This window comes from Candidatus Krumholzibacteriota bacterium (genome assembly GCA_016931295.1).
In the GTDB taxonomy this organism is placed as follows: domain Bacteria; phylum Krumholzibacteriota; class Krumholzibacteriia; order Krumholzibacteriales; family Krumholzibacteriaceae; genus JAFGEZ01.
This window is the reverse complement of record JAFGEZ010000051.1, coordinates 1-46,499: the sequence shown is the minus strand read 5'-3', so window position 1 is coordinate 46,499 and position 46,499 is coordinate 1. Positions and strand designations below refer to the sequence as shown.

Annotated in this window: 37 protein-coding genes and 1 other RNA gene; 12 read left to right on the top strand and 26 right to left on the bottom strand. The window is 68.5% G+C overall.

The genetic code is table 11. The features are described 5' to 3' along the window. Nucleotides 1-226 (bottom strand): hypothetical protein (locus JW876_12505; protein ID MBN1886329.1); only part of this gene is annotated, 226 nt, incomplete at its 3' end. 115 nt (nt 227-341) lie between these two features. Beyond that, nucleotides 342-1,526 carry a M24 family metallopeptidase gene (locus JW876_12500; GenBank protein MBN1886328.1) on the bottom strand — a complete coding sequence of 395 codons (1,185 nt, stop codon included), beginning with the start codon at nt 1,524-1,526 and terminating at the stop codon, nt 342-344. A 272-nt stretch (nt 1,527-1,798) separates the two neighbouring features. Here JW876_12500 and JW876_12495 point away from each other — a divergent pair, with 272 nt between their 5' ends. Then, nucleotides 1,799-3,619 carry a hypothetical protein gene (locus JW876_12495; protein MBN1886327.1) on the top strand — a complete coding sequence of 607 codons (1,821 nt, stop codon included), beginning with the start codon at nt 1,799-1,801 and terminating at the stop codon, nt 3,617-3,619. Between the two features lie 4 nt (nt 3,620-3,623). Here JW876_12495 and JW876_12490 read toward each other — a convergent pair whose 3' ends face one another. The 6 genes from JW876_12490 to JW876_12465 all read right to left on the bottom strand — a co-directional run bounded on the left by JW876_12490 (nt 3,624) and on the right by JW876_12465 (nt 12,860). After that, the gene (locus JW876_12490) at nt 3,624-4,328 is read right to left on the bottom strand and encodes a zf-HC2 domain-containing protein (GenBank protein MBN1886326.1); all 705 of its coding nucleotides are present in this window, start codon (nt 4,326-4,328) and stop codon (nt 3,624-3,626) included. Further along, nucleotides 4,315-4,908 (bottom strand): RNA polymerase sigma factor, encoded by a 594-nt coding sequence (locus JW876_12485; protein ID MBN1886325.1) that lies wholly within the window; start codon nt 4,906-4,908, stop codon nt 4,315-4,317. Before JW876_12485 ends, JW876_12490 begins: the two co-directional genes overlap by 14 nt. A gap of 83 nt (nt 4,909-4,991) precedes the next feature. After that, the gene (locus JW876_12480) at nt 4,992-8,567 is read right to left on the bottom strand and encodes a CHAT domain-containing protein (GenBank protein ID MBN1886324.1); all 3,576 of its coding nucleotides are present in this window, start codon (nt 8,565-8,567) and stop codon (nt 4,992-4,994) included. Then, nucleotides 8,564-9,562: a hypothetical protein gene (locus JW876_12475; protein ID MBN1886323.1), complete on the bottom strand. Its 999-nt coding sequence runs from the start codon at nt 9,560-9,562 to the stop codon at nt 8,564-8,566. Before JW876_12475 ends, JW876_12480 begins: the two co-directional genes overlap by 4 nt. An 88-nt stretch (nt 9,563-9,650) precedes the next feature. Continuing rightward, the gene (locus JW876_12470; protein ID MBN1886322.1) at nt 9,651-10,346 is read right to left on the bottom strand and encodes a hypothetical protein; all 696 of its coding nucleotides are present in this window, start codon (nt 10,344-10,346) and stop codon (nt 9,651-9,653) included. Nucleotides 10,347-10,547: 201 nt separating this feature from the next. Further along, nucleotides 10,548-12,860 carry a S8 family serine peptidase gene (locus tag JW876_12465; GenBank protein ID MBN1886321.1) on the bottom strand — a complete coding sequence of 771 codons (2,313 nt, stop codon included), beginning with the start codon at nt 12,858-12,860 and terminating at the stop codon, nt 10,548-10,550. Between the two features lie 249 nt (nt 12,861-13,109). On the opposite strand from JW876_12465, the gene JW876_12460 reads away from it, so the two are divergent. Then, nucleotides 13,110-13,643: a DUF4136 domain-containing protein gene (locus JW876_12460; GenBank protein ID MBN1886320.1), complete on the top strand. Its 534-nt coding sequence runs from the start codon at nt 13,110-13,112 to the stop codon at nt 13,641-13,643. Between the two features lie 84 nt (nt 13,644-13,727). Here JW876_12460 and JW876_12455 read toward each other — a convergent pair whose 3' ends face one another. The 7 genes from JW876_12455 to JW876_12425 form a co-directional block, all read right to left on the bottom strand. Then, nucleotides 13,728-15,668 (bottom strand): T9SS type A sorting domain-containing protein, encoded by a 1,941-nt coding sequence (locus tag JW876_12455; protein MBN1886319.1) that lies wholly within the window; start codon nt 15,666-15,668, stop codon nt 13,728-13,730. Nucleotides 15,669-15,766: 98 nt separating this feature from the next. Further along, the gene (locus JW876_12450) at nt 15,767-16,975 is read right to left on the bottom strand and encodes a DNA polymerase IV (GenBank protein MBN1886318.1); all 1,209 of its coding nucleotides are present in this window, start codon (nt 16,973-16,975) and stop codon (nt 15,767-15,769) included. A 57-nt stretch (nt 16,976-17,032) separates the two neighbouring features. Continuing rightward, nucleotides 17,033-17,722 carry a sulfite exporter TauE/SafE family protein gene (locus JW876_12445; GenBank protein ID MBN1886317.1) on the bottom strand — a complete coding sequence of 230 codons (690 nt, stop codon included), beginning with the start codon at nt 17,720-17,722 and terminating at the stop codon, nt 17,033-17,035. Continuing rightward, nucleotides 17,715-18,212 carry a hypothetical protein gene (locus JW876_12440; GenBank protein MBN1886316.1) on the bottom strand — a complete coding sequence of 166 codons (498 nt, stop codon included), beginning with the start codon at nt 18,210-18,212 and terminating at the stop codon, nt 17,715-17,717. Before JW876_12440 ends, JW876_12445 begins: the two co-directional genes overlap by 8 nt. 94 nt (nt 18,213-18,306) lie before the next feature. Then, nucleotides 18,307-18,540 carry a thioredoxin family protein gene (locus tag JW876_12435; protein MBN1886315.1) on the bottom strand — a complete coding sequence of 78 codons (234 nt, stop codon included), beginning with the start codon at nt 18,538-18,540 and terminating at the stop codon, nt 18,307-18,309. A gap of 14 nt (nt 18,541-18,554) precedes the next feature. Then, nucleotides 18,555-19,868 (bottom strand): permease, encoded by a 1,314-nt coding sequence (locus JW876_12430; protein ID MBN1886314.1) that lies wholly within the window; start codon nt 19,866-19,868, stop codon nt 18,555-18,557. A 7-nt stretch (nt 19,869-19,875) separates the two neighbouring features. Then, a complete protein-coding gene (locus tag JW876_12425) occupies nt 19,876-20,196 on the bottom strand; it encodes a winged helix-turn-helix transcriptional regulator (protein ID MBN1886313.1) in 321 nt (106 codons plus the stop codon). Nucleotides 20,197-20,376: 180 nt separating this feature from the next. Here JW876_12425 and JW876_12420 point away from each other — a divergent pair, with 180 nt between their 5' ends. Together JW876_12420 and JW876_12415 are read left to right on the top strand one after the other, a co-directional pair. Beyond that, nucleotides 20,377-22,356 (top strand): PAS domain S-box protein, encoded by a 1,980-nt coding sequence (locus JW876_12420; protein ID MBN1886312.1) that lies wholly within the window; start codon nt 20,377-20,379, stop codon nt 22,354-22,356. An 11-nt stretch (nt 22,357-22,367) separates the two neighbouring features. Further along, nucleotides 22,368-23,888, top strand: a complete 1,521-nt coding sequence (locus JW876_12415) for a glycosyltransferase family 39 protein (GenBank protein ID MBN1886311.1) — start codon at nt 22,368-22,370, stop codon at nt 23,886-23,888. 106 nt (nt 23,889-23,994) lie between these two features. Here JW876_12415 and ssrA read toward each other — a convergent pair. After that, nucleotides 23,995-24,352: a transfer-messenger RNA gene (ssrA, locus tag JW876_12410) on the bottom strand. A 156-nt stretch (nt 24,353-24,508) separates the two neighbouring features. Here ssrA and JW876_12405 point away from each other — a divergent pair. After that, nucleotides 24,509-25,639: a hypothetical protein gene (locus tag JW876_12405; GenBank protein ID MBN1886310.1), complete on the top strand. Its 1,131-nt coding sequence runs from the start codon at nt 24,509-24,511 to the stop codon at nt 25,637-25,639. A gap of 203 nt (nt 25,640-25,842) precedes the next feature. Next, a complete protein-coding gene (locus JW876_12400) occupies nt 25,843-28,575 on the top strand; it encodes a S9 family peptidase (GenBank protein ID MBN1886309.1) in 2,733 nt (910 codons plus the stop codon). 70 nt (nt 28,576-28,645) lie between these two features. Here the strand turns inward: JW876_12400 and JW876_12395 are convergent, their stop codons facing one another. From JW876_12395 to JW876_12380, 4 genes are read right to left on the bottom strand one after another with little or no spacing between them, the layout of a single operon-like run. Then, nucleotides 28,646-31,723, bottom strand: coding sequence for an efflux RND transporter permease subunit (locus JW876_12395; protein ID MBN1886308.1), 3,078 nt, complete (start codon nt 31,721-31,723; stop codon nt 28,646-28,648). Nucleotide 31,724: 1 nt separating this feature from the next. Beyond that, the gene (locus JW876_12390; protein MBN1886307.1) at nt 31,725-32,837 is read right to left on the bottom strand and encodes an efflux RND transporter periplasmic adaptor subunit; all 1,113 of its coding nucleotides are present in this window, start codon (nt 32,835-32,837) and stop codon (nt 31,725-31,727) included. Between the two features lie 36 nt (nt 32,838-32,873). Continuing rightward, nucleotides 32,874-34,268 carry a TolC family protein gene (locus JW876_12385; protein ID MBN1886306.1) on the bottom strand — a complete coding sequence of 465 codons (1,395 nt, stop codon included), beginning with the start codon at nt 34,266-34,268 and terminating at the stop codon, nt 32,874-32,876. Further along, the gene (locus tag JW876_12380) at nt 34,265-34,918 is read right to left on the bottom strand and encodes a TetR/AcrR family transcriptional regulator (protein MBN1886305.1); all 654 of its coding nucleotides are present in this window, start codon (nt 34,916-34,918) and stop codon (nt 34,265-34,267) included. The genes JW876_12385 and JW876_12380 overlap by 4 nt, the downstream gene beginning before the upstream one ends. 303 nt (nt 34,919-35,221) lie before the next feature. Here JW876_12380 and JW876_12375 point away from each other — a divergent pair, with 303 nt between their 5' ends. Further along, nucleotides 35,222-35,584 (top strand): PadR family transcriptional regulator, encoded by a 363-nt coding sequence (locus JW876_12375; protein ID MBN1886304.1) that lies wholly within the window; start codon nt 35,222-35,224, stop codon nt 35,582-35,584. After that, the gene (locus JW876_12370; GenBank protein ID MBN1886303.1) at nt 35,565-36,452 is read left to right on the top strand and encodes a sensor domain-containing protein; all 888 of its coding nucleotides are present in this window, start codon (nt 35,565-35,567) and stop codon (nt 36,450-36,452) included. The genes JW876_12375 and JW876_12370 overlap by 20 nt, the downstream gene beginning before the upstream one ends. An 86-nt stretch (nt 36,453-36,538) precedes the next feature. On the opposite strand, the gene JW876_12365 is transcribed toward JW876_12370, so the two are convergent. Next, a complete protein-coding gene (locus tag JW876_12365) occupies nt 36,539-37,099 on the bottom strand; it encodes a methyltransferase domain-containing protein (protein MBN1886302.1) in 561 nt (186 codons plus the stop codon). Nucleotides 37,100-37,303: 204 nt separating this feature from the next. Here JW876_12365 and JW876_12360 point away from each other — a divergent pair, with 204 nt between their 5' ends. From JW876_12360 to arfB, 3 genes are all read left to right on the top strand, one after another. Further along, complete coding sequence (locus tag JW876_12360; protein ID MBN1886301.1) at nt 37,304-38,344, top strand: BamA/TamA family outer membrane protein; 1,041 nt, start codon at nt 37,304-37,306, stop codon at nt 38,342-38,344. 111 nt (nt 38,345-38,455) lie between these two features. Beyond that, nucleotides 38,456-38,602 carry a hypothetical protein gene (locus tag JW876_12355; protein MBN1886300.1) on the top strand — a complete coding sequence of 49 codons (147 nt, stop codon included), beginning with the start codon at nt 38,456-38,458 and terminating at the stop codon, nt 38,600-38,602. Nucleotides 38,603-38,697: 95 nt separating this feature from the next. Then, nucleotides 38,698-39,108, top strand: a complete 411-nt coding sequence (arfB, locus tag JW876_12350; protein MBN1886299.1) for an aminoacyl-tRNA hydrolase — start codon at nt 38,698-38,700, stop codon at nt 39,106-39,108. Between the two features lie 49 nt (nt 39,109-39,157). On the opposite strand, the gene JW876_12345 is transcribed toward arfB, so the two are convergent. From JW876_12345 to JW876_12325, 5 genes are all read right to left on the bottom strand, one after another. After that, nucleotides 39,158-40,111, bottom strand: coding sequence for a DUF4340 domain-containing protein (locus JW876_12345; protein ID MBN1886298.1), 954 nt, complete (start codon nt 40,109-40,111; stop codon nt 39,158-39,160). Between the two features lie 13 nt (nt 40,112-40,124). Further along, entirely contained in the window at nt 40,125-42,317 is a 2,193-nt protein-coding gene (locus JW876_12340; protein MBN1886297.1) for a Gldg family protein, read from the bottom strand. Between the two features lies 1 nt (nt 42,318). After that, nucleotides 42,319-43,032, bottom strand: coding sequence for an ABC transporter permease subunit (locus JW876_12335; GenBank protein ID MBN1886296.1), 714 nt, complete (start codon nt 43,030-43,032; stop codon nt 42,319-42,321). Nucleotide 43,033: 1 nt separating this feature from the next. Then, a complete protein-coding gene (locus JW876_12330) occupies nt 43,034-43,969 on the bottom strand; it encodes an ATP-binding cassette domain-containing protein (protein MBN1886295.1) in 936 nt (311 codons plus the stop codon). 199 nt (nt 43,970-44,168) lie between these two features. Then, nucleotides 44,169-45,590 (bottom strand): aminotransferase class V-fold PLP-dependent enzyme, encoded by a 1,422-nt coding sequence (locus JW876_12325; GenBank protein MBN1886294.1) that lies wholly within the window; start codon nt 45,588-45,590, stop codon nt 44,169-44,171. Between the two features lie 257 nt (nt 45,591-45,847). Here JW876_12325 and JW876_12320 point away from each other — a divergent pair. Beyond that, nucleotides 45,848-46,499, top strand: a 652-nt coding sequence (locus JW876_12320; protein MBN1886293.1) for a glycosyltransferase, incomplete at its 3' end; no start/stop codon positions are given.

The window sequence follows — 46,499 nt, the reverse complement described above, 5'->3', positions numbered from 1 at the left end:
GGTAGGTGCTCTTCGGCAGGGAGCCGAAAAAACCCCAGTTGGTCACGTTCATCTGGAGTTCGCCGATGTTGTGGATAAACTCGCCGCCGAGGGTGATCGCGCGGTCGGGGAGAACGGATTTCCCGTCGAAGGGGGAGGCGCGCCGATCGTCCGCACCCGCATGCGCCCCGACGAACGCAAGGATCGCCGCGGCCAGGACGGACGACCGCAAGACTCGGGATCGCATCGCGACCTCCCGATCGATCGTGTCGGCAGAGGCGTGGGGCCTGGGAACTGAGCAGCCAAATCGTACAACGATCCGGCATCGCTGTCAACGGCTTCCTTCGCCGCGAAACGTGTCGTCAGACGTGGATGCGGATCAGTTCCATCTGTTCCTCGCCGTGGACGACGACCGAGCCGTCGAGCCTGATGAAGAGATCGATCTCCGAACGCGCCGCCATCTCGCCTTCGAGATAGATGCCCGGCTCGATGGAGAAGCAGATGCCCGGAACGAGCTGCCGTTCGTCCTTCGTCTCGAGATTGTCGATGTGCACGCCGTTGCCGTGCACTTCCTCGCCGATCGAATGCCCCGTCCGGTGGATGAAGAAATCCCCGTACCCCGCCTCCTTCACGACGTTGCGGCAGGCGTCGTCGACCTCCCAGCCGAACACCGGCTTTCCCGCCGCGAACCGGTTCCGGACGAAGTTCACCGCCGCGATCCGCGCGTCGCGCACGACGTGGAATATCTCGCGGTATTTCTCGGGCGGCTCGTCGCCGACGAACCCGCACCAGGTGATGTCGTAGTAGATCGATCCCGGCTCCTTGAACTTGCCCCAGAGATCGATGAGAACCGTGTCGCCCTTCTTGAACTCGTACGAATCCTCCGGCGTGGGCTCGAAATGGGGATTCGCCGGATGGTCGTTGATGCCGACGATCGGGATGTCGTGGCCCGGCGTGATGTTCTCCTCCTCGAAGCGGTCGAGAATGAACCTCGCCACATCGTACTCGGTGAGTTTGACACCGTCGCGGACGCGCTTCCCGATGAGGGCGAAGGCCTCGTTCTTGATCTTCTGGATGATGTCGCCGGCTTGCACGTGGCTCTCGTATCCTGCCTCGTCGATGATCGCCTCGAAGAGCTGCACGAGATCAGCCGACGAGACGACCTCGTGGCCGAAGGAGCGGATCAGTTCGATCGTCCCGCCGTCCACGATCGACGTGTAGGGGATGTTGTTGAGCGGCGAGTACTGCATCGCGATCGACTTCGGCCCGCCGAGGATCTCCCTGAGCGATGCGTGCAACTCGGCCCATGGGTGGTAATGCACCGTGCGTCCGGGCAAGGGATCGAGCTTGGTTGCCTCGACCCGGTGCGCCAGTTTGACGGGCTCGCCGTCGGCGGGAATGAAGTAGAACCAACGGCGCGAGGTCATCTTCTCGAAATCGAGCCCGAGGATCCGGTAGGCGAGATGGTCCCGGTTGTGAAAATCGCAGAACAGCCACCCGTCGATCCCCTTCTGCCTGAGCGCCTCCTGGATCGCGGAAAGTTCCATGTCCCGTCCTCCCCTGCAAAGAGCCGATTTGTCGTTTCGATCGATCGCGCGCACCGGGCGTTGCCGGGCGCGGCGCGTCGCGCATCGCGGCGCAACCGGAAAAGACGAACGCTAGCACGCTCCTTTCGCGCTGTCAAGGAAGGCCCTCCACGGGGGAAATCCGCCGCGAGGCGCCGTCGCGCGGTTGACATGTGAAACTTTCTTTTTATCTTTCGCGTAAGCAATAGCCGTCGAGAGACGCATCCGGGCCGCCGCACCAGAACGGACACGACATGCTCCGCACCGTCATTCTCGCGACCTCCGCCGCCGTCGCCATGTTATGCCTGCTGGCGGGGTGCCACGCACCGCTCGCCCCCGCGGAAGAGGAAGACGCCGCGCCGTCGGTCGTCATCGAACGTCCGGCCGCCATCACCGGGGACACGCCCCTGCCCGGCCCGATCGAGATCTCCTGGCGCCGCGGCGCCGGGGCGCCGGTCGCGGTCCGCTGGCTCTACATGGAAACATCGGAGATGGCGGGAAGCGGCCTTCCCGGATTCGATCCCGTCGCCGAGCTCGCCGCGCACCCGGGACGGTACGAGGATGCATGGTCGCGGTGGACCTTCTTCGCGCCGCTCGCCGGCGGCGGCGACGGAGTCGCCATCGACCGTTCGCTGTCTTCCGCCGCGCGTCTCCTCTTCGCCGTCCAGGCGCGCGACGCGCTCGGCCGGGTCACGGAGGATTTCGATCAGACGACGAACGCGCGGATCTTCCGCGAAGCCGGGGAGGTCGCGCCTCTCGTCACCGTGCGCGACGACCGGCTCGGCATCCTCCTCTTCTCGGGCGACGCCCCGGTCGCGCGACGCGCCCTCTTCGAGGGAGCCGTCGTCCGGTTCACCGTCGAGGCGGACGCGTCGACCTACTCCTCGTCGATCGCCTCGTGGCGATGGGGATGGGACGTCGCCTCGCCCGGCCTCCTCCCCGTCTCGAGGGAAACGCGAAACGGCACCATCGACATTCCGCCGCGGACGCTCGACGCCGGCATGCACACGCTCGTCGTCGAAGCCACCGACATCCACGGGAACGCGACGACGGCCCGGGTCGCCGTCGAGGTCGTTCCCCTCGCCATGGAACGCCCGCTTCTCTGGATCGACGATTTCGCCTCCGACAACGAACCGAAGCCGCTCGGCGAGATGCCGACCGAGAGCGAGCACGACGCATTCTGGACGGCCCTCTGCGGCCGCGCGACGGGATTCGACCCGTCGACTGACGTGTGGGACGTCCTGAACGACCACGCCGGACTCGCCCCCGGCGCCGCGGTTTTCGCCCGGTATCGCAGCGTCGTCTGGACGTTTTCCTCCGCCTCGGACGCCTGGGGAGAGATCGTCCGGTTCGTTCCCGAATCGGCGATCGACGCGAACGATCCGCCGGCGGCCAACCTGCTCCCCCTGTTCCTCGAGGCGGGAGGGCACATATGGACGCTCGGGCGTTCCGAACGCCGCGCCGGGCTCGCCGAGGTCTTCCCCGGGAACGACGTCGCCTTTCCCGCCTCCCTGTCGCGAGATCTCGCCGGCGGAGGCTGCGCCGGCCGCTGCATGGCCTTGCGCGACTACTGCGTGAGCGTCATCGACAAGGTCTGGGGACCGATCCGCCGCGAGCCGGCGCTGCCGCCGGATTTCACGCGCTCGCTCGCCGCCGACGCACTCTCCTCGGCGCGCCTCGACACCGACGACCCGCTGACCGCCGCCGTGCCCGGACTGCCGCGCCGTCTCGACCTGGCGGACGCGGTCACCGCCCCCGGCATGTTCTTCGATCCCGCCGAACGCGGGTTCCTCTACGTCGAACTGTACGACCCCGCCTACTGGATGGACTGGCTCTTCCTCTCCTCCCGCTCCTGTTTCCATCCCCTCTACCGGATGCGCTCGCGGAACGCGACGTCCGTCGTCAACGGCGGCACGATCGCATTCTGGATCACGTCGCACGCCGATGTCGTCCCGCCCGTCGCCGGCGGCGTGGCCGCGCCGAGCATCCATTGCGGATTTCCCCTGTGGTTCTTCGATCACGCGCAGGCCGACTCTCTCGTCGACGCCGTCTTCGGTGAGTGGGGGATTCGCTGAGCGTCTACCGCGCGCGCACGCGGAACCAGCCGTTCGGCGATGCCGCCGAGCGCTCGAGTCCCGTGTACGCCTTGACGCTCCAGAGGTAGATCTCGCCCGGGGCGAACAGGGCGGCGACCGAGTCGGGGAGGGCGAAGGCCGGGCCGGCGAGGTCGCCCGCGTGGAATACGAGGCGGAGATCGGTGCCGAAGATGTCGAGCTCGTACCGGTCGGCGCCCGTGGATGGCGCCCACGAGAAGCTGTCCGGCGGGGCGCCGACGTCTCCCGACGGGGCGAGGAGCGCGATCGATCTCGATCCGGCCGTGCCCCTCATCGGACCGCGCGACGGGCCTTCGAAAACGGCGATGCGCGTCGTCTCGATCCCGGCGAAGACCAGGAGGATCGCCGCGGCCGCGGCGAGCGGGGCGAGCAGTCGCGTGAAACGCAGAATGCGCGGTTCGCGGGCGCGGCCGGGGACCGCGGGGAAAATCCGCTCCCGGAAGGCGTCCGCCAGCGCCCGTTCGGCCGCCGGCCAGTTCGCCTCCTCCAGCAGTTCGCCGTCGCCGTCGATCGACCGGAACCGCCTGAGCCCGGCGAGTTCGAGCCTGCAGATCGCGCACGATTCGACGTGGGTTTCGACGCTCGCGCGCTCCTCCGCGCCGAGACCCCCGTCGAGAAGATCGGCGAGCGCATCGAGGCCGGGGTGTCCGCGATCGTCACGAACGTTCATTGCCGGATTCCCCTTCCCGTATCATTCTCCGGAACTTCCGGCGCGCGTTCTGTATCAGCGTCCGCGCCCCGGTGACGTTCCCGCATCCGAGGATCCTCGTCACTTCCCTGACGGACAGCCCGTCCCGGTAGTGGAGCACGAACGCGTCGAGTTCCTCCGGTCTCATCACGCGCCGTGCAACCCCGACGAGGCGATCGAGGTCTCCGCCGAGTTCCATCGACCGCGCCGATTCGCCGTCCGCGCAATCGAGCGTCTCGCGGTCGTCAACCGGAACCGTCCGCGTCCGGAAGCGGTGCCGCGTCTTCGCGAGCTCTCCCAGGCAATGGTTGCGTGCGATGCGGTAGACCCAGGTGGAGAAGGCCGAACGTCCGGCGAATCCCCCTATTCCGCGGAAGATCCTGATGAAGATCTCCTGGGTCGCGTCGATCGCCTCCTCGGTGTCGTGCATGTAGTTGTAGCACCAGAGGAAGATCTTCCGCTCGTAGCGCGCGAACAGTTCCGAGCAGACCGCTTCGGTCGCCCGCCCGGCGACCATCGCGGCGAGCTCCTCGTCCGTCTTCTTCTTCAATTCCCCGTTCACCCGTTAGACTCCCCGCGGCGCGGCGATGACACACGCGCGATGCGACACTGCTCCAAGAGCGGAAAATCGGTTGGAGGAGTATATCAGACGGATCGGCGGCGGGCGACGAGAAAGAGGGCACCGGCGGCGACGAGCGCGGCGACGACGATGAAGGACGCGCCGATCCCGCGGCGTGCGACCGGAGCGACCGCGCCGTCGCCGACGAGAACGAATCCGGACCAGAGCGCCGGATCGACCGCCGCGCCGGCCATCTCGCGTTGCGCGGCGCCGAGCGCGCCGGCCGCGTCGCCGCCTTCGCCGAGTTTGCGGTAGAACGCCGTCATGAAGCGGTTGGCGAAACGATCGGGGATATCGACCCGGGAGGCGAGGACACAGGCGGCCCCCGCGTGGAGGAAGGCCTGGGTGAGTCCCATGACGCCCTCCCCGGTGGCGATCACTCCCCCGGCCGACCGGCAGGCGGAGAGCACGACGAGTGCGGGGCCGGCCGAAAGCGAGGCGATCTCGTGCCACTGCAGGATGCCGTCTTCTCCGCCCTCGGTCGTCGAGTCGGCCCGCTCCGGAGCGAGAACGATGAATGACCGGCGCGGATCGATGTCGTCCACCGAGCTGTGCGAGGCGATATGGATCATCGCCGCATCGCGGCGGAAGGCATCCTTGAACCGTCCCTCCTCCGCGTCCCCGCCGACGAGAACGACGGAGCGGCCGAACATGGCGGCAACGGCCGATGCCTCCTCGCCGGCGTGCGGCAGGGGCTCGACGGAGACGTTGGTGAAGGGATAGACGCGACCGCTCGCCGATGCGCCTCCGCTGCCGACGGCGATCATGTCGAGCTGCCGGCGGCGAACTCCCGCGTCGCGGCGGCGGAGCATCCCGAGCACGCGCAAGGACGGCGTGAAGAAGATCTCGTGATCGTCGCAGAGACGCCGGTCGTGATTGCGCAACAGGGAGAAGGGCAGCCGGTGGAGCAGGCCGTCGGGCACGATCACGAGCCGTTCCCCCGGCGCCATTCCGTCGGCGACGGGACCGACCAGGAGATCGAAGATCTCCTTCTCCGCGGCGGTGACCACCTCGTCCGGCACGGGGGCGACGGTGGAATCCACCGCGTACAGGCCGAGAAAAACGCGCACGCGCTCCTCGATCTCCCGCCGCGGCGGCAGCATGCGAACGGCCACGGCACCGTCGGCGGCGGTAAAGAGCCAGGACTCGTCGTCGCCGAGCATGTACGAGAGCAACCGTTCCCCCGGGCGAAGGACCGCGAAAAGTTTGTTTAGGCCGACGCCGGCCGGATCGGCGGCGGCGAAGAGATCGTCGTCGGGCGCCCGGTCGAGTCGGACGCGTTCGAGGCGCAGTTCGAGCGAATCGATCTCCGCGAGGTACGCCCGCCGCTCCCCGTCGCCGAGCGCCGGCTCCTGCAGGCGGGCCTGGAGAAAGGCGAGCCGCGAACGGAAGGGCCGCTCCGCAGCCTCTTCCGCCGGAGCCTGGCCGGCCGCCGCGCGCGTGAACGCCCGGCGGAGCATCGCGAACAGCGCCTGCGCCCGCGAGCGCTCCGCGAGGACGAACGCGGCCGCCTCGTCCCCCCCCGCGAAGCGCAACGCGATCGCCCTCTCGTAGGGCAGGATCGCCTGGCTGAGCAGGTGGGTGCGGAGCTCCGCGGCCGTCACGCTGCGCCCGAGCGCCTCCACCGCCTCGACGGCCTCCTCCTGGCGGGCGAGGGCGCCCGCGCTGTCGCCGGCGGCGAGATACAGGTCGCCGATCGCGCTGAGCGTCTTCCACTCGAGATCGCGTATCCCCGCGGCCCGCGCGAGCGCGAGCGCCTCCGTTTTGCGTTGGATCCCATCGCGCGGATCGGCCTCGGTGTCGCCGATGAGGGCGAGGACGCGCGCGCGGATGTACGCCTGCCCCCGGTCGGGAAGGAGACGGAACGCCTCGTCGAGATAGCCGCGGGCAGCGGCCCGGTCCCCCGTCTCGACGAGATGCGAGGCGAGATTGACGAGCGCGTAGAGAAGGCGCGCGTGGTCCCCCGACCCGCGCGCCGCGTCGAGGAAGCGCCGGTACACCGGCCCGGCGAGGTCCGGCCGTTTCGCCGCCGTGTAGACCGACCCGATGCCGCTCATGACGAGCTGGAGCAGATCGTCGTCGCCCGTCTCGAGCGCGGCGGCGCGGGCCTCTTCGTACTGCGCGAGTGCCTCGTTGTAGTCGCCCAGGTAGAATCTCACCGATCCCATGCTGAAGCGGACGGCTCCCACGCCTGCCCGGTCGCCGAGTTCCCCGTACAGGCGCATCGCCTCGTGTTCGGCGGCAAGCGCCTCGGTGTACCGTCCCTGCAGGTCGAAGACCATCCCGATCGAGTTCAGCGCCCATGCGGCGCCCGCGCGGTCGCCGAGCCGGAGCTTCACGTCCAGCGCCTCGCGGTAGCGCCGTTCCGCGGCGACGAAATCCCCCAGGCGGTGATACGCCAGCGCGAGGCCGCCGACGGCCCAGCTCAGCCCGTAGAGGCTGTGGATCTCCTCGTAGTGCCCGACGCACGCCTCGTAGTGGACCACCGCCTCGCCGTATTCGCCTGCCATTGCGAGGTTGTAGCCGAGTCGCATGCGGGAACCGTACTCCCCCCACGTATTGCCGGCCTCGCGGTGGCTGTCGGTGGATCGCCTGAAGCGGTCGATCGCCGCCGCCCTGTCCCCCTCGGCCTCGGCGATGGCGCCGAGACCGTAGAAAACGTACCCGAGCATCCAGTCGAGCCCGCATTCCCGCGAGATGGCGAGGGCCTCCTCGAGGCGGGCGCGGCCCTCGGCCCGGTCGCCGAGACGGATCGCCGTCTGTCCGAGGTTGTTGAGAAGCGCCGCGACGAGGCGCCGATCGCCGAGACGTCGCTCGATCCGGAGAGCGCTCCGGTACAGCGAGGCGGCCTCAGTGGCGAGCTGCCGCTTCTCGCGGACGCGCGCTCGGCCGTTCAGCGCCGCGGCCCGCACGCGTTCGAGCCCCAGGTCTTCCGCCGTACCGAGCGCGAGGGCGTAGATGCTGTCCGCCTCGTCGAGGCGGTCGACGAGATCGTACGCCTCCCCCGCCGTCGTGAGAAGATCGGCCCCGAGAGCCGGCGCGATCCTCGCGAACTCCGGTTGACCGTTCGCGAGCGCGGCGAGCAGGGAATCGGCCCGCCCGAGCACCATCATCGCCCCGGCCGCGTCGCGCGCGCCGACGAGCGCCCGCGCCGCGGCCCGCCAGGCCGTGAACGCCGAGATGCCGTCATCCGCCCCGGCGGCGGCGATGGCGGCCCCGCGGAAGGCGAGGGCGGCCCGCTCGAAGGCCTGCTCGTGGCGGAGATCGCATCCCGAGAGGAAACGGTCGAGAACGTTCGCGCGGGAAGCCAGCTCGCGGAGGCGCTCCGCGGCGTCGTCGTACCTGCAGGCGCGGGACAGGGCCGAGACGAACCCGTCGGCCGACTCCAGACCGGTCGGCCGCCGGCGCGCCTCGCGCAGGAAGAGCGCCGCGGCCTCGTCGTTCCGCCCGGCGTCGAGGAGCGCGTATCCCGCCGCGAGGGTATCCACCCGCGCCCGGCCGGCATCGGCGGCCTGCGCGAAAACGGATGCGAACGCTCCCGCGACGACCGCGAGAACGGCGATCGCCGCGAAGGGCGCCCGGCGGCGCCCGGCGCGCCTCATGGCGCCTCTCCCGCAGACATCGCGCGCCACATCCGCCAGATGATTTCGAGCACGCGCCTCTTCTCGCGGAGCATCTCGTCTTTCGACCCGCACTCGACCGTGCCGGCCGCCGCGCCGGGATGCCCGTCGCCGATGTTCAGCGACCGGACGATCTCTCCGGCGTTCTTGCCGTGCACCCGGCCGGTGAGATTCATCGAGAGGGAGATCGAGACGGCGAAGCCGTTCGCCTTGCGCCCGCCGCGGAAGATCGGGTAGAGGCTCACCACGCCGAGGGCCTCGGGATGGATGAGATAGGCGAGGTTGCGCATGACCCGCGGCCGTCTCTTGTGGTGTGTGAGATCGAGGATGACGAGCTCGCGGGCCTCGTCCCCGTCGAGGAATGAGACCGATCCGCGGAGGAACTCGATCATTCGCGCCTCCTCCCCGCGGTATCGCTCGATCCTCGAGGCGATCCCGTCCATGGCGGGAAGCAGGTCGATCGGATTGTCGCGGAGGAGGAAGACGAGCGTTTCCAGGTACGCCGTCCGCTCGCGGACGTCGCCGACGTCGGCCTTGAGGCTCATGTCGACGAGGCGGCCGGGGGTCTCGCGCCGCCATTCCTCGACGCTGCGGTAATCGAAGGAATCGATCCGGTCGGCCTCGGCGACCGTCTCCCCGGCCCAGCCGGGCAGATCGATCCCCAGGTCGGCGAGGTGCTCGAAGACGACGCGCGCGCAGGAGGGTCGCTCGGCGAACCGGCCGGGCATCGACGCCGGATCGATCCCGCGAAGCCGCACGGCCTCGAGGTTGCCGCCATGGTGATCGAACCAGAGACCGCATTCGAGCGGATAGGGAAGGTCGCAGACGATGTCCGCCGCGGTGATGGGAATCGCCGCGCGCGCCACCGCGCCCGGTCCCGTGAAACGCACGCGATCGCACCCGTAGCCGCGGGAACAGAGCGCGGCCGATACGATCCCGTCGAAATCGTCGTGCGTGATGATGCGATCGTACGTCATCCGGCCGGTGTCCCGCGGAGCCGCGTCGAGCCGACGCCCCGCGATCCGTTCTCCCCGGGCGGGAGACCGGCCGACCGACGTCGTCCGTCTACTCGCCGCCCGCCTGTTTGATTTCGCTCCACGTGGCGTCCCTGGCGGGGACCACGAGGTCGTGCGAGAAGGCGGTGAAACATTCCCCGCCGTCGCGCACGCCGTTGCCGTTCTCGTCGGAGAAGGCCCAGACGTGGATACCATAGCAGCCGCGCCAGCTCACGTCGAGAACGAACGTGTCGGAGAAGTGTCCGCCCTCCGGCGTCGGCGTCGAGACGACGAGATCGCCCAGCGGATACACGTACGCCGCGATCGTCGCGCCGTCGACGAGGATCTGCGGCTCGCAGCCCGCCGGAACGACCTTGTCGAAGACGACCAGGACGTTCACGTAGGTGGTGGGCGCATTGGCGAACCCGTCCACGACGAGATCGAACTCGGTGCCGATGAACACGTACCCGTCGTTTCCGTCCGTCGAGGGCTCGAAGCCCGCGAGGCCGGGCGCCTGGTAGATGCTTCCGTCGATCTCGTTCGAGCCGGTCTCCAGCAACACGTCCCCGCCGCGGTCGTAGGCGGGGTCGTAGAGCGGGTGTCCCGGGCCGACGGTGTAGTACTCGTCCGTATCGTAATGGTAGATGCACGGCCCCGTCGGATAGACGACGAGGCACGGGTCGGCCCACGCGGTGCCGGCCGTGACGATCAGGACGAGGAGCGGGAGGATGGCGATGGGGGTACACCGCGACTTGTGCATGTGCATGTTCCCCTCCAGTCATTGACTGCACACGTGAGTCGCCGCTTGTTCGAGATGCAGCTTCGACAAGAGCGATTCCCCTATGAATCACCGCCAGTATACACCGAATCGGAATATTTCGCAATGACTATGCCGGCATTCCGGTACGAAAAAGGGGAAGCGGCCCCTGGATTCCGCTTCCCCGTGCAACCGCTCCGTGAGAACTCGTCACCGGAGCAGCGTCATCTTTCTCGTCACCGCTTCTCCCGGTACGGCGAGCCGGTAGAAATAGATTCCCGAGGCGACGGCGCGGCCGTGACGGTCGCGGCCGTCCCAGCGGACCTCGTGCGGGCCCGCGGAAAGCGTGCCGTCGACGAGCAGGCCGACGAGACGCCCGCCGACGTCGTAGACGGCGAGGCGGACAGGCGACCGCTCGCGCAAACTGAAGCGAATCGCCGTCGACGGATTGAAGGGATTGGGAACGTTCTGCGAGAGGACGAACGGGGCGGCAGGCGGCGCATCCCCCGCACCGGTCAGGAGGTCGGCCACGGAATAGCCGCTGTCGGGCGGCGATTCGAAGAAGATCCCGGGAACACCGGTGCGCGCCCTGATCCGCAGCACCGTCCAGACGATGCCGGCGGCGGAAGAATCGCCGCGCGTCTGCACGGCGGCCGCGTACCGCAGCGCGCCGGTGGCGGAGACCGTGGCGAGAGAATCCCAGCCTCCGCCCGCGCGCCGCAGGATGTCGTAGGCGGTGACGGGAACGGGGCTGCCGTCTCGATCGTAACCGCTCCTCTTCCACGCGATCTCGACAAGCAGCCCCTCGTCACCGGGCACATCCTCGATCGTCTCGACGGCCGGCAGGCCGTCGAACATGGAGGATACGAAGAGTCTTCCCGCGCCGTATCCGTCGTCGGGACCGGCCGTCCCCGCGTCGATCGCCCGCGCCCGCAGCGTGTCCGCCATCGCCGGAGGGGCGATCGACGGATAGAGCTGCTTCAGGAGGGCGGCGGCTCCCGCCGTCGTCGGAGAGCTGAAGGATGTCCCGAAGGAGCTTCCGTAGGTCACGCTCGTCGTCCCGTCGGGGGCGACGATGTCCGGTTTCAGCCGGCCGTCGTTCGTGGGCCCGCGGCTCGAATACGCCTCGAGCGGCGGATCGGGATCGTCATAGACGCCCCGGTAGATCGCCCCCACCGAGAAGGCCCCGTGGGCGTCGGCCGGCTCCATGAGGGAGGAGGAGGCGACGGCGTGCTCGAGGCGGTGGTTGAAGCTGAAGATCGTCATGTCCAGGTCCCCGGTCGGCCCGGCGTACCGGTGCACGCGAATCGAGTAGGGCGCTTCCGAGGAGACCCAGGTGAAGGCGACGGCCTCGGCGGGCGGCTGCGGGCCGGTCTGGGCGCTTCCGCCGGCGGCGACGACGCGTCCCGCGTTGTCCAGCACGTAGAGATCGAGGTCGGTCCGGGAATCGCCGTACTGGTTCCAGTTCAGGAAGAGCTGGATCGTGGGGGCCGTGCCGATGATCGCCAGGTCCTCGTCGCCGACGGCGAATTCGAGGGTGTCGTCCTCGTCCGCGTCGTACCAGTCGCCCCGCCAGTGGGTTTGCGCGTCGTTCCCGGCCGCGACGGCCCAGAAGATGCCGTCGACGTCGCGCGAGCGGTTGACGATCCCGGCGATCGGGCCCGTGTCGTCGTAGTAGCTCGCGAGCACCCAGCCGACCGAATGGTTCGCGACGTGGATCCCGTTTTCGCGGATGAAGTCGGCGGCGTTCTCGAGATCGACCTCGTCCTCGACGAGGATGCAGTAGAGCTCGGCGCCGGGAGCCATGTCCATCACGTGCTCGGCCACGCCCGTGCCGTGCACGGTGAAACCGCTGATGTCCACGCCCTCGACGTTCCCCTTCACGCGGTGGACCGTCGCCGGCAGCTCGCCGGCAACCTGCGCCGCGTCGAGGCCGATGAACCCGAGATCGACGACGGCGATCCTGACACCCGCGCCGTCGAATCCCGCCGCCTGGAGATCCCCGGCCCCGGTCAGGTCGACGCCCTCCGAGACCGTGCTCCCCAAACCGGCGGCGAGCGATCTCGCCGGTGTCGCGAGCCGGACCGCCGCGACGCCGGGCACCGAGGGCAACAGGCGGACAGCGCCGGGGGGAGAGAGTATGCGCACGTACGACCTGGACACGGCGTCGATCCGGGCCCCGAGACCGCGGATGGCGGCCAGATCGACGGCCGACGAAAATCGGCCGGCCGGCTCGATGACGACCGGGATCAGCGCCGCCGCCCCCTCCGTACGCAATCTGACATCCGCCGTCGCGGCGTCGGAGGCGACCCGGGCGAAACCGCCCCGCTCGTACGCGTCGACGAGGACGGCCAGCCGGTGGCCGATACCGGTCTCGCCCGGCTTCTCGCCCGCCGTGGAACGGGCGGCGGCCGCCAGCATCATCGCGGCGAGGCCGGCCGCCAGCCAGAGGACGGCGGCCGGACGCCGCGCCCGGAACGTGCCCGTCGCCGACTTCGCCCGTGTCCCGTATGAAACGTCCATGGCCTTCTCCGTACGATGAGGGCCGGTCCGTCTGTCGTCTGTTCGCGGTGAAGCATCTGTCCGCGGACCGGCCCGGCGTTCGTGCGTCCAGATCAAAATAATTCCGGATTGGAATGCAGGCAAGTATTAATTGACAATTCCAGTATACTATTCGGGTTGCGCGGCCGGGAAAATCGTCTGGCCTCGTCGCAGGCGGCGGGGTATGCTCTTCCCGGAAGGGAGAATCAGGAGAGACCGGGGAGGTCAAGGATGAAGAGGAGATACTGGATCGTCCTGCTCGGGGCGCTCGTTGCCGCGTCCTCCTGCTCGTCGATCTCGGTGAGCACCGATTTCGATCGCGACGCCGACTACGGGCTGTACCGCACCTTCTCCTTCGCGCCCCCGCGCGCGGAGCGCCGGGGAGACCGCCCCTACGAGGGTTCGCCCACGAGAACGCGGATCCTCGCGGCGATCGAGCGCGAGCTGACCGCGAAGGGCTACCGCAAGGCGATCGACGAGCGGGCCGATTTCCTCGTTGCGGTGCATATCGCCGCGAAGAACAGGGTCGACGTCGGCGTCTACGATTACCGCCTGGGCTGGCGCGGCCGCTGGCACGGGCGGGACGTGCGCGTCCACCGCTACAAGGAGGGAACGCTCGTCATCGACATCGTCGACGCGCGCCGGCGGGAGCTCGTCTGGCGCGGAACGGCCAAAGGGGCCATACACGGCCCCGACGAGGTCGAGGAGCACATCGCCGAATCGGTCCGCAGGACGATCGAGCGGTTCCCGCCGGAAATCGAATAGGCGGGCCGTCCGGCCGGCATCCCGCGACCCGGTTCTAGGACGCGGCGGGGCGGGAATGATATCCCGCCCCGCCGGTCGCGCCGTTCAGCGCACGAGGACCATCTTCCGCACGACGGTCTGTTTCCCCGCCGAGAGCCTGCAGAAATACGCGCCCGAGGCGACGGCGCGCCCGCCGTCGGTCGTTCCGTCCCACTCGATCGTGTGGATGCCGCCGTCGCGCACCTCGTCGACGAGCGTCGCCACGAGACGCCCGGCGACGTCGTGGACGGCGATGCGGACGCGCGTCCTCGCCGGGAGCTCGAAGCCGATCGTCGTCGACGGATTGAATGGATTGGGGCGGTTCGGCAGGAGCGCGACAACCGCCGGGGGCATCGTCACCGGCGCCGTCTCGAAGAGGATCGGGCCTCCGTCGATCGCCACGCGGTAGACATACGTCTCCCCGCGGCGAGCCGATGCGTCGAGGAGGGAGAAAAAGCACCCCTCGGCGACAACAAGCGCGGGATCGAGCTCGACGAAGCCGCCCGCAGGGTCGGGCGCGCGCAGCACCCTGAACCAAACGCCCCCGTCGAGCGACGAGAGCCGCCAGGCGAGCGAGACGCCCGCCGGGGACGCCGCAGCCTCGAAGGAGGCGAGGAGGGTCGCCACGAGTTCGCCCTCGTCGGTGATCCGCTGGGCGTAGATGTCGTAGTCGAGCATGCTCCGGCGATCCTCCCAGCAGACGATCGCGCCCCCCGCCCCGTCGGACGCGGCCTTCGGGTACCGCTGGGTGTCGGCGGCGCAGCAGAGGGAATCACCCCCGGGCGTCCAGGAGCAGACGCCGAGGGAATCGACGTGCTGCGCGTAGATGTCGTTCCACGTGGTCAGCTGGTGGCGGGCGTCCGTCCAGGCGACGATCGCCCCGGAGGCCCCGTCCGAAACGATGCATGGATCGATCGAGCCGCCCGTCAAAGTGCAGAGCGGAAGACCCGACGCCGCCCACTTCGGCGTTCCCGCCGCGTCGATCCGTTGCGCGTAGATGTCGGGGTCGTCTCCGCGCGTATCCTTCCACGCGACGATCGCTCCGCCCGCGTCGTCGGAAACCATCACGCAGTTTATCTGCTGCTCCGCCTCGCCGCAGACGAGCACGTCGGCGCTTCCCCAGCATTCGACGCCGAGGGTGTCGAGACGCTGCGCGTACAGGTCGTAGAAACTCCGGTTGTCGCACCAGAGGAGAATCGCCCCCCGGTCGCCGTCGGGAACGATGCAGAGGTCGTAGCGCATCCCCGCCTCGGCGCAGACCGGCATGCCGTCCGCCGTCCACCGCGGAACGCCGGCGCCGTCGAGTCGCTGGGCGTAGACGTGCCACCCCGCGCGTCCGTCGAACCAGGTCACGTAGGCACCGCCGCCCCCGTCCGTGGCGGCCACCGGGTAGTCCTGGTTGCCGGCGTACGCGCAGACGGCGACGCCGTCGGCCGCCCAGCGCACCAGGCCGTCGACGTCGATCCGCTGCGCGTAGATGTCGCAGTTCGACGAGCCGTTCCGGGCGTCCTTCCAGACGACGATGCAGCCGCCAGCGCCGTCCGGGCAGAGACGCGGCCCCGTCTGATCACCGGCCGCGGCCGTCGCCGCGACGCCGTCGGTTGTCCAGAGCATCGTCCCCGCGCCGTCGACGCGTTGCACGTAGACGTCGTAATGGCTGCCGCTCCGCCGGTCCTGCCAGGCGACGATCGCGCCCCCCGCGTTGTCCGGGAGGATCGCGGGGACGTACTGCGAGTTCGTCGCCCCGCAGACGGCGATGCCGTTCGCCGTCCAGTGCGCGCGGCCGTTCGCGTCGATCCGCTGCGCGTAGATGTCCGCATAGGGCCGTCGATCGACCCAGGCGACGAAGGCGCCCCCCGCCCCGTCGGCGCAGATCGCCTGGTCATCCTGTTCATTGGCGTAGACCGCGACGGGCGCGCCGTCGGTCGTGAAACCGGCCCGCAGCGCCGGCGCGGCCAGCAACGCGCACGCGAGCGCGACGGCGACGACGATCGCATTCCTGCTCATGGAATCCTCCCTGTCTGAATGAGTCCCCTCTGGGAGAAGCACAGTATAGCACGCGGCATCGCGCTGGTAAAGACGTTCGCGGCGCGGGAACGCCGGGATCAGGAGGGATCGTCTTCCCGGCGGCGGTCGCCGGCGAGGGTGCCCGGACCGACGGCGCCGTCGCCGAACCGCTCGACGATCTCGTCCATCGCCCGCTCGGCCCGCTCCCATCGCCCCTCGTCGCCGTCGCCGTCGCCGTCGAAGAAATCGAGCTGGCCGCCGCCCGCCCGCGCGAGATTGGTCACGCCGACGCCGACGAGGCGGATTGGCTCGCGGGAGTCGTACGCGTCGTGGAGCCGGATCGCCTCGCGGTAGATCGTCCGGGTGATCCGCGTCGGCCGGTCGAGCGTGACGCTGCGGGTGACGAGCCGGAAATCGGCGTGCCTGAGCTTGAGGACGACGGTGCGGCCGGCGAGGCCCTGCCGGCGGAGCCGCCGTCCCACCCGCTCGGCCTGCCGGAGGAGAAGTCGCCGGATCTCGGCCGTATCGGTCGTGTCCTCCTCGAGGGTGACCTCGCCGCTCACCGATTTCGGCGGCGTGACGGGCGTCACCGGCGAATCCTCCCCGCCGTCGGCGATCCGGGCGAGCCGCCGGCCCAGCGCGCCGAAGCGGGATTCGAGGGCGTCCCGCCCGAAGCGCCCGGCGTCGCCGAGCGTGCGGATACCGGCCGCGGCGAGTTGCGCGCCGCTCTTTTCGCCGATCCCCGGCACCTTCCCGATCGGCAAGGCGGCGAGAAAGGCCGCGACCTCTTCCGGCGCGACGATGGTGAGGCCGTCGGGCTTGTTTATGTCCGATGCGATCTTCGCGACGAGCTTGCAGGTCGACACCCCCACCGAGCAGGTCAGCCCCGTCTCGGCGCCGATCCGCCTCTTGACGAGGAGGGCCGTCGTTCGCGGGGGGCCGTGCAGCCGTTCCGTTCCGGTGAGATCCACGTAGGCCTCGTCGATCGAGACCTGCTCGACGAGAGGCGAGAAGTCGCACAAGATCCCCATGACGAGGCGGGAGATGTCGCGGTACCGCGACATGCGGCCGGGAAGGAAGACGCCGCCCGGGCAGCGGCGCCGCGCCTCGAAGACCGGCATCGCGGACCGGACGCCGAAGGCGCGCGCCTCGTAGCTCGCCGCAGAGACCACGCCGCGGCGCGACGCGCCGCCGACGATCACCGGCCGCCCGCGGAGGGAGGGATCGTCGAGGACCTCGACCGACGCGTAGAAGGCGTCCATGTCGATGTGGGCGATCACGCGAGCGGCTGCCGTGCGGTCCGTCATGCGCACAGTATAGCACGGACAGGCGGCGGTCGCCCGGCGGCCCCGGCCGGCGAGGGGCTAGAAGAGCCGGAAGGTGTAGCGCGCGATGAACCAGAGGCCGATGAGCACGAAGAGGATCCCCGTCCCGCTGCGCAGCCACCGCTCGACGGCCGTGACCGCATCGAACACGCTCCCGAGCGAGCGGGCACCGGTGGCGACGAGGAGGGCGAAGACGACGACGGGGAGCGCCGTCCCGACGCCGTAGAGAAGGGGCAGGAACACGGCCGAGCCGGCGGTCGTGGCCAGGGGCACGAGGCTGCCGAAGAAAAGGGCCGCCGAGACGGGGCAGAAGGAAAGGGCGAAGAGGATCCCGAGGAATCCCGCTCCCCACAGCCCCATGCGCTCCGCCCGCGCCCGGAGCCGTTCCCCGCCGATCGATCCGCTCGACGCCGGGCGAAAGAGGCCGAGAAGCATCGCGCCCGCGACCACGATGACGGGGCCGAGCACGCGGATCATGTTTTTCTGGAGCCAGTGGGAGACGACCGGCGCCGACACGAGGCTTTCGACGAGGATCGCCGCGACCGCCGCGTAGGCGATCGCCCTGCCGAGGGTGTAGAGCAGGCCCGTGAAAACCGCGCGTCGCGGGCTGTCGACGCGGCGCGCGATGAAGGACATCGCGGCGATGTTCGTCGCCAGCGGGCAGGGGCTGATCGAGGTGAGGATGCCGAGCCAGACAGCGGCCCAGGCGGCGCCGGCGATATCAGCCATCGTCGCCCCCGATGAATCGTTCCGTCTCCTCCGCGATGTACGCCTTGAAGACCGTCTCGTTTCCCACGAGGTCCCAGATCCGGTCGAGATTGCGCCAGCGCGCCTGCCGGCCCCCGGCCGTCTCGACCAGGATGACGGCCTTCGTCGTGAGTTCGTAGTCGGTCACGAACCGGTCGTTCCCCGGCTCGTCGACGTTGACGGACCGGAATTCCACCGTCTCCCCGGCGATCCCGTCCGCGAAACGTTCGGCCACCGATTCGCGCGTGTAGCGCTCGAGCTTCATGCAGGTCGGGCAGCGCTTGTCGCCGTGGAAGTAGAAGACGATGACGCGGTCCGGGCCGGCGAAGGGCCCCGCCGCCTGGTCCCCCGGTCCGGGCCCGCCGCCGGTGGCGACGATTCCGCCCGTTCCCCGCCGTTCGACGAGCAGGTAGACGCCGCTGGCCAGAACCAGCAGGACGAGCAGGATCCTGACGATGGTTCTCGTGTTCATCGAGGTGCACCTCCCGGTGTCAGTTGTCGCTTCACCTGTCCGTGTTGCGCGTCCGTGCGCGCGTCTCCCGCCGACGGCGCCGCCCGATCGAACCTCAGCCGAGCAGCGCGCGGAGCTCGTCCGGCGCCGGCACCTTCCCGACGACCTTGACCTCGCCGTCGACGACGAGGGCGGGGGTCATCATGACGCCGTAGCCGATGATCTCCTCGATCTTCGTGACCTTCTCGATCTCGTACGGCTCGCTTGTTCCGGCGAGGACCGCCGCGACCGCCTCGGCGAGCTTCTCGCATTTCGGGCAGCCGGTGCCGAGTATCTTCACCTGTTTCATCGCGCGTGCTCCTCTCAGAAGATCGCCCCGTAGACGATGCCCGCGACGGTCGCCATCACGACGACGAGTGCGACGAACGCGAGCGTTTTGCGCGTGCCGATGACGCTTCGGATGACGAGCATGTTCGGCAAACTGAGCGCCGGGCCGGCGAGGAGAAGCGCGAGCGCCGGCCCCTTGCCCATTCCCGCCCCGATCAGTCCCTGCAGTATCGGCACCTCGGTCAGCGTGGCGAAGTACATGAGCGCGCCCGCGACCGACGCGAAGAGATTCGCCCGCAGGGAGTTCCCGCCGACCGCCCGCTCGATCCACCCGGCCGGCACGAGCCCCTCGTGCCCCGGGCGCCCGAGGAGCAGCCCCGCGACGAGGACACCGCCGAGAAGGAGGGGCAGGATCTGCCGCGCGAATCCCCACGACGCGTCGAACCAGCCGGCCGTCTCCCCGCCCGAGCGGACGGCGACGACGGCGAGCCCGAGGGCGCCGGCAGAGAAGGCGAACGCGGGATCGTTCGGAAGGACGACGGCGAGTATCGCCGCCGGGGCCGCGGCGAACGCCATCCCGAGCGGCCGGACGCCGAACCATGCGACGAGTATCGCCGCGAGCCCCGCCGCCGCGAGGCCGGCGATCCACCACTTCGCCGCGTACACGGCGAGCCAGAGTCCCCCGGCGTCCGGTCCCGGCCTGCCCCAGTTGGCGAAGACGAGGACGGCCACCATCGCGGCGATGAAGAGGGCGGTCTGCCGGAGCGGCCGCGGCGCATCCGGGACGGGCATCGCGGCCTGCGCCGCCGCCTTCTCCCGCTCCTCGCGCCGGAAGAGCAGGTGCATGCCGAGCCCGACCACGACGCTGAAGAGGATCGCGCCCACGGCCCGGGCTATGCCCAGTTCGAGACCGAGCACGCGCGCGGTCAAGACGACGGCGAGAACGTTGATCGCCGGGCCGGCGTAGAGGAAGGCCGTCGCCGGGCCGAGCCCCGCCCCCATCCGGTAGATCCCGGCGAAGAGGGGGAGAACGGTGCAGGAACAGACGGCGAGGACCGTCCCCGAGACCGACGCGACGCCGTAGGCGATCGCCTTCGGCGCCCCGGCGCCGAGATACCGCATCACCGACGCCTGGCTCACGAAGACCGAGATCGCCCCGGCGATGAAGAAGGCCGGAACGAGGCAGAGCAGGACGTGTTCCCGGGCGTACCACCTGACGAGGTAAAGGGATTCCCAGACCGCGCCGGTGAACCGCGCCGAGTCGCGCAGGGCATCGACCGGCAGGTGATAGCTCAGAACGAACGCGGCGACGATCGCCGCGAGGGCCTTCCACTCCCGTCTCAAATCCACCGTTCGATCACCTCGTGAGGTCGCCCCGGTCGCGTCCCCGCCCGGCCATCACCGATTCGACGCACCCGAAGAAGTTCAGCACGCACGGGGTGGCGAGCCGGTAGAAGACCTTCGCCCCCCGTTTCTCGTCGTCGACGATCCCGCTCGCCCGGAGCACGGCGAGATGCTTGGAGACCGTCGAGACGTCGGCGCCGACCATGCCGGTCAGCTCGCAGACGCAGCGTTCCCCGCGGGAGAGCTCGTCGACGATGAAGAGACGGGTCGGATGGGCGAGGGCCTTGATGATGCGGGCCCGGACCTCGTATCTGCGTTTCGTGTCGGCATTCATGATGTTTGGCAATTTAGCCAAATAACCAACGCGACGCAAGGGGAATCCGGCCGGCGGAGCGCACCCGCCGCCCGGCGGGCTTCACTTTCCCGATTGGTCGTGCTACAGTGCAGGAAGCGGCTTGCCACGGCCGGACGGGCGCAGGCCCCTTCCCGGCCGCGGCCGAACGATCAGCGGAACATGAAACGGACATCCGGCAAGACAGACGGTGAAAGCGGGACGGAGGCGCAACGCGCAGATCAGGTCCGTGCCCGCGACGCGGCCCGCGCCGGCCATGACGCCGTTCGCGCCCTCCGCGCGAGCGAGGCGACGTTGCGCGGCGTGATGAACGCCGCGCCGATCGGCATCGGGCTCGTGACCGACCGCGTCATCGGGTGGACCAACCGGAAGATGTCCGGGATCCTCGGCTACGAGCACGGCGAGCTCGAGGGGATGAGCGCCCGCCGCCTCTACGAATCGGCCGAGGAATACGAGCGCGTCGGCCGCATCAAGCACGACGAGGTGCGCCGCACGGGCGCGGGAATGATACAGACGCGCATGGTCCGCAAGGACGGCATCGTCATCGACGTTCTCCTCAGCTCGGCGGCGATCGATCCCGCCGATTTCCACGCCGGACTCGTTTTCACCGTCATGGACATCACCGAGATGCGCCGCGGCGAGGAGACGAGGCGCCGTCTCGCCGCGGCGATCGAGCAGGCAGCGGAGGCGATCATCACCTTCGACCGCCGCGCCCGGGTCGAGTACGTCAACCCCGCTTTCGAGCGTATCACCGGCTTCGCCCGCGACGAGGTGGTCGGCGAACTTCCCACCTTCATGGAGAGCGGCGCGCACTCGCAGTCCTTCTACCAGCGGCTGTGGAACACCCTCCTCGGCGGCGATCCGTGGCACGGCCGCGTCGTCAACAGGCGGAAAGACGGCGAGCACGTCGAGGTGGAGTGCTCGATCGCGCCGCTCAAGGACGACGAGGAAACGATCACCGGGTACATCGAGGTCATGCGCGACATCACCAGGGAAGTGCATCTCGAGAAACAGCTCCGCCAGGCGCAGAAGATGGAGGCGGTCGGACAGCTCGCCGGCGGCGTCGCGCACGATTTCAACAACCTGCTCCAGGTCATCCTCGGCAACGCCGATCTCGCCCTCCGGGAGATCCCGCCCGAGCAAACCGCCTATTCCGATATCGAGCAGATACTGCGCGCCGGCAAGCGGGCGTCGACCCTCGTCAGCCACCTGCTCGCGTTCAGCCGCCGCCAGCCGATCCAGCCCCGCGTCGTCGCGATCGACGAACAGGTCGCCGCGATCGAGCCGATCCTGCGCCGGATGATCTCGGAAAGCATCGAGCTCGTGTTCGCCGCCGGCGCCGGCGGCGGCGCGGTCTACATCGATCCCGGCGAGATCGAGCAGATACTGATCAACCTCGCCATCAACGCCCGCGACGCGATGCCGGAGGGAGGACGGCTCGACTTCAGAACGAGCATCGTCACGATCGACGAGGCCTTCCGCGACGACCACCCGTGGGCGAACGAGGGCGACCACGTCCTCATCGAGGTTGCCGACACGGGTCTCGGGATGCCTCCCGACGTTGTCGAGCGCATCTTCGAGCCCTTCTTCTCGACGAAGGGGATCGACAAGGGATCGGGGCTGGGGCTCTCGATGGTCTACGGGATCGTCAAGCGGCACGGGGGGATCATCGAGGTGGAGAGCGAGCCGGGCGAGGGAACGACCTTCCGGCTCTACCTGCCGACGACCGACCGCGAGTTCTCGCCCGAATCCGCCGCCGAGCCGGCCGCCGCGAACGGAGAGGGCTCGGAGACGATCCTCGTGGCCGAGGACCAGGAGCAGGTGCTCAATCTCGCCGTCAAGGTGCTCGAGCGGGCCGGCTACCGGGTGATCACGGCCCGGGACGGCGAGGAGGCCCTCGCCAGGTACGACGAGCACGCCGGGGAGATCGATCTCCTCCTCCTCGACGTCATGATGCCGAAACGGGGCGGAGTGTCCGTCTTCGAGCAGATCCGGCTGCAAAGCGACGTCCCGATCCTCTTCAGCAGCGGCTACAGCTTCGATCCCGAGAGCGACCGGCGCATCCCGGCAAACGCCGCGATCATCCAGAAACCCTACACCCCCGGCATGCTCCTCGAGTCGATCCGGGGCATCCTCGGATAGGAACCGATCCGATGACGACGACCGCCGACCGCATCGCCCTCGCCGTCATTCTTTTCTTCGTGCTCTTCCTGCTTTTCTTCGGCGGCAGGTACCACCGGATGGAGACGGTCGGGGGCGCCGAGTGGGACGGATACGTCGACCGCGTCGAGGAACTGCGCGGCGGCGCCCTGCCCCGCGATCCCTACCGGCCGCTCCTCTACACGATCGTCGCGGCGGCAGCCGGGGGGATCGTCGGCGATTCCTTCGCCGGCGCGCGCATCGTCTCGACGCTCGCCGCGGGACTTTTCCTCCTTTTCGCGTGGCGTGCCGGGCGCGGGCAATCCGGATCGTGGGCGGGCCTCTTCGCCGCGTCGGCCCTGGCCCTCAACGTCAACGTCTTCACCCTCGGGCTGAGCGCGTCCACCGACATGCTCTTCGCCGCGTTCGCGCTGGCGTCGGTGCTGCTCGCCGCGCGTCTCCGCGAGACCCCCTCGGCCCGGGGGGCGGCCGCCCTCGGCGCGGTCGTCGGGCTCGCCTGCTTCACGCGCTACACCGGGTTCTTTTTGTTGCCCGTGGCCCTCGCCGCATTGCTGTGGCCGGCGGACGCGGGACGGGGAGGCGGCAGGGCCGGACGGACCGCGGCGTTCCTTCTCGCCGGCGCCTGCGTCCTCATCCCGCACGCGATCCTCTCGATCCGGGTCTTCGGCGTCCCCTTCTACAGCGAATCGTGGAAGAACCTCGCCTTCAAGCTGCACGGCGGCGGCGACTGGTCGTACTTCTCCCGCATGCCGGCGGGGGGCCTGTGGGCGGTCATCTCCGCCGACCCGGCGGCCTTCCTCGCCGGCGGCGCCGTCGAGATCGGCCGCTTCTTCCGTTCGACGCTCTACTATCTCGGCGGCGCGGGGCCCGCCGGGGCGCTCTTCGCCGCGCTCGCCGCGGCCGGGGCCGCGCGGGAGCTCGTTCGGCGGCGGCACCCGGCGGCGATCCTCTTCGTCGCCGTCTATCTCCCCGCCGTCTGCCTCTTCTTCTTCTCGGGTGTACGCTTCCTTCTCCCGCTCCTGCCGATCCTCTACCTCGCGGCGGCCGGGCTTCTCGACGCGGGCTGGTTCAGGCGGCCGATCGGGCGATGGCGATGGACCCGCGGCGCCCTCGTCGCCGCGGCGCTCCTCGTTGCGACGGCCGTCTCCACCGCCACGCGCCTGCCCGCCTTCGTCCGGGCGCACCCGACGGCCGAGCTGGCCGCCGCGCGAAAGCTCGGCGAGGCGCACGGGCCGGGGATCGTCGTCCTCGGCACCTTCCCGTTCATGCAACGGTACGTGGAATATCGCTGGGTGGAGATCGCGTCGCCGTCGGGAACGGACGACGCCGGATACGGAGAACGTCTGTGCCGCCAGGCGCGGGAGACCGGGGCCGATTTCGCGGTCGTCGGCCGCCTCACGCTCGGTTCCCGGCCGGCGGGGCTCCTCGGCGGCGGCGGCGCGCCATCCTGTCTCGAGTTGATCAGCCGGGACGGGGATGTATCGCTCTACCGCGTACGCGGCGTCGGGGAGTGACCGCCGCCCCGGGCGGCCGCGCGCGCTCCGGGCGCGCCCCGCGAGAAAAAGGCCCGGGTGCCTGCGAGCGCCCGGGCCTCGATCGTTTCGCCACCATATTGGAAACTGGTGGAGGCGGCGGGAATCGAACCCGCGTCCGAAGATGCTTCCATACGATCGTCTACGTGCGTAGTCCGCCGAAACAGTCTCGCCGCCCTGCCGCGCAGCGGACAACAGGGCAGGGCAGCTAGCTCCTAATTTTCTCGTTCACCTTCCAGGAGCGGGTCGGCGAACCAGCCGGCGGTCGTCAACGCCCGGATTCCGGTTCCGTCGGCGCAACCGGAGCGGACGGGTCGCCCGTGTTTAGGCGGCCAGTGCCAAGTTGTCGTTGGCAGTTGTTGGTTTGCCACCTGTTTAACGAGGTCTGATGGCACCTCGGCACGCTTCCCGTACTTCTTCCATCCCCGTCGAATCCATTCGCCCCCACACACAGGGAAGTCCCACGCCAGGAATATACTCCTCCCCGAAGGAAAAGTAAAGACATCCGGCGGAGCCCTTCCCGTGGTATCGTCGCAGGACGGGAAATATCCACCTCTCTCCGCAAGGCGCCGCGAGGCGCCGCCGGCACGGAAGGATCAGCCATGAACCGCGGATCGCCCGTCGCTCTCGCCCTCCTCGTCGCGCTGCTTTTCGCCGCCGGCTGCGGCGACGACGGCGCCGTCGATCCAGGCCCGGCCCTTCCCGACACGCTGCGCCCGTACGCGCTCGGGTTCACCGACTTCCCCCACGCCTTCTCGCAGGAGGGGGTCGACGCGGCGTGGACGGCGATCGGGGAGGAGGGCGACATGGCCGCGATGCACTTCGACGGGGGCGTGCCCTGGCCCGAGGCCCTCGCGGCGATCCGCTACGCCGAGCCGTTCATGGCCGAGCTGAACCTCAAGGAAAGCCGCATCCCGATCGGCCACGTCACCTATCTCGCCGTCACGCCGATCGATTTCGAGCGGGACGGCCTCGCCGCCTACCGGGGCGCGGAGGAGAACATGCCCCTGCCCGAACCGTGGGACACCCTCGGCTTCGACGCCGACGCGGTCGTTTTCGCCTTCACCGAGCATTGCGACTACATGATCCAGATCTTCACGCCGGACTTCTTCGCGTACGCGATCGAGGCGAACATCCTCCTCGAGACGGCGCCGGAGACGTGGCCGGCCTTCGTCACGCTCGCCCGGTTTGTCTACACGGCGATCAAGGGGAAATACCCCGCCCTGCCGGTTTTCCTGACGATCCAGGCGGAGTTCTTCGCCGCCGCCCCGCAGGCGCAGGCCGACTCCCTCGCGCTCGTCATGCCCTTCACCGACATGATCGCCGCCAGCTCGTACGCGTTCACCTCCTGGGCCGATCCCGACGACGTCCCGGCCGACCACTATCGCAGGCTCGCCGCCCTCGCGCCGGAGAAGCCCTTCGCGTGGGCGGAGACGGGGTGGCCGGCGGAGGACGTGACCGCGCCGAGCCCGGTGACGATCCTTGCCGACACGGCCGCCCAGCGGCGCTTCGTCGAGCGGCTCCTCGGGGACGCCGACAGCCTCGACGCCCGGTTCGTGAACTGGTTCTTCTCGCGGGATTTCGACGATCTCTGGGACAGCCGCCTGCAGTACCTGGACAACGCGCCCCTCCTGCGCCTCTGGCGCGACTGCGGGCTCCGTGCAGGCGACGGGGCCCCACGCCCGGCCCTCGACGCATGGCGCAAGCGCCTCGCCACGGCTCGCCGCCCCTGAAGGGCTCTCCTTGCGGCGGCTCGCCGCTTTCCGGACGGCGCGACAGGGGCCGATCGGCGACGCCCCGCGGCCGGCGGTCTCTTTCTGTTGCTTTTTTCCCCGACGCCGCATAGAATCCTTCCGCTCCCGACCACCGGGGGAAGAGAGACCGCACCACAGACACGCCACTTTACGGCACGATGCAGCGCACAAGGAGGTTCTTCATGAAGCGCCTGCTGTTCGTCCTGGCGGCCGCCGGCCTGATCGCCGGCGTCCTCGCCGTACCGGCCCGCGCCGAAACGGGCTATCTCGAGAATCTGCCGCCGATCATCGACCGCGAGGTCTTCTTCGGCGATCCCGAGATCGCCGGCGCCCAGATCTCGCCCGACGGCAAGCACATCTCGTTTCTCAAGGAGTACCACGGCAAGCTCAACATCTGGGTGAAGCGCGTCCACGAGCCCTTCGACGCGGCCAAACCGATGACGGCCGACACGACGCGCCCCGTGCGCGGGTACGCGTGGAGCCGCGACGGACGCTATCTCGTCTACGTCCAGGACAAGGGCGGCGACGAGAACTTCCTCCTCTACCGGGTCGACCCGAAGGCGGAGATCGAGGAGACGACCGGCGTGCCGCCGGCGGTCAACATGACCCCCTTCGATGACGTCCGCGTGATGTTCTACTCCCTGCCGAAGAACGATCCCGACATCGTCTTCATCGGCCTCAACGACCGCGATCAGCGGTACCACGACCTCTACCGGCTCCGCCTCTCCACCGGCGAGCGCACCCTCATCAGGCAGAACGACGAGGGCTACAGTTCCTGGATCTTCGACCTCGCCGGCGAGCTGCGGATGGTCACGAAGGAGACCGACGACGGCGGCACCGAGTTCTTCCGCGTCGACGACGACGCGATGACCTCCGTCTACGTCACGACGAACGAGGAGAACGCCGGCGTGGTCCGTTTCCACAAGGACGGCCGCCGCGTCTACCTCGACACGAACCGCGGCGAGGACGTCGACCTGAGCCGGCTCGTCCTCTTCGATCTCGACTCGCTCGAGGAGACCCTCGTCGAGACCGACCCGAAGAAGGCGGTCGATTTCGGCGGCGCGGTGTTCAGCGAGGTGACCGACGAGATCCAGGCCACCTACTACGACGACGCCCGCACGCGGATCTACTTCCACGACAAGGAATTCAAGAAGGACTACGACAAGATCCGCTCGCAGCTGCCCGACGGCGACATCAACGTCGGTTCGCGGACGAGCGACGAGAACCTCTGGATCATCTCCGTGACGAGCGACGTCGATCCGGGCGCCACCTACCTCTACGACCGCCGGTCGAAGAAGGTCTCCTTCCTCTACCGGCCGCGGCCGGATCTCCCCGTCGAGTATCTCGCCGAGATGCGGCCGGTGAAGTACAAGGCCCCCGACGGCCTCGAGATCCACGGCTATCTCACCGTGCCGAAGGGCGTCAAGGCGAAGCATCTCCCCGTCGTCATCCTGCCGCACGGCGGACCGTGGGCGCGCGACTCCTGGGGATACGACCCCTACGCCCAGTTCCTCGCCAACCGCGGCTACGCCGTCATGCAGCCGAACTTCCGCTCCTCCACCGGCTACGGCAAGCACTTCTTCAACGCCGGCAAGCGCGAGTGGGGCGACGCGATGCAGGACGACCTCACCGCCGGCGTCGAGTGGCTCATCGACGAGGGGATCGCCGATCCGGCGAAGGTCGGCATCTTCGGCGGCTCCTACGGCGGCTACGCGACCCTCGCGGGTCTCGCATTCACGCCGGACGTCTACGCCTGCGGGATCTCATACGTCGGCGTCTCGAACCTGTTGACGCTCCTCGGATCGATCCCCCCCTACTGGGAGACGGCGCGCAAGTTCTTCAACGAGCACGTCGGCGACCCGGACAATCCCGAGGACAGGGAACGCCTGATGCGCCAGTCGCCGCTCTTCTCGGCCGACAAGATCACGGCCCCGCTCCTCGTCGTCCAGGGGGCGAACGATCCGCGCGTGAAGCAGCAGGAGAGCGACCAGATCGTCATCGCGATGCGCGACCTCGGCCGCGAGGTCGAGTACATGCTCGCCCCGAACGAGGGACACGGCTTCCTCAATCCCGACAACCGTATCGCCATGACCGTGGCGATGGAGAACTTCTTCGAGAAGCATCTCGGCGGGCGCGTGCAGGAGGACGTCCGGGCGGAGATCGCCGACAAGCTCGACGGGATGATGATCGACGTCGAGACGGTCACGCTCGAGGAGAAGGGGATGGATCCCGAGGAGGCGAAATCGGCCGCGCTGCCCGCGATCGATCCCTCCCTCGCCGCCCCCTCGACGCGCACCTACGCCTCGACCCTCGAGATGATGGGCCAGGAGATCCCCATCGAGTCGAAGGTCGTCGTCGCCGGTGCCGTCCGTGACGGCGCCGACGTCTGGCACGTGCTCACCGAGGGATCGTATCCGATGGGCTCGTTCGCCGACACGACGGTCCTCGACGCGGCCACGCTGCTGCCGATCGCCTACTCGGCAGCGATGGGCCCGAGCGTCGCCGTCCTCTCCTTCAGCGAAGAGGCCGTGACCGGCTCGATCGTCTTCCAGGGAAACGAGATGCCCATCAACGAGGCGCTCGCCGCCCCGGTGCTCGGCAACGGGAACGCGCTGGATCTCTTCATCGAGTCGATGCGGCTCGAGCCCGGCATGGCCGGCGTGCTGCGCAACTTCGACTACCAGCAGATGAAGCTGAGCCTCATGACCTTCGAGGTGACCGGTCTCGAGTCGGTGACCGTGCCGGCCGGCACCTTCACCGCCTTCAAGATCGAGGTCAAGAACATCGAGGACGGCTCGGGCGGCACGATGTTCGTCTCGGAGAAGGCCCCGCGGATGGTCCTCCGCTCGACGATGCAGATGCCGGCCTCGCAGGGCGGCGGCACCGTCACATCAGAACTCGTGAAGGTCGAGTAGCGAACCGGGCGAAGACCGGACACGAAGAGGGGCGCCCCCGCGGGCGCCCCTCTTTCGTTGCCTCTCCCGGTCACCTCGTGCGGCGTGCCCGTCTCTCCCGCCTGCCGGCCCCGGTCAGCCGGTCCATCAGCGTGTAGGCCACCGGGATCAGGTAGAGGGTGAAGACGGCCGACATGATGACGCCGCCGATCTGCACGACGGCCATCGGCACGCGGTACTCGTTGCCCGCTCCCCCCATCGTCTGCGGAAGCATCCCGATCGCGATGGCGAGGTTCGACATGATGATCGGCCGGAGACGCGTCGGGCAGGCCTCGATGAGGGCCTCCCGGATCCCCGCGCCCTTCGCGCGGAGCTGCGCCGTGTAGTCGAGCAGGAGGATCGCGTTGTTCACCACGATCCCGATGAGCATCACGTAGCTCATAAGGGAGAGGATGTTGATCGTCTGCCCGGTGAAGAAGAGGCCCAGCGACATCCCGATCAGGCCGAGCGGCAAAGTGAGCATGACCGTGATCGGGTGGACGAAGCTCTCGAGGATCGCCGCCATGACGATGTAGATGAGGATGATGGCGAGGATGAGGGCCTCGAAGATCGAGGCGAAGGACTCGTCCTGGATGTCGGCCATGCCGGCGTAGCGGATCGTCATGCCGTCGGGAACGTCGATCTTCGCCAGCTCCCCGTCGATCACCGCGCGGGCCTCCGAGAGGGTCCCCGTCGCGATGTTCGCCGTCACCTCCACTTTTCGCTGCTTGTCGGCGTGGTAGATCGTCGACGAGCCGACCCGCTCCTCGATGACGCCGACGTCGGAGAGGGGCACGGTCGTGCCGAGGGGGGTCGCGATGGGCATGTCGGCGAGAGAGGCCGGATCGGTCCGGCTCTCGTCGGCGTACTTGACGACCACGTCGTATTCCTCACCCGACTCCCGGTAGACGCCCGCCTCCTCCCCCTCGTAGGCGGCGCGCAGGATCTGGCCGACCGACGCCGCCGCGAGCCCGCGATCGCTCATCTGCCGGCGGCGGGGTTTGACGGCGAGCTCGGGCTTGCCTATCTCGGCGCTCGTCTGTATCTCGACGAGCCCCGGCACCCGGTAGAAGATGTCGCGCAGCGCGAAGGCCACGCGATCGAGTTCCCCCTGGTCGTCGCCGAGGACCTCCATGACGAGATCGGCCTGGACCATCCCTCCCTCGTCGGCGGGGACGACCATGATCTCGGCGTCGGGGATGCCGGCGAGCAGCGGCCGGATGTCGTTCATGAACCCGGTGAGGTGCAGGTCGCGCTCCCCGGCCGGCACGAGCTTGACGGTGATGGCCGCGTCCTCGACGCCCCGCTGCCCGCCGCCGACCTTGACGACGACCCCCTCGACGTCGTCGCGCGCGCGCAGCGTCGCCTCGATGCGGCCGGCGAGCTCGACGGTCCGTTCGAGGCTCGTCCCCGCGGGCAGCTCCATCGTGATCTGGCAGGCGCCCTGGTCGACGACCGGCATGAATTCGCCGCCGACGAAACCGAAGAGGAAGATCGCGAAGACGAAGAGCAGGACGGCGCCGAGTATCGGGCGCCAGCGATGGTCGAGGGCGCTCGAGAGCGATCGGCGGTAGCTTTCCGTGAGACGCTCGTAGAAACGGTCCCACGCGCGCGCCGCGCAGGCGAACTTGCTCTCGCCGCAGCCGACGCCCACCCCGGGACGGATGAGACGGGCGGCGAGCATCGGAACCATCGTGAAGGAGATCACGAGCGAGAAGAGCGTTGCATAGACGACGGTGAGGCCGAACTGGATGAAGAACCGCCCGATGATCCCGCTCATGAAGGCGATCGGCGTGAAGACGACGATGTTCGTCAAGGTCGAGGCGAGCACGGCGACGGCGACCTGCGCCGTTCCCTTCTCGGCCGCCTCGAAGGGATCGATCCCCTCGCTCTTGACCATCCGCGTGATGTTCTCGATGACGACGATCGCGTTGGTGACGAGCGTGCCGATCGAGATCCCGAGGGCCATCATCGTCATCACGTTCACCGAGAAGCCCGATGCGTCGATGAGGAGGAAGGTGGCGATGACCGAAACGGGCATCGAGATCGCCGCGATCAGCGTCTGCCGCCAGTCGTGGAGGAAGATGAAGAGGAGGAGGGCGGTGAGCAGGATCCCGATGACGATGTTCTGCTGCACGTCGGCCACCGAGCTCTCGACGAAGGACGACATGTCGTTCGTGACGGCGATCTCGATGTCGTCGTCGAGTATCCCCTCCAGCTCGGCGAGGACCTCGCGGACGCCGCGGGCGACCGCCACCGTGTTGCCGTCGGAGCGGCGCATCACCGACAAACCGATCACCGGCTGTCCGTTGTAGGTGGATGACTCGCGCAACTCCTCGGTGGTGTCGAGGATGTCGGCGACCTCCGAGAGGGGGATCGTCTTCCCGGAGAGAAGCGGCAGGCGGAAGTCGGCGAACTCGGCCGGCGAGGCGACCTCGCCGACCATCCGGAGGGTCGTCTCCGTGGGGCCGCGCGTGATGTGCCCCGCGGGGACGTTGAGGTTCCCCGCGGCGACGACGCCCGCCACGTCGAGCATCGTGAGCCCGTAGGCGCGCAGGCGCTCCGGGTGGACGGCGACGCGCACCTCGCGTTCCCGCTTGCCCGTCACCTGGACCTCGGCGACGCCGTCGACGCGGCTCAGGCGTTCCCTGACCGTCTTGTCGGCGATCTCGTAGATCTCCTCGAGCGAGCGGGGCCCCGAGACGGCGATGTCGATGATCGGCGAGCTCGTGATGTCGAACTTCTGGATGATCGGCTTCTCGATGTCCTCGGGGAGCTCGATGAGGATCGCGTCGACCTTGTCCTTGACGTCGATCGCGTCGAGGTCGACGTCGGTCTCGAGGGCGAACTCGATCAGCACGAGCGACGAGTTCTCCATCGAGTAGGACTCGAGGCTCTCGATGTTCGCGAGGGTCGAGACGGCGTCCTCGATCTTCTTCGTGACCTGGCTCTCGACCTCGGAGGGGGAGGCGCCCGGGTAGATCGTGGTGACGACGACGTAGGGGAAATCGATCTTCGGCATGAGCTCGACGATCGTCCGCCGGAATGTGTAGAGGCCCATGACGACCATCGCGACGAGAAGCATCGTCGTGAGGACGGGGCGCCGGACGAATACGCGGATCGGATTCATCTCACTCGACCTCCCCGCCGACGACCTTGACGAGGTCGCCGTCCTTGAGGGCGCTCTGTCCGAAGACCACGACCCGCTCGCCCGGCTCGATCCCCGAGACGATCTCGACCTCGTCCGTCCCGGTGAACCCGGTTTCGACGGCGCGGAGCCCGGCGCGCGTCTCTTCCTCCGGGCCGGAGGAGAGGACGAAGACGCGGAACCCCCCGGGGGCGTCGACGAGCGCGCGGCGCGGGATCCTGATCACGCCGGAACGGTCGACCGAGAGCACGTCGAAGGAGACGAGAAGCCCCGGCATGAGGAGACCCCCGGCGTTCCCGAAGATCGCCTCCCCCTCGAGGAGATGGGTCTTCGGGTCCGCGGCGAGATCGAGCTTCGAGACGTATCCCTCGCCGTGATTGCCGGTGGCCGCGTCGCGCCACTCGGCCCGCTGTCCGCGCCGCAGCATGAGCGCCTGGCGGCTCCCCGCCTGGAAGACGATCCTCGCCGAGTCGGTCCTGGCGATCCAGGCCAGCGGCTCGTGCGTGTCGGCGAGATCGCCCGGCTCCACGCCGATGCTCATGACGACGCCGTCGTGCGCGGCGACGAGGTCGGTGCCCACGCGGGCGTTCTCGAGATCGGCCCGGGCCACCTCGAGGGCCATCTCGGCCTTCTCGAGCGCCTGCTCGGAGATCGCCCCCTCCCTGTGGAGATTGCGCATCCGCTTCGCGTCGGCGAGCGCGTCGTCGTACAGGGCCTTCGAGCGGTCGTAGGAGTGCACCATCGGGTTCGGGGCGGTCTTCTCGAGGCGGATGATCACGTCCCCCGCCTTCACGGCGTCGCCTTCGTTTACGGGAACGTCGACGACGATCAGGGCGTTCGTCGACGTGACGGGGGTCTGCGTCGCGCCCTCGACCGTGCCGGCGAGGGTCGTCCACGCCCGGATGTCCCCGCGTTCGGCGACGGCCGTCTCGACCGGTTTCCCCTCCTGTTCCTGGACCGATCGTATGCTGGCGAGGCTCTCGCCCCTCCGGATGTCCAGGAACCGCAGCGCGAAGGCGCCGACGACCACGATGACGATCACGAGTATGAACAGCGTCCGCCGTCCCCTTCTCTTCTTTCCGCCGGTCTCGTTCATGTCCTGTCTCCTTCTGGTCACGTGTCGATGTCGCTTCTATTCGCTCGAACCCGTGGCGAGCTCGAGCCCCGCCCGGGCGACGTTGCATGCGTAGAGCGCCTCGGCGAGCTGGCCGCGGGCCGTCGTCAACGCCAGCTCGGCGTCGAGACGCTCGAGTGGTGTCGCCAGGCCGTTGCGGAGCCGCACGAGTGCGAGCCGGTAGGCCTCCTCGGCGAGACGGACGCCCTCCTCGCGCCCCTCGAGCGAGACGAGAGCGTTCTCGAGGGCGAGCCAGGTGCCGCGGACGACGAGCGCCTTCTCGCGCTCCACCCGCTCGAATTCCAGCTCGGCGGCTCGAAGCTCCGCCCGGGCCTTGCCGATCCTTCCCTTCGTCTCGAGGCCGTCGAAGATCGGGATGTTGAACCCGACGCCAACGGCGGCGCTGCGGGCGATGTAGTCGGTGTCGGGCACGAACTCGTTCGACCACTCCGACTGGACGGTGAAGGACCCGGTGAGCTGCAGGACGGGCCAGCGCCCGGCGCGCTGGAGATCGAGGTTGTGCCGCATGGCCTCCACCTGGTGCTCGAGGGCTGCCAGCTCGGGGCTCGCGGTCCGCATCCCGGCGAGCTGCCCGTCGAGGGTGCCCGGCATGGCCACCGTTTCGAGCGAGTCGACGAGCGCGATCTCGGCGTCGGCCTCGATCCCGATCCGCCGCCGGAGCGTGATCAGCGACTGGTCGAGGTCGTTGTGCGCCTTGACGAGGGGCGTCCGCCTGTTGGCGAGCTCGACCTCCGCGCGGAGCAGGTCGAACCGGCTCACCGTGCCCTCGTCGTGGCCGGCCCGCGAGACGCGCACGGCCTCTTCCGTCAAGGCGAAGGCCCGCTCGTTGATGTCGACGATCTTGGCGGCGAGCAGGGCGGTATAATATGCCTCGCGGACGCGGTAGCGGACGTAATCGGCCGCCGCGCGTTCCTGCTCCCGGTACGCGGCGAGCCCCTCGCGCCCCGCGCCGATCGCCGCGGAGACCCGCCCGGAGGTGAAGAGATTGTACGTGGCGAGCGCCTGGGCGCTGAATGCGTTGTCCTCGCCGATTTCCACGTAGGAGACACCGCCGCCGCCACCGTCTTCGCCGAACATCTCGCCGAACTCGGGCGGCAGGAAGAAGGCCGGCTTCTTGATATTGCGCGTGTACTGCCCGGCCAGCGAGAGGGAGGGCAAACGGCCCGCCTTCGCGCGGCGCAGGTCGGCGGCGGCGCCGTCGATGCCCGCCGCGGCCTGGCGCAGCTGCTCGTCGTGCTGGAGTCCCATCTCGACGGCCTTCCCGATCGAAAGCTGCAGGGGCTCGGCGGCCGCCGGCCCCGCGGCCAGCGCCAGAAGCAGGAAAGCCGCGGCCAGCCGCGCCGCCGCGTTCCGTGGACACCGGTTCATCGATCGTTTCATGATACTCGTCATCGGGGCTCCTTCGTCTCGGCGGCCGCGCCGCGTCCCGTCTCGAGCGAATCGAACATCACGCGCTCGAAGGTCTCGTAGTATTCCGCCTGGGTGAACTGCATGTCGCTGTCGAGGGAATCGGCGAGGAAGGCGGCGGCGGATGCGACCATCATCGTCGCCAGGATGTATGGATTCTCCCGCCTGATCTCTCCCCGGTCCATCGCTTCGCCGAGCATCCTCGCGATACTCCGTCGCTGCGTGACGAGATAATCGAGAAGGTATCGCTTCATCCGGATCGGGTTCTCGTTGTGGAGGATCATCAGGAAATCCCGGTGTTCCGCCCCGATGTTCATGTAGATCTCGCGGAAGGCGCTCCGCAGCCCCCGCATCGGGGAGTCGTGCTTCTTCACCTCCGCATCGCCCACCCGGTCGATGAACGCGATCACCCCCTCGACGAGTTCGCGGAAGATCTCCTCCTTGCCGTCGAAGAAACGGTAGATCCGCCCGACGGAGATCTCCACGTCGTCGGCGATCTGCTGCATCGAGGTCTTCTGGAAGCTCTGCCGGGCGAAGAGCCGCGCGGCGGCGGTGAGGATTTCGCTACGAAGCCGCCCCTCCTCCCGCTCCTTGCGGGTCTGTCGCCCCGAAGAGCCATCTTCGCGTATCATCATGCGATACCTCCGAATGAATCGCTATTCAAATCATGAATCGATATTTTGAATTCAGATTCATTGTACGAATATACATTCACAATGTTTCCGCGCAACTGAATTTTTCGCATGAATCGATGAAACTTGGCGAATGAGGATTCCATACTATTATTAGTTTGACAATATTATCTATCTAATATTATGTTGCATTAGGCACTACCGCCGGCCCATCCGGTCGGCCGGCGACCCGGCGACGAAAGGAGACGACAGGTGACCGCACAGACGACCGACGGCGCGCACGACGGAAGGGACCCCCGCGACGCCGTGGACAGGAAACTGCGCCGGGAGCTGAGCGCCGGCTCGACGGCCCTCGTGCTTCTCGCCGTCCTCGGCCGGGCCGGGGAGCCCCTCTACGGGTACCGGATCTCGAAGCTCATCGAATGGGAGGGAAACGGGGCCGGCCCGGTCACGGGAGGCGCCCTCTACCCCGTCCTGCGCTCCCTCGAACGGAGCGGACTGCTCGCGAGCAGCGTGGAGCCATCCGTCGCGGGGCCGCCGCGCCGCTACTACCGTATCACCGGCGACGGCCGGGCCGCCCTCGCCCGGTGGACGGCGATCTGGCGCGATACGGTCGATTTCGTCGATTCGACACTGAAAGGAACAGGCGATGAACGCGATGATAGCTGAATACCTCGAGCGGCTCCGGATCGCCCTTCACGGGGCCGACCGGGCCACCGTGCAGGACGCCCTCTCGGACGCCGGGGAGCATCTGGCGACGGCGCTCGCGCAGGCCGTCGAGACCGATCCCGCCGCCGACCCGCGGGTCGCTGTCTCCCGTATCGTCGAGGAGTACGGCTCCCCGGAGGAGATCGCCGCCGGCTACCTCGAGCTCGAGCGGCAGCACGTCCCGCCCCTCGCCCCGGGACCGGTCCGGCGCGATCGCTCCCTGCCCGAGCGCTTCTTCGGCGTCATCGCCGACCCGCGCGCCTACGCGTCGCTCCTCTACCTCCTCCTGTCGCTGGTGACCGGGTGCATCTACTTCACCTGGGCGGTGAGCGGGATCTCGCTTTCCCTCGGATTCCTCGTGATGATCTTCGGCATCCCCTTCATCGCCTTCTTCCTCATCTCGGTGCGGGCCCTCGCGCTCGTCGAGGGACGGATCGTCGAGGCGCTGCTCGGCGTGCGGATGCCGCGACGACCGGTCTTCGTCTCCGGCGACGAGGGATGGTGGAAACGGTTCCGGGCCCTTCTCCTCGACGGGCGGACGTGGTCGACGATCCTCTACTTCGTCATCATGCTCCCCCTCGGCACCCTCTACTTCTGCGTGACGATCACGCTCCTCGCCTACTCGCTCAGCGGGATCTTCCAGCCCGTGCTGCAGTACGGATTCAAACTGCCCCTCGCGCAGTTCGGCGGCTGGTCCTTCTACACGCCGGGCTGGCTCATGCCGGTGACGGTCGTCGCCGGGCTTCTTCTCCTCCTCGGCACGATGCACGTGACGAAGGGGATCGGGCGGCTGCACGGCCGCATCGCGCGAGCGCTGCTCGTAAGGTGAGCCGGTCGATCCGGCGAGGGAGAATTGTGGCATGCGGAACGGGCGATCCCCCCTGGGGGTGTCGCCCGTTCCGCATCCGGCGCGGGTCATCGCGCCTCGAGGAGCACGGACCGGCTGCGGCTGACGTCCGGACGGCCGGCCACGGCGAACCCGGCCTCGAGGGCGAGGCGTTCGGTCTCGCGGAAGGCCGCCTCGCCGACGTGCCCGCGGGGCTCGATGACGAAGAGGCGCCCCGCCGGCACGAGCACGCGGCGCGCCAGGGCGAAGAAGGCCGCGGCATCGGGCACCTCGTGGACGACATAGAAAGCCGAAACGAAATCGACCGCGCCGTCGAGGTCGTCCGCCCAGCCGGGGACGCCGAGGCGGACGTCGACGCGTTCCTCGAGCCCGGCCCGGCGCAGGCGCCCGCGCAGGGTCCGGAGCGACCGCTCCTGGATGTCGACCGCGATCACACGCCCCCCCGGGCCGACGAGCCGGGCCATGTCGAGCGTGAAGAATCCCATCGCGCATCCGAAATCGATCGCCGTCATCCCCGGTTCGAGACAGGGGGAAAGCAGTTTCACGGGCGGCTGCATGAGCCGCCTGATCGGCCCGAGATGAAGATACCCCAGCCACCAGGGACAGATGTGGCAATCCCGCTCCGCCATGTCGCGAACCCTCCTTCCCGCCGGCCCGCGGCCGGCGCCGATAGTCGCGGCGTTCACGCGCGCCGCGTTCGCGCCCGTCGATCGTATCACGGCGGACCGCTCGGCGCCACCATCGATCGACCCGTGAAAAAGGGCCGCCCACACTTGCAAATCACCGTGCATATCGTATATTCCGTGGAACGAATCCGAAAGGAGGCAGACCGCTTGCGCCCCGCCCTGATGATGCTCCTCGTGCTTTTCGCCGCCGTCCCCGCCGCCGGGGGCGACGGCCCGCCCGCCGACGACGAATGGATCGTCCTGCCCGCCCTCTTCTATACGCCCGAGACCGGCACCGGCGGGGGCCCCCTCGTGTTGTGGAACATCCGGCACGGCGAGGAGAGACGACTCTCGTCCGTCTTCGCCACCGTCTGCTACACGGAGAAGCGGCAGACGATCGTGCAGCTCGGCCCCGAACTCGTCTCCGGCGACGGCCGGTGGCGACTCGTGGGGGAGATCGGGTACGAGCGCTATCCGTCGACCTTCTACGGCATCGGACCGGGGCCGGGCATCGAGGAGGATTACGCCGCCGAGTCCGCGAATCTGCTCCTCGCTTTCCAGCGCCGCATCAGCCCCGGTCTCTTCGCGGGGCCGCGCCTGTTCCTCCACCGCGAGCGCGTCTACGAGGCGGAGGCGGGCGGTCTCGTCGAAGGCGGCATCCCCGGCTCGGGGACATGGAGCGCCGCGGGCGCGGGATTGCTCGTCACGCGCGACACCCGCGACGACCGGCTCCAGCCGCGCTCGGGGACCTTCGCCGAGGCGGGGGCGCTCGCGTGCGGCGGCGACGCCGCCTACCGGACCGCCATGCTCGACCTGCGCGCCTACCGCTCGCCCCGGAAACGGGGCGTCATCGCCGCGAGGTGCTGGTTCGGCGCGGCCGGCGGCGAGGTTCCCTTCCAGATGCTCCCCGCGATCGGGGGCGTCTCGACGATGCGCGGGTACCCCTACGCCCGTTTCCGCGACCGCGTGGCGTGGGTGTGCCAGGCGGAGTACCGTCTCCATGTGTGGTGGCGTCTCGGCGCCGCGGTCTTCGGCGGCGCAGGGAGCGTCGCCGGCCGGCTCGGCGACCTCGCCGCCGAGGACATCGAGACAGCCGCGGGCGTCGGCCTCCGCGTCCAACTGGGGAAGGAGGGCGCGCAACTCCGGATCGACATGGGGTTCGGCCACCGCTCCTCCGGCCTCTACTTCGTCATCAACGAGGCGTACTGATTCCCGGCCGGAATACCCCACTGTTTTTATCTGTTTTTTTCTTGCGCGGCGACCCGGGATGGTCTACCGTTTCCGATGTCACGCTTCACGCATTCAACAGGGAGGTATGCCATGAAGAAAGTCACGCTGTGCGGCGAGGGCAAGTGCTGCCCCGAGGCGTTCATCGACGAGAAGAAGGTGACGATCAGGGACGACGACGGCAACGAAGTCACCCTGACCCGCGAGCAGCTCGACATCCTCGTCGAGAACCTGCGCTAGAAGCGGGTTCCAGCGAACGAACGACGGCCCGCGGCCGCGGCCCTTCGGCTTGCCGCCGCGGGCCGCTTCGTGCTACAACGGATTGCATGATCCGGATAAACGACAGGGTGAGCATCCCCGACGACGAGCTCCGGTTCCGTTTCTCCAGGAGCTCGGGGCCGGGGGGCCAGAACGTGAACAAGGTGGCGACGCGCGTCACCCTTCTCTTCGACGTCGAGGAATCGCCGAGCCTCGGCGAGGAGGACCGCAGGCGCATCATGGCGCGCCTGGCCACGCGCATCGGCAAAGACGGCTGCCTGCGCGTCGTCTCGCAGCGGCACCGCACGCAGCGGGCCAACCGCGAGGCGGCCGTCGAACGCTTCGCCGAGCTGCTCGGCGAGGCGCTGCATCGCGAGAAGAGCCGCCGCCCCACGCGCCCCTCCCGCTCGGCCCGCGAAGCCCGCATCCGTGACAAGAAGAAGCGCTCGCGCCTGAAACGCGAGCGCTCGATTCCCCTGGACGACTGATTCGCCGCCGTTCTCCGGCCGCCGGCCCGGACGCCCCGCCGCCAGCCGCCTATTCGGCCTGCTCCGGCAGCAGATCGTCGAGCGATTTCATCAGCTGCCCGGCCCGCCACTCGGAAACGTAGAAGGGATGCCCGCTCGAGGATGCGACGACGACGTGCGTGCCGTCGTCCCGCTTCGCGAGGATCCCGAGCGTGACGCGACGCTCCCCGGCCGCCACGGTCATCTCGTAGACGGGGGAGGAGAGATCCCCGGCCTCCGCGCCGTAGACGAAACCGTCGGCCCGGAGGTTCGCCACCGCGCCGACGAGACGCCCGACGGCCGCCTCGTCCGCCTCCTGCCCGTCGAGCGTCCGCCAGGCCGATCCGGGCGGGGCCATCTGCGTGACGGCGGCGGCGGTGTCCGTCTCCGCGGCGACCGGCACCTTCATCAGCGTGAACCCGTTTTCTCCGGCCACCTCGATCCGGTCGATCGACTCGCGGTCGAGGGTGGCGATCGTCTTGTTCCTCAGTTTGTCGACCGAGAGGTCGAAGGTCGCGCGCATGCCGCCCCCCGCCTGGTAGACCCCGTCGTCCCCCTCGATCCGGACGAAGGTGTGCCGCGTGTTCGTCGACCCCTTGCCGATCCCGACACTCCGCACGCGGCGGTCGCCGACCCACGCCTCCACGCCGATCGTCTCCTCCGGCGAGAAGCCGTAGCGTGCGTAGCTGCCCGTCTCGGAGACGAGCGCCTGGAGATCGAAGGCGCCGAGCGCCTCGACCATGCGGTCGACGGTCGCGCCGTCCGCCTCGTAGTCGCCGGGCCGGATGAGCCACCGGTCATCCATCCGCTCGATGGCGAACGAGGTGTCGGCCCTGGTGATGACGATCTTCGTGATCTCGTCCCCTGCGACCGCGTCGAGGGCGGGAAGGTCGTAGTGCGTGCGGTCGCCGCTCCGCAGCGCGATGTACAGGACGAGCGCGGCGATGACGCAGACGAGCGCGATGTATTCCCGTTTCATCTTCATGGTCGATCCTCCTCTACGCCCGCCGGTCGGCGGCGGCGAACATCGTCTGGATGCGGCGCTTGCGGGCCGCGCGGCGGAACCACACCAGCACGCCGAAGGCGACGACGATCACGGGAAGGCCCGCGATGTTGAAGGTCTTGACGAAGGCCTTCGTGCCGGCCCCGGTCTCCCCGAGGGGATTGAAGCTGCGCGTCTTGCTCCGCATCGCCGCATAGGCGTCACGCCCGTTCAGGTGGTCGAGGACGTTCATGACGAACGTGGCGGTGAGCGACTGTCCCCGGTCGTCGAGGACGTTGTTCTTGACGATCTCCGAGGTGCCGATGAGGAAGATCCTTCCCGGCCGCCCCTTCCCGATGATCGCCCGGTCCCCGGCGAGGGGCTGCAGGTCGCCGCCCGGCGCGGCCGCGGCCGCCGAATCGGCCGCCGTCGCCTCGAGTTCGGGCACCTCCCCGCCGGCGAACCGGCTCTCGAAGGCCCCCTCGACCATCACGGCGAGCGGCATGCTTTCGAAGACCGATTCGTCCTCGGGGGGCTGCATCGCCCAGGGGCTGAGATCGATCCGGTCGGCCATCTCCCACGAACGGTCCGATGAGGAGAAGAGCACCTCGGCCGAGAGTCCCTGCGCCCGGATCGTGTCGCGGAGCAGCGTTACCGGCGAGGACTTGACGGTCACGAGCGTCTTGATGTTGCGCATGTAGGGCAGCCGGTCGTTTATCTGCTCCGGGCCGATCAGGGGCGCCACGTAGATCTGTCTCGATCCGCCGCCGTAGGCCTCGGGCATCCGCTGCTCGTAGCTCCGCTCGTCGAGGACGTAGGAGCGCCCCACCGACATCCCGTACTGCTCGAGCAGCCCGTCGAGCCCCGTTTCGATCGGGAGATAGACGGGCTGGTTGTATCCCATACCGCCGCCGCGCTGGGGGACGATCTCGTTGAATCGGTCGAGCAGGATCGCCAGCGACTTGCCCTCCATCAGGAACTGGTCGATCTGGAAGAGCTCCCAGTCGCTGAAAGGCTCGCGCGGCCCGGCGATGATGAGACAGTCGACCCCCTCGGGGATCTCCTCCTCGCCGAGCTGGACCGGGACCACCGAGTACTCGCCGGAGACGAGGCGGTTGAAGTTGGTCAGCGCGTCGGGGTTCTGCTGCTCCTGCTGGTAGGGATTGCCCCCCGCGAGCGGCCAGGTGCCGTGCGAGGCGAGATAGCCGATCTTCTTGTTGATGTCGATGACGTCGTCGACCATCTCCCCGACGGTCTCGCCGAGTCCCTCGACGTCGGCGAGCCGGTACTGCGTGCCGAAGATGTGCCGGTACACCTGGACGAGATCGACCGCGCGGCGCCGATCGCCGCACTCGACGACGAGCCCGGCCGTTCCGGTGCCCGCACGCACGCCCGCGTCGGGCAGGTCGGGCCACCGGAGGGTGATGAGGTCGTTCCGGCGCACCTCCGCCATCGCCGTCGAATCGACCGAGGGGTCGCGGCGCACGTATTCGAGCGTGCCGTAGAAGGTCTCGTTGAGCTCGTTGACGAGCGCCTCGACGCGGCCGGGGATATCCATCAAACCCGGCAGGTCGATCTGCGGCGCGACGTCGGCGAATGACGAGGAGAAGTAGAGCTTCACCCGCACCGGCTCGTCGAGATTGAGCAGGGCGCTGATCTTGCTGTTCATCTTCTCGATCTTCGAGGTGATCGTGTACTCGAGCCCGTCGGTGGAGGTGATGGCGGGGATCCTGTCGACGACGTCCCCGTGGATGAGGACCATCCCCATGTAGGCGTTCTGGAACTTCACCTCGTCCTGCTCGATGTTCTGGATCTGGACCGGGAAGATCCCGTACCCCACCGCCGCCTGCTGGTTGCGCTTCGTCTCCTCGTCGACCTCCCCCTCCTCGGCGCTCACGTCGTAGAAGCGGTAGTTGAAATACCGGTTGGAGTGCACGGCGTACTCGTCGAGCAGGTCGCGCAGGTAGCGCTCGGTGTTGTTGTGCGGCGCGGGGAGGTTCCTGGTGAAGAAGACCTTGATCGTCAGGGGCTCCGAGAGTGTCTCCACCGCCTCCCGGCTCGCCGCCGAGAGGGAATAGACGCCGTTCCTCGTCAAGTCCGCCCGGAAGAAGAGGGTGATCCCGGCGAGATTGACGAGAACGACGACCACGAGGTAGAGCCCGAAGCGGTAGTACTTTCCGTATCGTTTCGTGTCGGTCATCGCGGCCACCTCACTTCTTCTCCTGGATCACCAGGTTCGCGGCGTACAGCGCGACGAAGATGAAACTGAGGAAATAGACGATGTCGCGCGAATCGACGATCCCCTTCGCGACGTTCTGGAAATGATGGTCGGCGCCGACGTACTGGAAGAAGCCGAGCATCGACTCCGGCAGGAAGAAGAGGATCTTGTCGACGACGGTGAAGGCGAAACAGATGATCATCCCGATGATGAAGGCGACGATCTGGTTGCGCGTCAGGGCCGAGGCGAAGAGCCCGACGGCGCTGAAGGATGCGCCGAGCAGGATCGCCCCGAGGTATCCGCCCGCGACGGGCCCCCAGTCGAGATCGCCGAGGAAGGCGATCGAGACCGCGTAGGAGAGCGTCGGCAGCATCATGACGGCCACGAACGCCGTGGCCGCGAGGAACTTGCCGAGGACGACGTCGACGTAGGTGACGGGCATCGTGATGAGGATCTCGTACGAGCCGACGCTGTATTCCTCGCTGAAGAGCCGCATCGTCACGGCCGGAACGATGAAGGCGAAGACGACCGGCAAAAGCCCGAAGAAGTCGCGCAGCTCGGCCTGGTCGTAGAGGAAGAAGGTCGAGAAGAAGAACCAGCCGGTCAAAACGAGGAAGATGGCGATCACGATGTACGCGATCGGCGTCACGAAGTAGACCCGGAACTCCTTCCTGAAGACGTGGGAGACGTGTCCCGCGAAGGCCATGTCAGTTCTCCTTTGTCAGTTCCCGGAAGATCGTCTCGAGGCTCCGCGCCTCGCGCGTGAACTCCAGCAGGGTCCAGTCGCGTTTCTTGACCGCCTCGTAGATCGTCCGCCGTATATCCTCGGAGGTGTCGCAGCGCAGCGACAGGGCGACGGCCCCGTTGCCCGGGCCAACCTGATCGACGGCCGAGACGCCGCCGATCGCCGAGAAAACGCCCCGCGCGTCGTCTGCCGAGGCCCCCTCGAGCGTGAGATTGATCGTGTAACCGCCGCCGGAGGAGCGCATGAGATCCCCGGTGGACCCGTCGGCGACGATGCGGCCGCTGTTGATGATGACGACGCGGTCGCAGGTGGCCTCGACCTCGCTGAGGATGTGCGTGGAGAGGATCACCGTCTTCTCGCGGCCGATCTCCCTGATGATTCCGCGGATGTCGGCGATCTGGTTGGGATCGAGCCCGGAGGTCGGCTCGTCGAGCACGAGGATTTCCGGATCGCCCATCATCGCGTGCGCCAGCCCCACGCGCTGCTTGAACCCCTTCGAGAGCTCGCTGATCGACCGGTGCATCACTTCGCGCAGGCCGCAGACGTCGGTTAGCTCGCGGATGCGGGTCTCCCGCCGGTCGGGCGGGATGCCCCGGATGTCGGCCACGTAGACGAGATAGTCGTAGACGAGCATGTCGCGGTAGAGGGGCGCCGATTCGGGGAGGTACCCGATCATCCTCTTGATCGCGAGCGTGTCCTCGCGGATCGAGAGCCCCCGCGCCGTCACGGTCCCCTCCGTCGGGGAGAGGTACCCGGTGATGATGCGCATCGCGGTCGTCTTGCCCGCCCCGTTCGGCCCCAGCAGACCGAGGATCTTCCCGCGGTCGATCGTGAGGTCGATGTGGTCGAGGGCGCACAGCGACCCGTAATACTTGGTCAGTCCGGAAATCTCGATCATCGACGACTCCTTTCCAGAGCAACCGGCTGATTCGCATATGAGTTGAGAGCGGCCCGGGCAATGCGCGCCGCCGGCCGGGCCCCGCGGGGCGGCCGTTTTCAGACACGTATACCCCGCCCGGCCGATTATTCGCCGGAAATGATAAAGAAATCCGCCCTGCTGTCAACGGCGATCTGCCGCGCCGGCCGCCGGCGTCCCGTCAGGGCTGGCGAAACTCCCCCATCAGGGCGAGAACCGCCTGCACATCGGCGAAGTTCGAGACGAGGCCCGGGGAGATCCGCACGGCGCCGGCGCTCTTCGGGTCGACGCAGAGGCGGAACTCGTCGTAGCTCATCCGCGACTCCGGCTGGTTGAAGCAGCGCTCGATATCGCCCCGCGTGAGGCCGAGAGCAAGCTCGCCCGCGCCGGGATTGCAGAAACACCCGGTCCGGAGCGAGATCATCCGCTTCGCCGCCGCCCGCTCGACGATCGTGTGGTCGACGACGGCGCCGTCGCGGTCGACGACATTGATCGACACCGTGCCGCCGCGCCCGTCGGTCGTCGCGGGGCCGTAGAGCCGGACGACCGGCCTGCCGTTGCCGTGCCGGAGGGCGAGGAGCCCGTCGATCAGCCAGCCGGCCAGGGCGATGACGCGCGCATGGATCGTCTCCATCCCGATCCCGTCGAGAAAATCGAGTCCGCGCTCGACGGCGGGCAGGCAGCCGTAGTTGATCGTCCCGTCCTCGAATCCCTCGGCGCCGGGATGCAGGAAGAACTTGTCGGCCTTGACCGAGGCGACGGAGATCGTGCCCCCGGCGAACCAGGGACGGTGCAGCTTCCCGAGCGCCTCGCGCCGCGCGATGAGGGCGCCGACGCCGGTCGGGTACCCGAACATCTTGTAGAAGGAGACGGCCACGTAATCCGGCTTCCAACGCGAGAGGTCGAGGCGGCTGGTCGGCACGAAGGCGGCGGCGTCGAGGAGGACGTCCCAGCCACGCTCGTGCGCCAGGTCGATCCACTCGAGCTGATGCAGGACGCCCGAGAAGTTCGACTGCGCGGGGAAGGCGAAGAGCCGGTTGCAGACGCCGTCCCCCTCGTCGAGATAGCGGTCGAGGACCGCGTCGTCGACGCGCATGTCGGGGGGCACGAGCGGGATGTACCGCGTGGCCGATCCGCGCGCGCGGTCGAACTCGCGGATCCCGTTCACCGAGTTGTGGTTGTCGAAGGTCAGCAGAAAGACGTCGCCCACGCAGAAGGGATACCCCTCGCCGACGAGCTTGAGGGCGTGCGTGGCGTTGGCCGTGAAGACGGGCACGTACTCCTCGGGAGACGCGTTGAAGAAGGCGAGGAGCCGGCGCCGGCAGGACTCGGCGCGCTCGGTGGCGAGCGCGGAGGTGGGATTGATCGAGTGCGGGTTGCCGAGGACGCTGCGGAGCAGGAAGTCGGCGTGCCCGCGGATCTGCGATGCGCCGTAGAGGCCGCCGCCCGTGTAGTCGAGGTAGACGTGCCCCTGCTCGTCGAGGCGCGAGAACTCCGTCCGCCGCAGGTCGTCGATCGCCGACGTCTCCCGGAACGCCGGGTACCGTTCGAGAAACGCCTCGTAGTCCCGCTCGGCCGCCAGGCCGTCTCCGTTCATCGTCATGCTCCTCCCGGTATCGAAACGCGCTCCCGGTTCGGGTGGAAGGTCATGCGGCACGCCTCGCACCAGTATATATGTTCGCGGCGGCCTCGGCCAGCACTCGATGGCGGCGGCCCGCCTCCCCGGCCGGCGTGTCGGCGGCGCCGAAATCGCCCCGTTGTCACCTCCGCCCTTTAAATCGTCAAATATTTATGATATACTGGAAGTTACATGAGCGGCATGCACCTCACCCTTGGAAGACAACGGTAACGTCGCGAACCATGGTCGATTACAACGAATTCAGGGCGGAACCTCTCCGCCGCCTCTTCGCGCTCGCCGCCATCGCGGTGACGGTGTTCTACCTCTGGTGGCGCGTGACGGAGACCCTCAACCCGAACGCGCTCGTCTTCGCCTGGATCCTCTGGAGCGCCGAGCTCTTCGGCGCGGTCAAGACCTTCCTCCTCTACTTCGTCGTCTGGCGGCCGATCACGCGCGCCGCGCCGCGTCCGCTTCCGGGCAGGACGGTCGACGTTCTCGTCCCCACGATGAACGAGGACGTCCCGGTGCTCCGCACGACCCTGCTCGCCTGCAACGACATGGCCTATCCGCACCGAACGATCGTCCTCGACGACGGCGGGCGGGCGGAGGTCCGCGCCCTCTGCGAGGAACTCGGCGCGGTCTACCTCGCCCGCGAGTCGCACGAGGGGGCGAAGGCGGGGAACCTCAATTTCGGCCTGGCCCACTCGACGGCCGAGTTCGTCGCCGTCTTCGACGCCGACCACGCGCCCCTTCCCCACTTCCTCGACCGGCTCATGGGATACTTCCGCGACGACGAGCTCGCCTTCGTCCAGAGCCCGCAGGACTACTACAACATCGACTCCTTCCAGCACCGCGTCGACCGCGAGCACCGGCACATCTGGGCCGAGCAGTCCC

Bases quoted from the DNA above. Each gene is read 5' to 3' on its own strand.
- JW876_12325 (MBN1886294.1), bottom strand. From the start codon at position 45,590: ATGACGATGAACGGAGACGGCCTGGCGGCCGAGCGGGACTACGAGGCG.
- JW876_12460 (MBN1886320.1), top strand. From the start codon at position 13,110: ATGAAGAGGAGATACTGGATCGTCCTGCTCGGGGCGCTCGTTGCCGCG.
- JW876_12475 (MBN1886323.1), bottom strand. From the start codon at position 9,562: ATGACGTACGATCGCATCATCACGCACGACGATTTCGACGGGATCGTA.
- JW876_12330 (MBN1886295.1), bottom strand. From the start codon at position 43,969: ATGATCGAGATTTCCGGACTGACCAAGTATTACGGGTCGCTGTGCGCC.
- JW876_12370 (MBN1886303.1), top strand. From the start codon at position 35,565: ATGAACGCGATGATAGCTGAATACCTCGAGCGGCTCCGGATCGCCCTT.
- JW876_12495 (MBN1886327.1), top strand. From the start codon at position 1,799: ATGCTCCGCACCGTCATTCTCGCGACCTCCGCCGCCGTCGCCATGTTA.
- JW876_12455 (MBN1886319.1), bottom strand. From the start codon at position 15,668: ATGAGCAGGAATGCGATCGTCGTCGCCGTCGCGCTCGCGTGCGCGTTG.
- JW876_12445 (MBN1886317.1), bottom strand. From the start codon at position 17,722: ATGGCTGATATCGCCGGCGCCGCCTGGGCCGCTGTCTGGCTCGGCATC.
- JW876_12435 (MBN1886315.1), bottom strand. From the start codon at position 18,540: ATGAAACAGGTGAAGATACTCGGCACCGGCTGCCCGAAATGCGAGAAG.
- JW876_12355 (MBN1886300.1), top strand. From the start codon at position 38,456: ATGAAGAAAGTCACGCTGTGCGGCGAGGGCAAGTGCTGCCCCGAGGCG.
- JW876_12420 (MBN1886312.1), top strand. From the start codon at position 20,377: ATGAAACGGACATCCGGCAAGACAGACGGTGAAAGCGGGACGGAGGCG.
- JW876_12440 (MBN1886316.1), bottom strand. From the start codon at position 18,212: ATGAACACGAGAACCATCGTCAGGATCCTGCTCGTCCTGCTGGTTCTG.
- JW876_12365 (MBN1886302.1), bottom strand. From the start codon at position 37,099: ATGGCGGAGCGGGATTGCCACATCTGTCCCTGGTGGCTGGGGTATCTT.
- JW876_12345 (MBN1886298.1), bottom strand. From the start codon at position 40,111: ATGAAGATGAAACGGGAATACATCGCGCTCGTCTGCGTCATCGCCGCG.
- JW876_12415 (MBN1886311.1), top strand. From the start codon at position 22,368: ATGACGACGACCGCCGACCGCATCGCCCTCGCCGTCATTCTTTTCTTC.
- JW876_12400 (MBN1886309.1), top strand. From the start codon at position 25,843: ATGAAGCGCCTGCTGTTCGTCCTGGCGGCCGCCGGCCTGATCGCCGGC.
- JW876_12395 (MBN1886308.1), bottom strand. From the start codon at position 31,723: ATGAATCCGATCCGCGTATTCGTCCGGCGCCCCGTCCTCACGACGATG.
- JW876_12335 (MBN1886296.1), bottom strand. From the start codon at position 43,032: ATGGCCTTCGCGGGACACGTCTCCCACGTCTTCAGGAAGGAGTTCCGG.
- JW876_12385 (MBN1886306.1), bottom strand. From the start codon at position 34,268: ATGACGAGTATCATGAAACGATCGATGAACCGGTGTCCACGGAACGCG.
- JW876_12450 (MBN1886318.1), bottom strand. From the start codon at position 16,975: ATGACGGACCGCACGGCAGCCGCTCGCGTGATCGCCCACATCGACATG.
- JW876_12425 (MBN1886313.1), bottom strand. From the start codon at position 20,196: ATGAATGCCGACACGAAACGCAGATACGAGGTCCGGGCCCGCATCATC.
- JW876_12470 (MBN1886322.1), bottom strand. From the start codon at position 10,346: ATGCACATGCACAAGTCGCGGTGTACCCCCATCGCCATCCTCCCGCTC.
- JW876_12390 (MBN1886307.1), bottom strand. From the start codon at position 32,837: ATGAACGAGACCGGCGGAAAGAAGAGAAGGGGACGGCGGACGCTGTTC.
- JW876_12380 (MBN1886305.1), bottom strand. From the start codon at position 34,918: ATGATGATACGCGAAGATGGCTCTTCGGGGCGACAGACCCGCAAGGAG.
- JW876_12465 (MBN1886321.1), bottom strand. From the start codon at position 12,860: ATGGACGTTTCATACGGGACACGGGCGAAGTCGGCGACGGGCACGTTC.
- JW876_12405 (MBN1886310.1), top strand. From the start codon at position 24,509: ATGAACCGCGGATCGCCCGTCGCTCTCGCCCTCCTCGTCGCGCTGCTT.
- JW876_12480 (MBN1886324.1), bottom strand. From the start codon at position 8,567: ATGAGGCGCGCCGGGCGCCGCCGGGCGCCCTTCGCGGCGATCGCCGTT.
- JW876_12500 (MBN1886328.1), bottom strand. From the start codon at position 1,526: ATGGAACTTTCCGCGATCCAGGAGGCGCTCAGGCAGAAGGGGATCGAC.
- JW876_12490 (MBN1886326.1), bottom strand. From the start codon at position 4,328: ATGAACGTTCGTGACGATCGCGGACACCCCGGCCTCGATGCGCTCGCC.